We start from the raw sequence: 56,425 nt of genomic DNA, 5'->3' as shown, positions 1-56,425 counted from the left end.
CCCCCGCCTCCGCCGCCTCCACCGCCGCCGGAGGAGCCGCCGCCATCGCCGCCGCCCKAAAAGGCTGAGGACGAGCYGGAGACCGGCGCGGGAATGGTGGAGGCGATGGTGGATGCCATGGAGGAGGAAAAATCGCCGATCGTGCCGCCGATATTGCCTGGATGGAAATCACCGGAATACCAGGCCGGCGCATAGGCGGCCGCGGCCGCACCCGCAGCGGTGGCGAGCCAGGTCTCGAAGGCGCTCGACCAAGGCTTTTCGACGCCGAGCGCGACCGCATAGGGCAACAGCTTTTCGAAATGCTGCGGCGACATCTGCGGCGCGCCCTGCATGTTCATCCGGTCGCGTTCGGCAAGCGTCAGATATTGCCGTAGCCCCGCGATGCCATCCATCATCTTGCGCCCGAGCGGCGTCGGCGCCCCCATCAGGAAAAAGAAGACGACGTTGAGCGCGAAAATGCCGACGATGCCGGCGAGCAGAGGCAGTTCACCCGCCTCCCACAAGGGGACGACGGCGGCAGCCAAGCCGCCGACCGCAGCCGAGACGAACAGAAAGCCAAAGAAAGCTGCGATCAGAACGGAAAGAATTCGCCGTCCAAGACCGGCATCATGACGGCGAAACCTGCGGCCGATCGTGCCGGCAAAGATCGTCACCACAATCGACAGGAAGCCGGGCACGATGATGAGAGGCAGCGCATTCTCGTGCAAGCGACCGAAAATCACGATCGCAGCAAGGATGAGGACCGACAAGGCAATGCCGGCAATCACGTAGAGCGCATTAGCTTTGTAATATTCGCCGCGATGATCGCGCTCGATGGCGCTGCGGAATGTCGAGCCAAGCTGCTTTACCGCCTCGCCATTCGCCTTGTCGATGACAAGCGGGGAAAATGGGCCGACGGCCTGCATGAGCACTTTGTCGCCGCCGCTGAGATCGCTGCCTGCCTTGCCGGTCGGGCGAATGACCACCTTTTCCTTCAGATTGTCGAGAATAACATAGCCGTGCACAGCAAGATCGATCGCCGTCGCCGACAGCGCCGTCCAGCCCGCACCGGAAAAACCTCTGTTGTCGATGTAGTTGACCAACGCCGGCGAAATACCGTCCGGCGGGTCCCAGCGCGGGACCATCACACCGCGTGGGGGATCACGGCCGACGGCGATCCAACTGCGGAGATAGTAGGCGAATACCAATATCAAACCGCCGATGGCGATGATCGCGTCTATATGATCGGTTATGAACCAATGCCATTGTTGGCTGCTGCTCGGCGCCGCAATCGCGTCCTTCGGCAGCCTGATGGCGATCGTCAAACCTTCGGCCGGGGCCAAGGGCCGCGTGGTGACGAACATGACCTTGTCCGCCTGCGCGCTGGCGCTCGCGTCCTGGCCGGTCGCGCCGATCGGCCCGGTATAATAGGCAAGCTGTTGCGGCTTCACGCCGTCCGGCAGCGTAGCGGTGGCCGAGACGTGAAGGATCGGAAATTGCCAGCCATTACCGGTGACGTTCCAATAGAGCTCGTCGTGATCGTCAAAATAGCGGATCTGGCGATCGGTGGTGTAGACGATGCGGTAGACGTGCTGGCCACGGTTTATGATCCGATCGGCATTTCCGATATAAATGCGTTCCCCGCCCTCGATCTGCTCCTTGTGCCAATCTTCCGGCTGTCCATCGCGTTCGACAGAGACAACATTAAAATCCACCTGCGCCTGGCGGCCCGCAGAATCGACAAAAGTCAGCGGAAAATCCCGGAATATGCCGCGACGGATGGCGCGGCCTTCCGCGTTCACCGTAATTGTCTCGGTGACACGCATTGAGCCGTCGCGATCGAGAATAATCGCCTGATCGAAAGCGTTGATGACTTCGGCGGCTGACGCGATCGATGCGGAAAACAGCAGGAGCAAGGCGATAGAGAGTCCGGAAAGCCAACGCGTCATCACAGCTCCTGCGATCCGACGGCACCCCATTCAGGATGCCGCACATGCCGATATATTTACGCGCCTCCCGTTGGGGCGGCATCAGTCGTCGCAGGCAACTCCCAGTGACGCAAGGACGTTCCAATAGGCCGGGAAGGTCTTGGCGACGCAATCGGGGTCGAGAATGGTGATGCCGTCGATCTTCAGCCCGGCCAGCGCAAAGCTCATGGCGATGCGGTGATCGGCGAAGCTGTCGATCTCGGCCGGCAGCGTCTTGCCGGCAAGGCTCGGGTCGGAGGCGACAATCAGATCGTCGCCTTCCTCGGTGCCGAGGCCGGGAACGATGCGCGACAGGCCGCTCGACAGCGCCCGGACGCGATCGCACTCCTTGACCCGGAGATTGGCGATGCCGACGAAACGCACCGGCGTTTCGTTGAAAGCGGCAAGGACAGCGAGCGTCGGAATGGCGTCCTGCATCTGCGATCCGTCGATGACGGCGGGGAGATGCGGAAACTGCGAGATCATGTCATAGGCGCGGGCGTCCGGCTGCGAGAATTCGCTCGCCGGCGTGCCGAGATCGATCTTCCCGCCGGACAGCACTTCCGCCGCCCAGAGATAGGTCGCGGCCGATGCATCCGGCTCGATATGGAAATCGGCTGCGTGATAGCCAGTCGGCTGAACCCGCCAGGCAACGGCGCTGACGCGCTCCACCTTGGCGCCGAAGGCACGCATGGCGGCAACCGTCAGATCGATATAGCCGAGAGCGCCGATATGTTCGCCAAGCAGCACGACATCGACCGGGCGATCGCCGCCGGCCGCCATCATCAGCAGCGCCGAGACATACTGGCTGGAGAGGCCGCCATCGATCTCAACCCGGCTCGCCTCGAAACGGCCCGTGCCGTTGACGGTCACGGGCGGGCAGCCGGTCTCGGCCGAGGCATCAATGCCCAGGGAGCGCAGGGCGTCAACCAGCGGGCCGATCGGCCGCTTGCGCATATGTGCATCGCCATCGACCACGACCTTCCCGTCAACCAGAGCAGCGGCGGCGGTCAGGAAGCGGGTCGCGGTGCCGGCATTGCCGAGAAACAGCGGCGCGGCCGGCGACTTGAGTTTGCCATCGCCGGTGACGATGAACGTGGTGTCGTCGGGCTCGTCGATCGCAACGCCCATGGCCCGCAGCGCTTCGGCCATATAACGCGTATCGTCGCTCTTCAGCGCACCCGTCAGCCGGCTGGTTCCCTTGGCGAGGCCGGCGAGCAGCAGCGCGCGGTTGGTGATCGACTTCGACCCCGGCGGCATGGCGCGTCCGATAAGCGGCTTGCCGGGGGGGATAATCGTGAGTTTGGCTCTACCCATCATCAATCTCTTTGGTCAGTCCAGAAAGCGGCCAATGGCCTGCGGTCGGCTTCCTTTACCGCCTGGAATGCAAAACCGATAGAAGGAATCTTAGAACTTGACCGATGGAACAGCACGGTCCGTCTCGTTGGTGATTTCGAAGAAGGCGCGCTTGGTGAAACCGAAAGGGCCGGCGAGCAGATTGTTGGGAAAGCTCTCGACCTTGACGTTGAGATCGCGGGCTGCACCGTTGTAGGAGCGCCGCGACATCTGGATCTCGTTTTCCGTCGTTTCCAGGGATTGCTGCAACTCGACGAAGCCGACATTGGCCTTGAGGTCAGGATAGGCTTCGGAGACAACCATCAGGCGACCGAGCGCCTGCCCGAGCACACCTTCGGCAACAGCGCGGCCGGCAACATCCCCTGCAGGCACTGCCTGAGCTCTGCTGCGTGCCTCGACAACTTCCCTCAACGTCTGGTTCTCATGGCCGGCATAGCCTTTGACCGTCTCGACCAGATTCGGAATGAGATCAGCGCGGCGCTTGAGCTGCACATCGATGCCGGACCAAGCCTCCTCGGCCACCTGACGCGCGCGAACGAGGCCGTTATAGGTGAGGACGGCGTAAAGCGCGATCAGAACGATGATCGCCAAAATAATATACATCGCGAACCCCGTGGCAAATGCAACCACGAGGCACATTATGTGGCTTGACGGGCGTTGTCATCCGCTTTTCGCCGCCAGGCCAATACCTTAGAGATTAGGAATGTGCCTTAAGCCGCCTGCTTGCCCCAGTTCGCACCACCGGCATCCGTGAGCAGGAATGCCTCGCCACAGGCTTTCGCCAGCGTGCGGACGCGCAGGATATAGCTCTGGCGTTCGGTGACCGAGATCACGCCGCGCGCATCGAGCAGATTGAAGACGTGGCTGGCCTTGATGCACTGATCGTAGGCTGGAAAGACGCATTTGTGCAGGAGCTGATTGGCATTGTCGCCCGGCGCGCCGGCGGCAAGCAGCGCTTGGCATTCCCGTTCGGCATCGATGAAATGGCGATGCAGCATTTCCGTGTTGGCATATTCGAAATTATGCCGCGAATATTCCTGCTCTGCCTGCAGGAAGACATCGCCATAGGTGATCTTCTCGTCGCCTTCGAGACCGTTGAAATTCAGGTCGTAGACGCTGTCGACGCCCTGGACATAGGTTGCCAGACGTTCGAGACCGTAGGTCAATTCGCCAGCAACCGGCGCGCACTCGATGCCGCAAATCTGCTGGAAATAGGTGAACTGCGACACTTCCATGCCGTCGCACCAGCATTCCCAGCCAAGCCCCCAGGCACCAAGCGTCGGGCTTTCCCAATCGTCCTCGACGAAGCGGATGTCATGCAGAAGTGGGTCGAGGCCGATGGCCGCGAGAGAGCCGAGATAGAGCTCCTGCAGGTTCGGCGGGTTCGGCTTCAGGATGACCTGATATTGATAATAATGCTGCATACGGTTCGGGTTTTCGCCGTAACGACCGTCGGACGGACGGCGCGAGGGCTGCACATAGGCAGCCTTCCACGGCTTCGGTCCAAGCGCGCGCAAGGTCGTCGCCGGATGGAACGTGCCGGCGCCAACTTCCATGTCGTAGGGCTGCAGAACCGCACAACCTTTGTCGGCCCAGTAATTGTGCAGCGTCAGGATCAACGCCTGAAACGAGCGCTTCGGATTCATGTTATCGGGCGGGGTCGCGGTCATGGAGATTGATTTCTTCGGGTAATGGATTGTTTGGCGGACAGGTGCCACGGCAGAACGGAAGGGTCAAGGCTTTCAAGCGCAAACTGTCATAGTCACCTTTTCGTATTTCCACGATCTATCGGAGGCTACTCATCCTCCCGCTTCACCCTATACTCCCCTGTCTTCGGGTCTTTCACCAGTGTGCCGATGGCGCCCGTGCGCCGTTCGCTTTCGGCGCGGCGTGATTTCTCGGTGAGTTTTCGGGCGTCGCGCAGGAAGCGTCGATAGAGAAGCCAAATACCGCCGACAGCAACGATGAAGAAGATGATCTGCGGCATCACGCAGCGCTCCCGATTACAATCCGTACCGCCCCCACAATGCCTTTTCCTCTGCCACCTCTGCAAGTCCGGAGGCGAGGCCGGCGCCGATGCCGTCCATGCCCGAAAGGGAAATGCCGGGTGCGCGGCGGCCGAAGAGGCTACGTGGCGTGGTGACCAGCTCGAGCTTGATCTTGTCGCCGTAACGCTTCTTGAGTTCCTGGCGCATATCGCCGAGCCCGTCGATCAGGCCGAGTTCGAGACCACGCCCGCCGGTCCAGAAGAGGCCGGAGAACACGACCTCGTCCGCCGCCAGTTTACCCGCCCGACGCTCACGCACCATATCGATGAAGACCTTGTGGATCTCGACCTGCAGGCTCTTCAGATATTCGATGTCCTTTTCCTTCTCCGGCTGGAACGGATCGAGGATCACCTTGTTTTCGCCGGCAGTATAGACCCGGCGCTCGACCCCGAGCTTCTTCAAAAGCTCCGGAAAACCGAAGCCGCCGGAGACGACGCCGATGGAACCGACGATGGAGGTGGCATCGGCAATGATCTCATCGCCGGCGAGCGCGATCATGTAGCCGCCGGATGCCGCTACATCCTCGACGAACACCAGCACCTTCTTCTCTTTCTCGCGGGCAAGATCGCGGATGCGGTTATAGATCATCCGCGATTGCACCGGCGATCCGCCGGGCGAATTGATGACGACCGCGACTGCCGGGGCAGCCTTCATGCTGAAGGCCTTTTCCAGCGCTTGCGAGACGCCCGCAAGATTGAGCGACTGCCGGAGAGGACCGCCGCCGGAGGCGATGACACCGCTCAGCCGGACAACGGGAATGATCGCCTTTTCCTTGCGAAACCGCTTCGGAAGCATGCGCCTAAAAAATCCAGCCATTCGTCGTCCCTGATTCATGATGTTTGCTGCGTGTGATGTATGCACGGAAACGGCAAACGCAACATCCAGCATCGCATTTCGCGCCCGGATTCCTCGAGCCGGCATACATTTTCATCGATATGAAGAGGGGATGGGGTGACGGGAGGACTGCCTTTTGCCGTAAACACGGCACCCGGGAAAAACATTTCTCCGCGTCCATCAGGATTGGGCCGCCGCTCTCCCTCTGCTCCCAGCAGATCGGATCACCCGAGGCTCTTTCCGCTCGTCTATTCGTCTGGCGCATGCCAAAGTGACGGACTGAGGCGGGTTCGGCTGCAACCAAGGTGAAGGTGGTCCATGTCGGCAATACAGGTCCCAGGACTGCTATCGCTTACCATTGCGATCCTCGTGTTTTTCATTGGTGCAAACCTCAACCGTTTCATTCCCCTCCTTGTTCGGTGGAGCATACCCGAAGCGGTGACAGGTGGCCTGCTTGCCGCCCTGATAACGCTGATCGCGTACGAATACTTCGGTTTGGAGATTAGTTTTACACTCGCCGCACGCGACATGCTTCTTCTCTACTTCTTCACCGGGGTCGGCCTTAACGCCAGGCTCTCCGACCTCATGGCTGGAGGCAAGCCGTTTCTTATCTTGTTGGCTGTCACGCTTGTATTTCTCGTCATCCAGAACGCAATCGCCATCGGCGTCAGCGACATGCTCGGCCTCCCCGATGGCGTGGCAATCTTACTTGGCTCCACGTCGCTAATCGGCGGTCACGGCACAACGATTGCCTKGGCACCGATTATCACCGGACGTTTCGGACTGACGAATGCGCTTGAAATCGGTATTGCGAGCGCAACGCTTGGCCTTGTCATCGCCAGCCTCATCGGCGGACCAATTGCGCAATACCTGATCAAACGCCATGGCTTGAGCGGCCCCGCCACCGAAGAGTTGGTGATCGGTGTATCGCGTGCTGCAGTCAGCAGCCATGAAGATGATGTCAGCTATGTCAGCCTGCTGCGAGCCTTGCTGGTAACCAATATCGCTATTCTCACCGGGTACGCCTTGCATGAGATCATCGTGGAGGCTGGCATCAATCTTCCATTGTTCGTCGTCTGCTTGCTGGTCGCGATTGTGATGACGAATACCGTTCCGCTGCTCGCACCGCGCCTCCCTTGGCCGACACGCACGCGAGCGCTTTCGCTCATCTCCGATCTCTCGTTGAACATCTTTCTCGCAATGTCGCTGATGAGCATGCAATTGTGGGCCCTCAGCGGGCTTGGCGCCGCGCTTCTGATCGTCCTCGTCGTGCAGACTGTTGCGGTTGTCGTTTATGTCCTGTTCGTCGTTTTCCCCGCGATGGGGCGGACATATGATGCGGCGGTGATTTCCGCAGGCTTTTTTGGTATCTCGCTTGGAGCGACCCCGACGGCAATCGCCAATATGACGGCGGTAACCAAAACTCATGGGGCCGCAACCATCGCATTCATCATTCTGCCGCTCGTCTCTGCGTTCTTCATCGATCTGGCAAACGCAGCAGCGCTTGGGTTCCTTGTTCGGTAATTGGTCCTGTTCAGCGGCGTCCAAGAACGGCGATGTCCTGAGATGGAATGAAGCCGAGATTGTCTATCGAGAAAGCCCATCGCCACTAAAGCTCGTCGCGATCTTTCAGATTCGCTCCCGCGCTTTAGCTCCTTGTTTGTGCATGTCGTGTTCGCAAAACCGCCGCACACTTTTGCGCGACATGCATTAGAGGTCGCAGATATCCGCCGTTATTGCAGATTGCAGGAATGCCACAGCCGATGCGAACGAGAGCGGGAACGGCTTTTCTTGTTGCGAATGAATTGCATTATCATTCTAAACCGCTAACTTCTCGCGGTATTGAAGCCTGCGGAAGCCCCATGGATCTTATGAAACCCAAGCCCGATGCCGGCTGGCGCCATGACCGAGAAGAAGCCACTCTTTCCGATGTCTATCGCTCGGTCGAAACCGCAAAGGGCGGTTCGGTGCTGCGTCGCGTCGCTGCCTTCGCAGGTCCGGGCTATCTTGTCGCGGTCGGCTATATGGACCCCGGCAACTGGGCGACCTCGCTCGCCGGCGGATCGAAATTCGGCTATGCGCTGCTAACCGTTGCATTGTTGTCCAACATTATGGCCGTGGTGCTGCAGGCGCTTTGCGCGCGCCTCGCGATCGCCACCGGCCGCGATCTGGCCCAGGCCTGCCGGGACGCCTTTCCGAGCTTCGTCTCCGTGCCACTGTGGGCGATGGCGGAGATCGCCATTATCGCGACGGATATCGCAGAAGTCGTCGGCACCGCCATTGGCTTAAATCTCGTTTTCGGCCTGCCGCTCGAACTCGGCGTGCTGGTGACCGCCTTCGACGTGTTCCTCATTCTTTTCCTGCAGCGGCTGGGCTTTCGCTGGGTAGAGGCGCTGATCATCACCCTGCTCGGTGTGATCGCCTTCTGTTTCGGCATCCAGGTCTTCCTTGCCGATCCAAATTGGGGCGACGTCATCAAAGGCTTTTTCCCGACGACTGAGATCGTCAGGAATCCGGACATGCTCTATCTGGCGCTCGGCATCCTTGGCGCGACGGTCATGCCGCACAATCTCTATCTGCATTCCGGCATCGTGCAGACGCGCGCCTTCGGCCATACGCTCTCGGAAAAGAAAGAGGCGCTGACCTATGCCACGCTCGATTCGACGATAGCGCTGACCTTCGCTCTGCTCATCAACGCTTCCATCCTCATTCTTGCCGGCGCGGCGTTTCACGCGCATGGCCACACTGATGTCGTGGAACTCGCCCAGGCGGAATCGCTGCTGGCGCCGCTTCTCGGCCTGGCGATTGCGCCGACGCTCTTCGGGATCGCGCTTCTCTGTTGCGGCCTCAACTCAACTGTAACGGCGACGCTTGCCGGGCAGATCGTCATGGAGGGTTTTCTGCGGCTCAAGGTGAAACCTTGGCTGCGCCGCCTAGTGACGCGCGGACTGGCGATCACTCCCGCCGGGGTCGTCACCATATGGTACGGCGATTCCGGTACGGCGGATCTGCTGATCCTGACCCAGGTCGTGCTCAGCCTACAACTTTCTTTCGCTGTCTTCCCGCTGGTCATGTTCACCGCCGACAAGACCAAGATGGGCGCTCTAGTCGCGCCGCGCTGGCTGAGTACCGTCGCCTATATCATCGCCATCGTTATCGCCCTTCTGAACGTCAAGCTGATCTTAGATGCGTTCCAAGGCATACACTGAATTCGGATGATCTTCCTAAAAAGCGCGTCATGCGTTCGGGATGACGCGCTACTTTCGGAAATAGGCAGCGCGACCATTGTTGAGGTCGTCGACGAAGTCGGAGAATTTGTGCGTCCCCTCGCCATGCATGATCAGCGGCGCGCGCAGCGCCAGCCGTGCGCGTGAGCCCTTGATGGCCGTCACCAGGATGCGAACGGCATTTTCACCCTCGCGCGGATGGATGGGCGTGATCTCGATGCCGCCGAAACGGCGGCCGCAGGCTGCAATGATCTCAGCGATCGATTGCGGCCGAGCGATCAACGACAGTTGCCCGCCGGGGATCATGATTGCGCCTGCCGTTCGCACCCAGCTTTCGAACAGGCCGTCGGTCATGGCATGCGCCTGCGCTTTCAATGCATCCGGCGTCAGCCTGTCGCTGGCATCGTTGAACGGCGGGTTCATGATGACATGATGGAAACTGTCATCGACCAGACCGGCGTCATTGCGGGCCTTCGCGGTCAAGGCGACATCGGCCTCGACAACGGCGACACGGCTGGCGAAGCGGGCATTTTCCGAAAGTGCCAGGCTCTTGCGGGCGAACTCGGCCATTTCCGGCKAGCGTTCGAACAATACCACCTCCGCCTGCTCCAGCCGCGAGGCCACCGCCATGCCGGCGGCACCCGCTCCCGCACCGAGATCGGCCACCCTGATGCTACGGTCATCGGCCACAAGAGCAGCAAGCAACATGGCGTCCATGCCGGAGCGATGGCCCCTGCCCTTCGGCTGGACGATATGGAACGCGCCGCGATGGAAGGCGTCGATGGTTTCGGAATGGGTATCGGCCATGGCGGAACTCAGCCGCGCGCCGGGCGCAGCTCGTCGCCGAGACCGGCATCGATCAGAATGCGCCGGGCCTGATCGGCGCGCTCGTCCTCGACCATGAAACGGCGCGGCAGCATGCCGAGAGAACCCTCGAGAATGCTCATGGCTTGATCCGCGACGAAACAATGAATCCCGGCGTCCTTCATCAGACTCTCGGCGAAGGAGAGTAAAACGGGATCGTTTGTGCGGATCAGCTCGTGCATAAGCCTTGGGTTTCCTGTCAAATTTGCGAGACGAGACAAATCGCCTCTTGCCGCCTCTTTCGCCCCTTCTTATTGTGCTTTGCAGAAAATGAACAGGAGTCCGGATCGTTGGGCGTCGTGATACCGCTTGAAGAAAGCAAGAATAAACTGGCCTCCATCAAGCCATTGGTGGACCTGACCAAGGCGGATATGGAACGCGTCAACCAGCTCATCCTGTCGAAAGCCGGCTCCGATGTGCAGATGATCCCGGAAGTTGCCGAGCATTTGATCTCTTCCGGCGGCAAGCGTCTGCGGCCGATGCTGACCATCGCCTCTGCCGCACTCTACGGCTATCAGGGCGACAATCACATCAAGCTCGCGACCTCGGTCGAATTCCTGCACACGGCGACATTGTTGCACGATGACGTGGTGGATGAAAGCGATCTGCGCCGCGGCAAATCCACGGCCCGCATGATCTGGGGCAATCAGGCCAGCGTTCTTGTCGGCGACTTCCTGCTTGGACAGGCTTTCCGGATGATGGTCGAAGTCGGTTCGCTGGATGCGCTCGACGTTCTGTCATCGGCAGCTTGCGTCATCGCCGAGGGCGAAGTGCTGCAGCTTTCCGTCTCCAAGAACATGGAGACCACCGAAGACGATTATCTCTCCGTCATTCGCGCCAAGACGGCTGCGCTTTTCGCCGCCGCCGCCGAAGTCGGCCCGATCGTCGCCAATGCCGGCAAGGCCGAGCGCAATGCGCTGAAGTCCTACGGCACCAATCTCGGCCTCGCCTTCCAACTGGTGGACGACGCGCTGGATTACGGCGGCAAGGCTGCCGATCTCGGCAAGAATGTCGGCGACGACTTCCGCGAGGGCAAAATCACCCTGCCCGTTATTCTCGCCTATCGTCGCGGCACCGAGAAGGAGCGCGCTTTCTGGCGCGACGCCATCGAGACCGGCAACAACAGCGACGAGAACCTGGAAAAGGCGTTGGGTCTGATCACCAAATACGGTGCGCTCACCGACACCATCGCCCGTGCCGTTCACTACGGCACCATCGCCCGCGACGCACTGGCGCCGCTACCGGAAACGCCGTGGAAATCTGCGCTCATGGAAGTGATCGATTTCTGCATCGAACGTGTGAACTGATCACAGCCGCCCGAATTTCTTGCAGGAGCGCTTCAAAAAAGCCATCCTGTTGTGAATCAATTGACACGAACGTTTTGTGCCGCCGGCGCTCTTCCGGCAAATCCCTTGATGAAAGGCTTTCTAATGCGGCAGAGACTTGCCATTCGTTTCCTCTCGGGCGCAGCTCTGGCGGCGGTCCTCTCGATGGGCGCGCTGAACAGCGCGCGCGCAGAGGATGCCCCGGCAACGCCGGAGGCCAGCGCCCTGGTGACCTTCGATGCGGAAGGCGTCGACACCTTCGCAGGCGCCTTCCTTGCCGCCCGGACCGCCGATGTCGACCATGACTATGAAACTGCGATTTCGCTTTATAAAAAGGCGCTGATGATCGAGCCGGGCAACCCGGAGATTCGCCAGCGGCTGATGATCTCATTGCTGCTCAACGGCAATCTCGAAGAGGGCGTGAAATACGCCAACGAGCTGAAGAACGATCCCTCGGTCGAACGCGTCACCACGATCGTGCGTGGCATGGACGCCATCCGCCGGCATGACTACAAGGCCGCGCAGGACATCCTCAAATATGACGGTCCGAACKATCTCGACCGGATGATGGCCGGTCTTCTGCTTGCCTGGGCGCGCGCCGGCTCCAATCATGGCAAGGAAGCAATCGCCATGATCGACAAGATGAAGGGACCGGACTGGTTCAACATCTTCAAGAACTACCATGCCGGCGCCATTGCCATCACCATCGGCGATACGAAGTCTGCCCGCTCGCACCTGAACGACGCCATTCTCGACAAGGCGGGCGGCGCTACGGCCCCAGACACATTCATGCGCGCTGTCATGGCGCTGGCGCGGCTTGAAGCCAAGGCCGGCGACAAGCAGAAGGCTCTGGATGCCGTTTCGGTCGGCGACAACCTGATTAACAATTACGCGCCGCTGAACGCGCTGCGCGACAGCATCAACAAGGGCGAAACGCCGGACCAGCAAGTGACCGACAGCACGCAAGGTGCAGCCTCGGTGCTCTTTACCGTCGGCGCGGCGCTCAACCGCGACGGCGCCGAAGATGTCGTCTCGCTTTACCTGCAGATCGCCAACACGCTCGATCCCAAGAGTGCCGACACGCTGGTTCTGCTGGGTGGACTTGCGGAAAAGCAGGAGCAGATGGATCGTGCCATCTCCTTCTACAAAAAGGTGCCCAACAACTCGCCCATGGCCCGCATCTCCGAGCTGCAGCTCGGCCTTGCGCTTGCCCAGTCCGGCAAGGTCGACGATGCGCGCAAGCATCTGAAGGCGCTGATCGATTCCGACCCGAAGGATATCCGCAGCTATCTCGCCTATGGCAGCGTTCTCTCGGACGCCAAGGACTTTCAGGCCATGGCGGACAATTACGATAAGGCTGCTGAGGTTATCGGCGCCGTGCCGAACCGCGGCGACTGGGCCGTGTTCTTCCAGCGCGGCATCGCCTATGAGCGGCTGAAGCAATGGGACAAGGCAGAGCCGAATTTCAAGAAGGCCTTGGAGCTGAACCCCGACCAGCCGCAGGTCCTGAACTATCTCGGCTATTCCTGGGTCGACATGAACATGAACCTCGACCAGGGCCTGAACATGATCAAGAAGGCCGTCGATCTGAAGCCGGATGACGGCTACATCGTCGACTCGCTCGGCTGGGCCTATTTCCGCCTCAACCGCTTCGACGATGCGGTGAACGAACTGGAGCGTGCCGCACAGTTGAAGGCCGGCGATCCCACGATCAACGACCATCTGGGCGATGCCTATTGGCGCGTCAACCGCAAGCTGGAGGCGGTTTACCAATGGAACCGCGCGCTGGCTTCCAAGCCCGAGGACGCCGATATTCCGAAGATCAAGGAAAAGATCGCCAACGGTCTGCCGGCGCTCGACAACGACCCAAGGACGGTCGACAAGACCAAGCAGCCTGATCCGGCGCCCGCGGTCACTCCATCGCCCAACACGACAACGCCACCACCGGCCGATAAGAAGTCCTAAGACTTTCGATGAGCGTGATCTTAGCGGCTGACGATTTCGACGTCTCGGAGGAAGCACCCGCCAAGATCAACTTGGCACTGCATGTGACGGGCCGGCGGGCCGATGGGTATCATTTGCTCGACATGCTCGTCACGTTTGCGCGGCATGGCGATCGTCTCGGTTTTCGCGCAAGCGCCCGTGATGAATTCAGCCTGTCCGGGCGCTTCTCTCCTCTTCTTGCCGAGGAGGGTGCGGGCGGCAATCTGGTGCTAAAGACGCGCGATCTGCTGCGACAAGCGGCTCATGCGGCGGGTTTCGTGGCGACGCCAGTCCACATCCATCTCGAAAAGAACCTGCCCGTCGCCTCCGGCATCGGCGGCGGCTCGGCGGACGCCGCGGCGACCCTGCGTGGACTGACGCGGCTCTGGGGCCTCTCCCTGCCCGCCGACACGGTGATGGCGATTGCGCTGAAGCTCGGTGCCGATGTGCCGATGTGCCTTGCCAGCCGTCCGCTGATCGCACGCGGCATCGGCGAGGCGATCGAGTTGCTGCCGGATTTTCCGTCCTTCGCCATGGTGCTCGGCAATCCCCTCGTCGGCGTTTCGACGCCCGAGGTGTTTCGCTTGCTTGCCCGAAAGGACAATCCGCCGCTCGCACTTCCCTTGCAGCTAACAAACGGCCGCATGCAATGGATCAAGACCATTGAGGGATTGCGCAACGATCTGGAGCCGCCGGCGCGGGCGCTCTGCAACGAGATCGCCACGCTCTCGCAATTGATCGAAAGCCAAGGAGCGCTCACCATTCGCATGTCCGGCTCCGGTGCCACCTGCTTCGGCCTGTTCGATAATCTTGAGCAGGCGACGGCTGCGGCGGCATCGCTTCACAGCTTGAAGCCGGACTGGTATTTCCAGGCGACGGAAACGATAAAGGGAGACGCATGATGGCCGGTGCAAGCGAAGCAAGATCCTTTATCCCGGTGGGAATCGCGGTGTTGACTGTTTCCGATACGCGCACGCTCGCTGATGACAAATCCGGCGACACGCTGGTTACCCGCATTGCGGAAGCCGGTCACAACTTGATTGCCCGCGCTATTGTTACGGACGACAAGGAGCGTATTCGAAGCCAGGTGGAAGCCTGGACGCGCGATGACGCCATCGACGTCGTCATCACCACCGGCGGCACCGGCTTTACCGGCCGCGATGTGACGCCCGAAGCGCTGGAGCCCTTGTTCGAAAAGCGGATGGACGGGTTTTCCGAGGTGTTCCACCGTATCTCCTACGACAAGATTGGTACGGCGACGATCCAGTCGCGGGCAACCGGCGGCGTCGCCAACGCCACCTTCATCTTCGTGCTGCCGGGCTCTCCGGGCGCCTGCAAGGATGCCTGGGACGGCATTTTGAAGCCGCAGCTCGACTATCGGCATATGCCCTGCAATTTCGTGGAGATCATGCCGCGGCTCGACGAACATCTAAAGCGCGGTGCCGGCTCAAAATAAGCGGCGCTTTGCTGGGGAATATCCCGGCTTTCCAATTCCTATGCCTTCGATCCGGGCAAAGCAGGAATTGATTCCCAATTCTGGCCCGTGAGGATCACGCAGCTTCGGCCGGAGATACTGGTGATCATCATTGTCCAACTGCCGCTTTCGGCGGCGAAGATTTCGATGATATTCTTTGGATCAAGCTGACCAATGGCCGAGAGCTTTTCGGAATAGTGCGCTTCCAGGAAAGCGACAATATCGCCGCGCTCTGCGCATGCAAGCATCGCCTGCGAAGCTGCTGAGTTCGGATAAAGGATTGCCGTTGCCAGAAGGGCCGTTCCGATGAGGCGGTAGAGCATCGTGCGTCCCATGACGCACCTCCTTTCGCCGGAAACCGGCAGAAGAGGAGAGTTCTGCTGACCTGCTCTGCCGCATCCCGGCATCTTCATGGTCGGCCGCCCGACGCGACACGCGAGGCGCGCCGCCACATGAAAATTATGACAGTAATTCCCTTATTTTCAAATGGAATCTGGATTGATCACAAAGCCGCGCTACCGCGCCGCGCGCGCGACCCAGGAGGGAATCAGTTCGCTCGACAGTTGGCGGCTTTTCTGCCCCTTGGCGAATTCGGCGAGCCGCATGCCTGTTTTGGCGGCGGCGATGGCTTGTCGTTTGGAGAGGAGCAAACCCAGTTCCAGAGGCGGCAGACTGCGGCCGATGCGCTGCAGCAAAGGCCGGCGATAGCCGCGCGACGCGGTGAAGCGCGCCGGCACCTTGTTGAGCGAGACATATTCGGCAATCTCATCGATCCAACCGGCCTGCGGGCGGGCACCGGGTTCGACGAAAAGCAGCCATTCGCCGCGCGCCGAACTTAATATGTCTTTGATATCCCATTGCGAATAGAAACGGCAGCCGGCAGCGTCGGCAACATGTGAGGTGCCGTCACGCGAGCCGTGATCAAGCACGACAACATCGCACACGAGCCCCTCGATCGCGCCGGCCACCAATGCCGCCAATGTCTGCGCCAGTTCAGGTTCCTGGTCCTGGCATTCAATGATTACCGTCAACATTGCCCATTTATAGAGCGACGCACAAATTATTGCCAGCGCATAAGCTTTAAAACCGGAAGGTCTAAAGTAAGGCTTTGATGGGGTTCAAAATGTCCCCACGACCTCTCGGCCAGACGGCGTAGCGGTGCGCAATCGCGCATTTTGTTCTTGCATTGTTCTCATTTGTCGGATAGGAATTTAATCATCTTAGACGCGGCATGCGACGCCATGAACCGCCCCGGAGTTACCGATGAACGAGCAGTCCCTTGCAGGGCAGGCCGCATTCGCGCCTGCCAATACGGCAGATGTTGCCAATGCTTTGATCGCCGACACCGGTCTCAGAGTCGAGATCGACCGCAGGCGCGGCCGCGGTGCCGGGCTGAACCCCAGCGGCCGATTCGAGGCCCTGAAGCGTGAGACATTCGATGACGGCTGGCAGACGCTAGAAGAGCTGCCGCCTTTCAAAACCGAAGTGCAGGTGGAGAAGCCGCGCACGGCAATCACCCGCAACGACTCTCCCGATATAGGCTTCGATCGTTCCATCAATCCCTATCGCGGCTGCGAGCATGGCTGCATCTATTGTTTCGCGCGGCCGACGCATGCCTATATGGGCCTGTCGGCTGGGCTCGATTTCGAATCGAAACTCTTCGCCAAGCCAGACGCGGCTCGGCTGCTCGAACGGGAACTGGCAAGGCCGGGCTACAAGCCGCGCGTCATCGCCATCGGCACCAATACCGATCCCTATCAGCCGATCGAGAAGGAATGGCGCGTCATGCGCCAAATTCTCGAAGTCCTGAACAAGGCGAACCATCCGGTTGCGATCGTCACCAAGTCGGCGCTGATCATGCGCGATATCGACATTCTTAAGGAGATGGCCGCCAAGAACCTGGTTCGGGTCGGTATTTCCGTGACCACGCTCGACCGCAAGCTGGCGCGCACCATGGAACCGCGCGCAGCGACGCCACAGCGGCGGCTGGAGGCGATCCGGGCGCTCAGCGAGGCCGGCATCCAGACAGCCGTCATGGTGGCGCCGATCATTCCGGCGCTCAACGACCACGAAATCGAGCGCATCCTTGATGCCAGCAAGGCCGCCGGCGCCATAGAAGCGAGCTATGTCATTCTGCGCCTTCCGCTGGAGGTCAGCCCGCTCTTCCGCGACTGGCTGCTGCAGAACTATCCGGATCGCTACCGCCACGTCATGTCGTTGATCCGCTCGATGCGCGGCGGCAAGGATTATGATGCCGAGTTTGGCAAGCGCATGAAGGGCGCGGGTCCCTATGCCTGGCAGATCAGCCGCCGTTTCGAAATGGCGATCAAGCGGCTGGAGCTCACCCGTCGCAGTATCGCGCTGCGCGACGACCTGTTTGTGCCGCCAGATGGCAGCGGCGTGCAGCTTTCACTGCTCTGAGCGGCTCAGCTTTTCACGGAATCTTAGAACCGCTCTCTCTTTTTGTTTTTCCGCAATTCCGGACGGAAAGCGGCTCACGCACTTTTCCTGAAATTGCTCTGACCCTTTCCCGCGGGTTTCCCTGCCCGCCGGAAGAGCCCCCAGGTTCGCCGCCTTGATCCACCGGGGGCTTGCAGGAGATCGGGTGGTGTGCGAGCTTGCCGCATGCCACGCAGCACACCATCCGATTCTCCCATGCTTTTCGACGAAGGCCCGATCGTTCCGACTTTCGAACTGGAGCTGATTGCTCGCCGCGCAGGTCACTGGCCCGTTGCCGGTGCCGACGAAGCGGGACGCGGGCCTCTGGCAGGCCCGGTCGTTGCGGCGGCTGTCATTCTCGACCCGGAGCGCATTCCTGAGGGATTGAATGATTCCAAGCAGCTTTCGGCCATGAGGCGTGAGGCGCTGTTTGTCGAAATCCTCGCGACCGCCACCGTCTCCATTGCTTCCTCGAGCGCGGCCCGCATCGATATCACCGATATTCGCAAGGCTAGCCTGGATGCCATGCGCCGCGCCATCTGCAGCCTTGCCGTGCCGGCAAGCTATGTCCTGACGGATGGGCTGGATGTGCCTGGCGGTCTCGCCTGTCCGGGAAAAGCCGTGGTCAAGGGCGACGCTCGCTCCTTTTCCATCGCCGCCGCCTCGATCGTCGCCAAGGTGACACGCGACCGGATGATGGCCCGCGCTGGCGACGTCTTTCCGGCTTACGGTTTTGCGTCCCATGCCGGCTACGGTACGCCGGAGCATCGCGCCGGTATCAAGAAGCACGGCCCCTGTTCGCTGCATCGTATGAGCTTTCGCCCCCTTCGAAGGGAAGAGGTCTGACAGCGCCTTTCCCACCCTTCAATCCATAAGACCGGCTATAATCTCGTCCCGATGTTCGCTGATATAGGCGACATCGCGCCGGTAAATGCGATCGTGGCCCTCTTCGATGTTGCGGCGATACCGTTCCACGCCATTGGCCGCCTCGCGTTCCATGAAGCCGACCAAGGCATTCAGACGGTCAATGATCATGCCGGGCAATACCGGTCGTTCCTTGGCGGGTAAGCCGTAAGCATCAAGAAAAAGGCGAGTGCGGAGAATTTGCGTATCCAGTCCGCCGAGATCTTCGATTGCGACGCCGGCGGACAGAGGCGCCCAGCGATAGATGGCATAAGCAATGTCCCAGTCACGCGGGCCAGGATGGGCAGTCTCAAAGTCGATGATATCGGTCACCTCGCCGCTATTCAGAACAACATTATAGGGTGCGAAATCGCCATGGCAGATCACTTCGAACGGTGGTCTCGGCGGCAATTGCCATGTCTGATCTTTCTCCAGCATCGGCGGCATAAACAGCGCAGTGCAATCATGATAGCGCCGCAGCAGCCGCGCCGCCGACCGCAGAGCGGTCATCGACCTCATATTCTCATTCTCATCCAGGTCGCCGGTCTCGCCCGGAAGAAAGCTCACCCTCTCCCAAGCCGCGTCATATCCGCCAGAAAATGGCGCGTTCACAAAGCCATGTGATTGAAGTGTGGAGAGTAAGGCGTGAACGCTCGCTGTCCAGGGACGGGTGCGCCTATAGATAAGATCACCATGGCGGAATGGTCCTTCGCCGCCGTCCACGCTCGGTATCACCAGATCACTCCTTAAAACGAGGCGGAAATCTAGTTTGGATTCGGGACCATCGTCAAATGCTGCCGCAGATGAGTGTGCCACAAACGCAAAAAGCCCGGCTGAAGCCGGGCTTTTCCTAGAGATCGATTGCTTGCGCTTAGTTCAACCGCGCCTTCACTTCGCCAACGGCGTTGCTGAAGAGTTCGGATTGAACCTGGCCACCGGCCTTCTTGGCGAGCACGGATTCGGCGGCAGCGATAGCCAGATCGACGGCAGCGGAACGGACCGCCTTCATCGCATCGGCTTCCGCCTGCTTGATCTTCTGCTCGGAAAGCGCCGTACGATTGGCGACGAATTCTTCCGTCTTCTTGCGAGCTTCCGTCGTCAGCATTTCAGCTTCGCGCTCGGCTGCCGCAACGATATGAGCAGCTTCGGCTTCGGCTTCCTTCCGCTTGCGCTGGTACTCGGCCAGAAGATGCTGGGCCTCTTCGCGCAGACGCTTGGCTTCAGCCAGATCGTTGCGGATCTGATCGGCGCGGTCGTCCAGCGACTTGGCCATCATGCCCGGCACCTTCAGATAGACGACAAGGCCGAGGAAGAGGATGAGAGCGACGAAGGCAAAGAAAGTTTCGTCGAGACCGAATTCCATGGATCAACCCTCCCGCTTGGCGGATGCTTCGGCAACAGCCGATGCGACATCGGCCTGACCGGCAACGTTGCCGACGAGCTGCTCGACAACGGCAGCCGCCGTTTCTTCAGCAATGGCGCCGACATCACCAAAGGCCTTCGCCTTGATCTCGGCGATACGAACCTCAGCGGCCTTCAGCTTCTCGGAAAGACTTGCTTCGATCGTCTTGCGATCTTCCTCAGCCTTTGCCTTGGCGGCATCGCGGGCGGTGGCACCGATCGAATTCGCCTTGGCGCGCGCTGCAGCCAATTCGCTTTCGTAGGTCGCAACAGCAGCATCGGCTTCGGCCTTCAGACGCGAGGCTTCGTCGATATCCTGGGCGATGCGATCGTGCCGGCTTTCAATGATGCTGCCGACGCGCGGAATAACGATCTTCTGCATGGCCACGTAGAAGATGACGAAGGTGATCACCAGCCAAAGAAGCTGTGACGGATACGTCGTATGGTCAAACGGCGGGAATACGCCTGCGTGATGGCCCTGATCGGGCGCACCCGTCTCCGTATGCACCGCGCCGGCTGCCGGCGGTGCTTCTTCAGCATATGCCGGGGTCACAAACATGCTCACCTCCAGGTGGTCTGCAAATATAAAGAATCACGGCCCGCTGTCCCGCGAACCGTGATCTATCATGCCGTTGATATCAGACGGCGAAGAGCAGGAGGAGAGCGATGAGCAGCGAGAAGATGCCCAGAGCTTCCGTAACGGCGAAGCCGAATACCAGACGGCCGAACTGGCTGTCAGCGGCAGACGGATTGCGAAGCGCGCCGGACAGGTAGCTGCCGAAGATGTTGCCGAGGCCGAGAGCCGTACCGGCCATACCAAAGCAAGCCAGACCTGCGCCGATGAACTTTGCTGCTTCCGCTTCCATGTTGAACTCCTTTGAAATGGTTGTTGCGGCGAATGACTGACGCCCTGCAGACGTCAATGTCGGTAATCCTTAGTGGCCACCCGGATGGATTGCGTCATTGATGTACATGCAAGTCAGTACCGCAAAGACGTAAGCCTGAAGGAAGGCGACGAGGAACTCGAGACCGGTCAGGGCGACGGTCATGATCAGGGGAAGAATGGCGCCGCCGATGCCAATCGCGCCAAGGGCTCCGAGCGAGGCAACGAAGCCTGCGAACACCTTAAGCGTGATATGGCCTGCCAGCATGTTGGCGAAAAGACGAACAGAGAGCGAAATCGGCCGGGACAGGAAGGAGATGATCTCGATCGTCACCACCAGCGGCAACAATACGCCAGGCACGCCCTCCGGCACGAAGAGCTTCAGAAAGCCGAAGCCATGCTTGATGGCGCCGTAGAGGATGACCGTCAGGATGACCAGAAGCGCCAGCGCGAAGGTAACGATGATCTGGGCAGTGACGGTGAAGAAATAAGGAACCATGCCGAGCAGGTTCGCCGTCAGCACGAACATGAAGAGCGAGAAGACCAGCGGGAAGAATTTCATCCCCTTGGTTCCCGCCCCTTCTTTCAACATCGAGGCGATGAATTCGTAAGCCATTTCCGCGATGGATTGGGCGCGGTTCGGAATCACGCTGCGGGGCGCCGTGGCAAAATAGAGGAAGCCAGCGGAGATCACTGCGGAGGCAACCATGAACAAGGAAGCATTGGTGAACGAAAAATCAATTCCGCCGATGTCGATCGGGATAATCTTGAAGATCAGGAACTGATGGGTAGGTCCGTTTGCCACCGCTTGTTCTCTTTCATTTTCCCGCTCGTCAAAGCGGATGCCTCTCACCAGGAAACCGCGCCGCAGCGCTGCTTCCGCCTCACTTCTTATCAAGCCCGTGCTTTTCAAGCATCGGCGTCGCCACCTTGCCTGCAGAGCGCAGAACATTCAGAACGCCGGCACAAAATCCGAGAAGCAGAAAAACAATCATGCCCCACGGCGCCGTGCCGACAAAACGGTCCAACAGATAGCCCAGAACAGCGCCGACGATGATGGCAGCAATGAACTCACTGGAAAGCTTCATCGCCTGAGCATAGCCTTTGCGGCTTTCCTCGGCGCGAACCTCCCCTCGTTCATCCTCTCCCAACGCAGAGCGCTTGTTTGCCAGTTCGGCTCCCAGTTGCTCCCGTCGCTTTTCCAGACCTTCGTCGCGGTCATCCACCATGGCGACGTCCTCCTATTTTCGCTGCGCGCAGCCCCATTACCCCGGTCAACGCGTAAACGAACAGCAGGTTTCGTCACCTTTTCGGCCCGTTTTGAAGTCGCGCGCAACATAGTTTTAGGAAAAAGCATAGTCAAGGCGTAGACGTCATCTGTCCAGCCATAAATTAGCCGAATTAAATCATGATCTTAGGCTGAATATGCGATGCGGGCGGAAAACTGGGCCGAAGAATCCTCTTCAGGCCGGGTTTTTCTGTGGCCTTTTTGTCGCGCAGCCCGCGCTTACGAAATCGGATTAGTCCCGCCGCGCAACAGGCCGTCAGCTCCAGCCGCCGCCATAGGTGCGATAGAAGATGTGCATGCCAATGCGGCCGACCTTTACCATTTCGGCCGCCCATTTCGGCCGGACGTAGACGGCGTGATAGTGCGTGGCGGAGCCGACTTCCGGCAGCCAGATCCTGCCGGCGGTCACGGCCATGGCGACCTGGCGGGCGACCTTCCAATGTTCGGGTGAGTTGACCCGGTCCTTGACGTTGTCGCAGGCAAAGGAAAACTGGCATGCATTGTGCCAATCGTCGTTCTGATAAACGACGCCGCAGATGGTTTTCGGATAGGCCGGGTTGCGGACGCGATTGAGGATGACCTGGGCTACGGCCGCCTGTCCCTTTACCGATTCCCCGCGCGCTTCAAAATAGATACCGGTGGCGAGGCATTGCTGCTCGTCCGAGGAAAAGACTGAGGGCGGCAGGACATTGGCGGCCCAGGCGTGATCCTGTGGACCGATCTGCGGCACGAAACGGCCCTCACCGTCCTGATCCTTGGCGAGAATCGAATCGAAGGGTGAAACGCGGGCATAATCCGGCGGCGGCGACGCGTAGGCGGCAGCGAGGACATCGGCATCCTGGCTTGTTACCAAGCTCGCAAGATAGGACGGCACGCTATTGTCGGGTTTCGGTGGCTCTTTCTTATAGAAGGCCGTAGCGATCTGAATTTCCTTGCCGCCGATCTTCGGCTTCAGGAATGCCGTCTTGTCCTTGTTATCCAGTTCGGGACGGAACAACAGGCTCTCGCGCTGCAGCACAGAGCCAGCGGAAAAATCCTTGGGCGGCTGCATGGGCGCGACCGCAACCACCCTGCTCTTCTTATCCTGGCGATTGATGCGATCTTCGTCCGGCTTGGGATCGCTCCCCTTTTGCTGCGACAGGAAAGCGACGCGACGGCCGTCGGGCAGGACGAGACCGCCATCGCCAATGGCAGCAGCGGTCGATGCGTCGCCAAAGGCAAGTTCGGCCTGATGCGTCGAGCCTGCCGGCGAATTGGTGATGACCATGCGCCAGTTGCTGCTACCCCTGTCGATACCCGCAAGCAGACCTGCAAGATCGGCATAGGCCACCGCCGAAGGAAAGATCAGCCATGCGCAAAGCCCGAAGACGGCTGGCGAAGTCCAGTTTTTCGGCAAAAGACCAAATTTACGAGGGACACGACGCGGGCGAGACAATACCGGACTCCACGGCACTCTGGGTTAGGAGCCGAAATAATCTCGCATTAACCTTGATGGATGGTTAATTCTGGCGGCCGTGCCATCACCATCTATTCACGAAGACGCAAGCAAAAGGCCCGGCGGATATTCACCGGGCCTTTGATGTAAACAAGCTGAACTGAGCTGCGTCAGATGATGACGTGCGATCCCAGTTCGACGACGCGGTTGGCCGGCAGGCGGAAGTAGTCTGAAGGATCGGTCGCGGCGTTGGCGAGCGCGATGTAGAGCCGGTCCTGCCAGTGCGGCATGCCGKATTTCGCGTCCGGAACCAGCTTACGGCGGCCGAGATAGAAGGAAGTCGACATGATGTCGAACTTCAGGCCGGTCTTGCGCAAGGTCGCCAGTGCCTGCGAGACGTTCTGCGATTCCATGAAGCCGAAGCGCAGCTCGACGCGCGAGAAGCGGTCGGAGACCTTCTCGACCGAGTAGCGGTCCTCCTGCACAACGCGCGGCTTATTGATGGTGCGGATCGTCAGGATGACGTTTTTGTCGTGCAGGACGTGATTGTGCTTCAGATTGTGCAACAGCGCCGCGGGTGCCGATTCCGGATCGCTGGTGAGGAAGATCGCCGTACCGGGCACATGCGCCGGCGAATGGTCGCTCTTGCGCTCGATGGAGCTGACGAAGGACGACAACGGAATATCCGTATGGCGCGTCTTCTCCATCAGGATCGCCGTACCGCGGCGCCAGGTCCACATGATCACCGTGAAGGCAGTCGCGATCAGCACCGGAACGTAGCCGCCGTCGTGGATCTTCAGCAGGTTGGCGCCCAGGAAGACGAATTCCAGCAACAGCAGCGGCGTGAGCACGGCAATTGCCATGGGCAGCGTCCAGTTCCAGCGCACACGCACGAACTCGAAAGCCATGATCGAGGTGACGACCATCGCGCCGGTCACCGAGATGCCGTAGGCCGTTGCCAGCGCATCCGAGGTCTTGAAGCTCAAGACGAGGAAGATGACGCCGAAGAACAGCACCGTGTTAACCGACGGCAGGAAAATCTGGCCGGTATTGGTCTCGGAGGTGAAGAGGATTTCCATGCGCGGCAGGAAGCCGAGGTGAATGGCCTGGCGCGTGAGCGAGAAGGCGCCGGTGATAACCGCCTGACTGGCGATGATCGTCGCGAGCGTGGCAAGAATGACCACCGGCAGGATCGCCCAATGCGGATACATCAGGAAGAACGGGTCGGACATCGCGAGCGGCTGGCGCAGGACGAGAGCCCCCTGGCCCAGATAATTCAGCGTCAGCGACGGAAACACCAGGGCGAACCAGGCCCATTGAATCGGCCGACGGCCGAAATGACCCAGGTCGGCGTAGAGTGCTTCGGCACCGGTGACGGTCAGGAAGACCGCGCCAAGCACGACGACACCGAGGAAACCCTCGTTCATCAGGAAGGTGACTGCATACCAGGGGTTCAAGGCGGCCAGGATGCCGAAATCGTCCGAGATATGCATGATGCCGGCCACGCCCATGACGATGAACCAGATCGCCGTGATCGGGCCAAAGAACCGCGCGACCGCACCGGTGCCGTGCGACTGGATGGCAAAGAGCAGCGCCAGGATCGCGACCGAGATCGGCACGATATAATCCGAGAGCGTCGGTGTCACCAATTTCAGGCCTTCGACGGCCGAAAGAACCGACAGCGCCGGGGTGATCATCGCATCGCCAAGGAAGAGCGCGGCGCCCATCAGGCCCAACAGCATCAGAACGGCGGTATGGCCGTTCGCCGTCTTCATCAACAGCGCCAAAAGCGACAGCGTACCGCCTTCGCCATCGTTGTCCGCCCGCAGCAGAAAAAGGACATATTTGATGGTGACGATGATGGTGAGCGCCCAAAACATCAGCGAAACGAGGCTGATGACTTCGCCGCGCGTCAGGCCGTCGGCGGCCACCGGCTTCAGCGCCTCGCGAAAGGCGTAAAGCGGGCTCGTACCGATATCGCCGTAGACCACGCCAATCGACCCCAAAGCGAGGTAGAAGAGTTTGCGTGTATTCATTTTCCCGTCGGGAGAATGATGGGTTTCGTCAGACATTCAGGATCACTAGACTCTCAGAGCCAGCCTTTCCAGCGAAAAAAGAGAAACGGAACGACCGCAGACACCACCATCAATAGCAACGAGGCCGGGTACCCATAGGCGAAATGCAGCTCGGGTATGAACTCGAAGTTCATACCGTAGACCGAGGCGACAAGCGTCGGCGGCAAGAAGACTACGGAGGCGATCGAGAAAATCTTGATGATGGCATTCTGCTCGATATTGATCAGGCCGAGCGATGCATCCAGCAGGAAGGTAATGTTACCGGCGACGAAGGATGCATGTTCGGATAAAGACTGCACATCCCGCGAGACATTGCGGCACAATTCCTTGGCCTCACGGTCCTGCTGCATGGCGGGGATGGTTTGGAGGAAGGTCAAAACCCGCGACAATGAACTCAGGCTGTCGCGCACCTTGCTGACCGTGCGATGATAGCCTGCAACGTCCTTCAGCTTTTCTTCCAAATAGTTCGACGGACGGCGGATTTTCTTCACGCGATCGCCGAACACATGCACCGACAATATATCGATGCTGGAGACCGTCTGTTCAAGGATCTCGGCCGTGCGGTCGACTATTGTTTCGAGAAGTTTCGCCAGAAGCGCAACGCCCGTGCGCCGCTCCTGCGGAATGCGCTGCAGCGCCGCAATGAACAGCGCAAAGGATTTCGGCCGCGCATAGCGGATGGTGATCAGGCGGTGACCCGTCAGGATGAAGGCAACGTCGGTCAGCGTCGGCAGGTTGGTATCGGCCTTCCACAGCAGCGAAGCCGTCAGGAAAACCGCGCCGTCTTCGACATAGAGCCGGCTTGAAGGCTCGATGTCCTTCATATCCTCGCGCGTCGGCACCTCGAGCCCGAGCAGGCGCTCGATATTCGTCTCTTCTTCACGCGATGGCTCGACCATGTCGATCCAGATGGCATTGTCCGGCAATTGGGCAATGGTCGACAGATCTGCCAATTCGAGCGGCTTGCAATCGGAGCAATAGGCCGTGATCAACGGATCGTCCTCGATGCAGCGAAGGCAAAGCTATGACTGCGGCGCTTTGTGCGCTCCCGCCGAGATCCTACCAATGGCCAATGAAAAAAATTCATAAAACTCCGGCCGTATCCCGCCGGTTTGGCAGGGAATCCGTGTCCATGCTCCATTGCGCTGCTGTACCAATCCTTCGTCCGTCATGACAAAGCCGATTGCTCAGGCGAGACGAAGTCACCATTTGGCGGATGGCCGTCATCGGATATGGCCGACCAAATTCACGCCGGCGGCGCATATGCAGCAAAGCTCGCAAAGAATCAAGTCACAACCCCTTCGATGCGCGCTTTCACCGCAGATTCAAATCGTGCGAAGTCATAGCACACGGCGCGGGCAAGGCAATCGCTGCGCAGCACACGCCCTTGTGAATTATTCGAAGACGATGGAGGGTGCGGCGCGCTGAGGCGTGTTGCTGACCTGTGCCCAGACTTTGGTCGCGATATCGCGATAGATGCCGGCGACAGTGCCATTGGGGTCAGAAGCGACCAGCGGCGTTCCGGCATCGGAAGTCTCGCGGATGCCCATGGTCAGCGGCACTTCGCCGAGGAAGGGTATGCCGATGCGCTCGGCCTCCTTCCGCGCCCCGCCGTGACCGAAGATGTCGTAACGGGCGCCCGTGTCCGGAGCGATGAAATAGCTCATGTTCTCGACAATGCCGAGAACGGGCACTTCCACCTTCCGGAACATGTTGAGGCCCTTGCGGGCGTCGATCAGCGCCAGATCCTGCGGCGTCGAAACGATGACGGCGCCGGCGAGCGGCACTTGCTGCGCCATGGTAAGCTGGGCATCGCCAGTGCCTGGCGGCATATCGACGACGAGCACATCGAGCTCACCCCAGGCGACTTCCCGCAGCATCTGCAGGAGTGCCGACTGCACCATCGGCCCACGCCAGATCATCGCCGTCTCCTCTTCGACGAGGAAACCCATGGACATAACCTTGAGGCCGTAATTCTGCATCGGGTTGATGATGCGGCCGTCGATCTGCGTCGGACGGCCGGAAATCTTCAGCAGGCGCGGCATGGAAGGCCCATAGATATCGGCATCCAGAATGCCGACGCGCAGGCCGTTGGCGAGCAGGCCGAGCGCGAGGTTGACGGCCGTGGTCGACTTGCCGACGCCGCCCTTGCCGGAGGCAACCGCGATGATGGCGCCAATGCCGGGTACACCGATCTTGCCAGCGCGTGGCGGCTGTTGCGGCGCATGGGTATGGGGATGGTTATGGGCATGCGGCTGAGCAGCCGGACGCGGAGCAGGCGTGCCAGCAGCGTTGGCCTTCTTATCCGCGGTCAATGTGACCAAGGCACCTTTGACGCCAGGTAATTCCTTGACCACACGTTCGGCAGCAAGTCGCAGCGGTTCCAGTTCCTTGGCGCGCTCTGCCGGAACCGTGATCGAGAAATAGACCTTGGCATCGGAAATGAAGACATCCGAGACCATGCCGAGCTCAATGATGTTGTGCTCCAGGTCCGGGCCACGAACGGTCCTCAGCGTTTCCAGAACCTGTTCCTTGGTGATGTCCGTCATTCCATCCTCACTGCACCATTTCCATTCGGATCGCCGCGCATGGACGCCCACGCAGCAAACGCGCCAAATCTCTCAGGCTTAGATAGTGGAGTGAGGGAACTTCGCCAAACGAAATTAAGGGAATATCGACACAGAACTCAGTCCGTTGCGGCCGGCAGGTCCGCCGGGCTTATAGCCCTACCAGCCGCAACGCTCCCTTGGAGACTGAAATGTCAGCGGCGGACATAAAGCAATGCTTTGAAAGAAGTAGGGCGAGGATGCGAAAAATCGCGCCTTGGACCCTGTTGATTTTGAGGACGTGCCAAATAAGCAACAGCCGCTGCCGATACCTGCCGCTGGGAAAAGCAACGGCTATAATATCGGCAGCGACGGCCGGATCCGCGCACGTTTGTCGGCGCTGTCATCAAAGTCCCCTCTGGACCTCTGACTATTGAAATGCAGAAAGCGTGCCAGTTCCCCGAAATCAAAAAAGGCCCTTTTTTTCAATTGATTAGCAGGCCATCGCCCGTTACGCCCGCAAATCGGCGCAAAAGAAGTCAGCAAATTTTATGGGCAGCGCACAAAATTCACGCAGAAAATTGCCGGGATTTCGCTCGCTCTATCCGTCTCTGCGGAGGATGCCCTACTTTATCAATCCGACGCGCAGCGCCTTGGCGACTGCCTGGGTGCGGTTGACGGTGTCCAGCTTCTTGGTGGCCCTGTTCAGGTAGTGATTGACCGTATGTTCGGAGAGGGTCAGGATTTCGGCGATTTCCGCGCTGGTCTTGCCGGCGGCCGTCCAGTTCAGGCAATCGATCTCCCGGTCCGTCAGCGCGTCGGTGACGCGGATGTCCATATTACGGATTTCGGCGAGCCGGTCGAAAACATAGATTGCGACATAGCAGAGGTCCTTGATCTCTTCTGCGGTGAAGAGTTCGCGATCGCCGGCAAGCGATATCGCGCCGCGAAGACCGGACGCGTCGTGGGTCGGCAGATAGAGGCACCTCGTCATGCGGAAGCGTTCGAACAGGGCAGCGATGAGTTGAGCCCTGGCATCGTCGCGATTGGTGTTCGCCGTTGTCTCATGGACGAAAGGCAGTGTGGAACCGCGCAGCCGCCGCAGCACGGGGCTGCTCGTCATCAGCCCTTCCTGGTCGTACGTCGCCAGGAGTTCGGCGGGCCAGTTGTTGATGACTGAATTGCTCTGCAGTTCGAAGGATGTCACCGGCGGCAGATTCAGGACCATGAAAGCCCGGCAGCGATAGGCTTCGGTCAGCCGCTTCATGAAACGAAAAACATCGAACTGTGTTTTCAGACCGGTAATTTCATCAATGTAATCTTCGCCCCGAGGGGGCTTTCCCGCCTGCACCAATGCTGCCATCATTAGTCTTCTTTGTATATTAAGGGAGGGGCACAAACGCGAAACCGCCGCCTCCAAGCCTCCGGGTCATTACATGAACGCCGACAAGCGGGCGTTTGATCAATTATAAATTTTTAAAAATTTCGCCTGCTGCGACACTGTTTACTGCGGCGCCGGGGTAACCGGGTCGCCAACCTCCTCCGGATGTAACAGCAGGTACTAAGGAGAACGGCAGTTTATCCGCGATTCTCACAAGCAAATCAGAATAAGCGTGCAAGTTGGCCAAGGTCCAGCGTACGAAAGGCCAAATTGGTGAATTTCACATGACAGTCGAGAAAAGCGGGCGCATTTAGCGCCGGGGACCGAGCCGACTTTGCATATCCTGCATGATCGCGGCCGCCGCTGCTCTCACCAAAGGCGCCCATTCCTGCAATTTTTCCGACGTAACGCGGTATGCGGGGCCGGTTACGGAGACGCCGGCCAGCATTTCGTTGTCGTCCGAGTGGATCGGCGCGGCGACGCAGCATATGCCGCTCTCATGCTCTTCACGGTCAAAGGCGCAGCCGCGCCTCCTGATGTCCTCGATGTCGGCCCGGAGACCTGCCACGCTGCGATGGGTATGTTCGGTGTAAGCGTGAAACTCGAGCCCGGCGACACGCGCCTCGAAACTGATATCGTCGAGCGCGGACAAAGCGGCCTTGCCGACGCCGGTACAATAGGCCGGCGAGGCATTGCCGATCTGCGAATACATCCGCACGGACTGCCGACCCTCGACCTTGTCGAGATAGATGACCTCGGTGCCGCGCAGGACGCCGAGATGCACGGTTTCGCCGGTCTGCGCCTGCAGCAGACGCAGATGCGGCTCGGCGACGGTGCGAAACTCGTTGCGCGCCCAACTGCGGGAGGCAAGGCTCAAGAGCCTGATGCCGGGCAGATAACATCCGTCGCGATCGGTCTCCAGCAGCCCTTCTTCGACGAGGTGAGACAATTGCCTATGCAGCGTGCCACGCGGCTGGTCAGAGAGGGACAGGATGTCGGTAAAACGCATTGGACGATCGGCCAGCGCAACGAGATCGACGAGCGCCATGAGCTTGCCGAGCGTGCCGGTCTCCCGGCCGCGACGGATTTCCTTCATGTCGTCGCCCTGCCTCGAATTCACGATTGCCTCCGCGCGCCTCTGACACACCCTCATGTCCTTGACACGACGGAATGGTAATCGGATAATTCCATATAGTCAAATTGAGTTCCAAATAATGGAACAAGAAGGTATTTTCAATTCCGGGAGGAAACGAACTTGACCGAGGCACAGGCACAATTTCCCGATCTTAAGGATCGCACCGTCCTGATCACCGGCGGTGGTTCCGGTATCGGCGCCGCACTTGTCGAAGCTTTTGCCCAACAGGGCGCCAAGGTCGCCTTCATCGACATAGCCGAGGAGCCGAGCAAGGCGCTTGCCGCCCGGCTTTCGGCGCAATCGGCGCATCCGGTCGCCTTCTATCATGCCGACCTGCGCGACATCAGTGCCGTGAAGAGCACGGTCGCCGCCGTCGAATCCGACCTCGGTGCGATTCGCGTCCTGGTCAACAACGCCGCCTGGGACGACCGGCACGAGATCGACACGACGACCGAGGAGTACTGGGACAACAACCAGGCGATCAACCTCAAGCAGGTTTTTTTCGTCTCGCAGGCGGCAGCGCCGGGCATGCGCGCAGCCGGCGGCGGGGCGATCATCAATTTCTCATCGATCGTCTTCAAGATGAACCCACCGCATCTTTCCGCCTACGCAACCGCAAAGGCGGGCATCATCGGCCTGACCAAGAGCCTTGCCGGCCGCTTTGGACCGGAAAATATCCGCGTCAACGCCGTTCTGCCGGGCATGGTCGTCACCGAGCGGCAGATGGAGCTTTGGCTGACGGAAGAAGCCATAGCCAGCACCGTCGCGCGCCAATGCCTCAAGCATGTTCTCAAGGCCGCCGATCTGGTCGGCCCGACGCTTTTTCTCGCATCCAACTGCTCAGGCAGCATCACGGCGCAGTCCATCATCGTCGATGGAGGTATTTTCTGATGAAAAACCGGCGGTATTTTCTGATGAAAAACCAGTGGCATTTTCTAGTGAAAAATCAGGGGTATTTTTAAATGACACGGCCCGCATACATAGCGGTCGATTGGGGCACCAGCAGTTTCCGGCTGTGGCTGATCGGCGAAGATGACAGCATTCTCGGCGAGCGCCGCAGCGGCGAAGGCATGACGTCGGCGGCTCAGACAGGTTTCGCCAAGGTGCTGCAGTCGCATCTCGATGCCCTTGCAGCTCCGGAAGACCTTCCCGTCATCGTCTGCGGCATGGCCGGAGCACGCCAGGGCTGGGTGGAAGCCGGCTATATCGATACGCCGACGTCGCTCTCTGCCATCCTGACCGGCGCCGTCTCCGTGCCGGGTMAATCGCGCGATGTCCGCATTTTGCCGGGCCTCGCGCAGCGCGCCAAGGAAGCGCCGGACGTCATGCGCGGCGAGGAGACGCAATTGCTCGGCGCGATCGCCGCCGACGCCAAGGGCGAACAGCTCGTCTGCATGCCCGGCACGCATTCGAAATGGGTGCGTGTCGTCGACGGCCAGGTCACCGGCTTTTCGACCTTCATGACCGGCGAACTCTTCGACGTCATCACCAAACACAGCATCCTGTCGCACGCCGTTGCCGGCGCAGCCGACATGCCCGCAGACGTCTCCGCCTTCGAAACCGCGGTCAAAGCCGCCTTCAACAAGCCGGCCCTCGCGACGAACATGCTCTTTACCTCCCGCGCCGGCCAACTTCTGCATGGCCTGACGGCAGCCGGGGCGCAAGCGTTGATCTCGGGCACACTGATCGGCGCCGAATTCGCGGGCGCGCTGTCATCCGCCGGACAAGGGGCTGCGATCACTCTGGTTGCCTCCGGACGCCTGCAGGCGCTCTATGAAGATGCGTTCCGCATCCTCTCCCTCAACTATACGACTGTTGATGCCGATGCTGCCGTTCGCCGCGGGCTTTCCGCCGCTGCGAAGGCGATCTGGCCGAATTAACGAAAGAAAAGATGATGACGACCCGCACTCCCTTCCCTGCCATGAAACGCCCGCTCATCGCCATTCTCCGCGGCATCAAGCCCGAGGAGACGGCTGATATCGTCGGTGCGCTCATCGACGCCGGCTTGACCGCGATCGAAATCCCGCTGAACTCGCCGGAACCCTTCCGCTCCATCGAAATCGCCGCCAAGATGGCACCTGCAGACTGCCTGATCGGTGCCGGCACGGTGCTGACCGTGGAGGATGTCGACCGGCTAGACGCCGCCGGCGGCAAACTGCTGGTGACGCCGAATGTCGAGCCCGCCGTCATCAGCCGCGCCCGCGACAAGGGCATGGTGACGATGCCTGGCGTGTTCACCGCGACGGAAGCGCTTTCAGCCGCCCGCGCCGGCGCGACAGGTCTTAAATTTTTCCCGGCCGGCGTGCTCGGCGCCTCCGGCATCACCGCCATCCGCGCCGTGTTGCCGCCCGAACTCGTCATCGCGGCGGTCGGCGGCGTTTCGGACAAGAATTTCGCCGATTACACCAAGGCTGGCATCCTAGCCTTCGGTCTCGGCACCAGCCTTTACAAGCCGGGAATGACGACAGCAGAGGTTGCCGAACGCGCCAAGGTGACCATTTACGCCTATGATGCTGCCGTAGGAGCCTGATCCATATGACCGACATTCATGATTTCCAGGGCAATATTCTCTGCAACACCGCATCTGTCCTGGGCGAAGGGCCGACCTATGATCCCGATACGGATACGGTCTGGTGGTTCAACATCCTCGGCAAGGAGCTGCATGAACTGCATTTGGCGACGGGCAAGAAGGAAGTTCACACCCTGCCGATGATGGCGAGCGTGCTCGCTCGCGTCGACGCCGAACGGCAATTGATTGCCACTGAAGAAGGGCTGTTTCTTCGCGATATCAAATCCGGCGAATTGACCTTCTACGCCGCGATCGAGGCGGATAAGCCGGAAAACCGCTCCAATGACGGGCGCACGCATATCTCCGGTTCGTTGTGGATCAGCACCATGGGCAAGCGCGCCGAATTGCAGGCCGGCGCGATCTATCACGTCGCCGCCGGCAAGGTGACGAAGATCTTCGATCAGCTCAGCATTCCGAACTCCATCTGCTTTTCACCTGACGGCACGATCGGCTATTTCACCGATACCCGCATCAGCCAGTTGATGCGGGTGCTGGTCGACCCGCTGACAGGGCTTCCGGTCGGCGAACCGATCGTCATGGTCGACAGCATGGACGACCCAGGCGGCCTCGACGGCTCCGTCTGCGATGGCGACGGCTATATCTGGAACGCCCGCTGGGGCTCTGGTTTTGTCGATCGCTACAGCCCCGACGGCTTGCGCATCGAGCGCTATCGTGTGCCCGCCATGCAACCCTCCTGCCCGGCCTTCATCGGCCAGAATGGTGATCGCCTGGCCGTGACCACCGCCTGGGAAGGTCTCGATGAAGACGCCCGCTCGATGCAGCCGCAAGCCGGTGCGCTTCTCGAACTCGGCCCCACGGTCAAGGGTGTTTTCGACCCAGTCTACAAGATCTGATTGTATTTTGTCGTCTTCCCACTCCGAGGGAGACCATGCGGCCGGCAAAAGACTTTGCCGGCCTGCACTGACAAAAGCGTCGTCTGGCGTTGAACTCAGCCCGCTCGTCGCTGCAACCGGCCCGGATAATCAATTGCTTCGGTTGTACAAAGTGGCACATCACCCGTTGATTTTTCGCGTTATTTCGCTCTAACCGCGACGATATACAGCCGTTTCCCGCAACTCTTGCCGGAACTAAACCCTCGTTCGACCATTTTTCCTTAACGAACCGGCACGGTGATGGTCAGCCAATGGAATGGCCCCGCCCGAGCTGGTGAACATGCCCATCTGAATGAAAGGTAGGTTCACGATGACCGGCAAATTGTTCACTTCCGCCGCTGCTGGCGCAATCTTTGCTACAGCATCGGTTCTTTCTCCGATGGCTTTGGCGCAGCAGCAGCCGTCAACCGACAATAACACTGCGCCGATGACGAAGACCGCTCCGGCAACGCCGGACACCACCAAGCCGGCTGTCAAGACGCCGCAAAATGATGCTAAGGCTCCGGCTCCTGCACCGACGACAACCACGGCGCAGGCCGGTAGCTATCTGACCGAGCAGTCGGCAGATCAGATCAGCGCCAAGACCTATATGGGCCAGTCGGTCTATAATGGTAAGAATGAAAGCATCGGCAGCATCAACGACCTCATCCTGATGAAGCAGGGCGGTGTTGTCGCTGCGGTCGTCGGCGTCGGCGGTTTCCTGGGCCTCGGCCAGAAGAATGTCGCCGTTCCCTTCGACAAGATCACTGCGACGCAGAACGCCCAGGACGGCAGCATCAAGCTGACGACCACCGAAACGGCCGACTCGCTGAAGGCCGCTCCGGAGTTCAAGACGCTTGCTATGCAGGCTTCTGAAAAGGCCGCCAAGACGCCGGCAACGGCGGCGGTGCCTGGAACGGACACCACGACGACCTCGTCGACCAACAAATGACGAAGCCTATCGCGTAACGTTGAAAACGGCGGTCTTCACAGACCGCCGTTTTTGTATCCGTCGCAGCCGTCAACGTTCAGGCGTTTTCGCGCTCGCCGGCCAGTTCAAAATAGTTTTCGTGGAGATATCGCAGCGTCGCGACGCTGTCGGCAGGTTTGCCGTAGTAGTAGCCCTGCCCCATGGCGCAGCCGAGCGACCGGAGCGCTGCCGCCTCGGCATAGTCCTCGATCCCCTCTGCAACCACTTGCAGATCAAGCCCTTCGCACATGGCAAGGATCGCCTTGATGATGTGTTCGGAGGCCCGATCGGAATTGATGCGCGAGACGAAGGCACGATCGATCTTCACCTTGTCGAAGATGAAGTCGCGCAGACGACCAAGGCTCGATTGGCCGGTACCGAAATCATCCAACGAGATGCGCACGCCGGCCGCCCTGAGATCGGCGATGATGCGGTGCGCCGTGTCGGCCGAACTCATGACGGCCGTTTCAGTGATTTCCAGTTCCAGCCGGTGCGGATCGAGGCCGACGCGGCCGAGAATAGCGAGAATGCTGCTGCTCGTGCCCGGGTCCATCAATTGCGCGGATGACAGATTGAAGGAAAGGAAAAGCTCGCGCGGCCAGGAGAGCGCAGCCTCCGCCGCCTTCCGCAGCAGAGTCTCGGAAAGAGCGTCGATAAAACCGCGCTCCTCGGCAAGCGGCACGAAGACGGCGGGCGAGACGAAGCCGAGATCGGCGTCGTTCCAGCGAGCCAGCGCCTCGAAACCGACGATCAGATTGTTGGCAAGCGAGACGATCGGCTGGAAATGTACGTCGATGGCGTTGGAAATGATGGCATTGCGCAGCGCCTGTTCGAGCTGCGTCGCGCGCTTCATCTCCTGGGCGATCTCTTTGGAATAGACGGTGATCTGGCCGCGGCCGCGCCGCTTGGAACGATAAAGTGCCGTTTCGGCGCTTTTCAGCAGATCTTCGAACTCCTCGCCGGCGAACGGATAGATGGCGAAGCCGAAGGAGGCGGAAAGGCGGACGTTGCGGTCGCCGAGATCATAAGGCGCCGACAGCACCTCGCGGATCATCTGCCCGAACTTCTCCGCACCGACACGCTCAAAGACCAGCGGCAGCACGAAGGCAAATTCGTCGCCGTCATGACGGGTGACGGTGGCGCCGTCGGGAATGCAGGCTTTCAGGCGATGCGCCACCTGGCAAAGGATCTCGTCGCCGGCTTCGACACCGAAGAGGTCGTTGATCGGCTTGAAGGAATCCAGATTGGCGATGCCGATGGTGAAGGGTGCAGGATCGCTTGCGCGTTCGACGGAAAGCACACGCGCGCGGTCGCGCATGCGATAGCGGTTCCCCAAGCCGGTCAGCGGATCGGTATAGGCCATCGCCTGCAATTCGTTGTGACTGACTGGCGCAAGCGGTATTTCAGCCGATTTCATATTCAGTCCCGACACTTTCCTCCACCCGCAAAAGAGCATGACGGCGAAGTCTTAACAAAGGATGGCCGGGCGACAGTCATTCGATGGGAGGTAAATCTATTCATTAGAAGTTACAAAACTATGAATCTTATTTGACTTGAGCTTTGCTGCTGCCGCGCATGTATTTCTGAAATACAGTCTCAAGAATATCCGGGCTGACGGGCTTCATGATGATATCGTCCATGCCGGCCTCGACGCATTCGTTGCGGTCCCGCTCGAAAGCCTGGGTGAGTACGCCGATGATCGGGGTGTGCGATCCGCCCCCTTGCTCCGTGCGGCGGATCAATCTTGCGGCTTCGAAACCGTTGAGACCCGGCAGGGAAATATCCATCAGGATCAATTGCGGGCGGTATTCGTTCCACAGCCGCACCGCCTCGTCGCCGCTAGTGGCGATCATGTAGCGATAACCGAGCCCTTCCAGGATCTGCGAGAAGACGATCTGATTGATATCATTGTCTTCGGCGACGAGGATCTGGAAGCCGCGATCCTCGCCGCCCGGCGCGATCTGCCAATCCTCCGCCCTGCCTTCGACGGGCTCGCCTGCTTTGCCGCGGATATTGCGGTTGAAATGCCGTGCAATCAGGAAGGTGAGCTCGGTGGAGAGCTGCGAGCCATCCAACGATAGAGCCGGCACACTCTGCCGTTCGGCCAATTCTAGGCCGCGGTTGCCGAGCTGATTGTCGACGATGACGAGATCGATCTTGATGCCGAGGGAGCTTGCGACATCCAGAAATGCCGCCTCCTCGTTTTCATTGTGGACCGAACATGCCTCGAAGCCGTATTTGGCGAGCATCTTCAACGCCGCCGATTCCGCGGCAAGATCCGCGGTAACCACGAGGATCTTGCGGCCAGAGAAATTCTCGGGAACGAAGGTCTCCATCGCCGGCGGACGACGCGAGGCGGTCTGAAGCGCTGCCATCGGCACGTAGGCGCGTCGATAGGACCGGTCGCCGTTCTCCTTGATCTGCGAGGCGAGAGCGAATTCATCGAAATCCGCGCCGTCTTTCGGCAGGTCCTGCATGGTGGCGACCAGGAAATAGCGGCCGGGCTTACCGATACGCTGTTTCCTGGTGACCACTTCGCGCTCGATACCGTCACGGGCGATCTGCCGCTGGCGCGAGATCGACATTTCGCCGGTTTCCAAGACATGCCGATCGCTCTCCTCGAAGCGGTTGGCAATATCCGTGGAAAAGAGATCGATACCCCTACGGCCCAGCACTGCATCCGCCGAGGTCTGGTATTTGTCGCAGAACGCCTTATTGACGGCGACATAGGCCATGTTGCGGTCTTTGACGAAGAGCGGAAACGGCAGATGGTCGAGTATGTCCTCGGTGAGCTGCACGCGCTCCATGTCGAGGCGCCATTGCTCCTCGCGCTTTTTCACCTCCGAAACATCCGAGAGGATGCAGACGCCGAAACCCGACGGCAGCCGGCGCTTGACGAAGCGGACCCAACGATCCCCGCCGCAATGTTCCGTCGTCTCAAAACGCTCGCGCCAGTGCGAGGCAATCCGCTGCGAGATCCAATCGTCGCGCGTTGCCGATTTCGCACGAGCGTCGTGATGCCGGACGCCGCTGTCGAACACAGCGCCGAGAAAATCGCGGAGCCGTGTCGACGGCTGCAGGAATTGTGACGGGATAGGGAAGAAATTCAGGACCTGGCGGCTGGCGAACAGCAGCAGATCGTTCTTGTCGTAGATGAGGAAAGCACTGGAGAGCCCATCGCAAACGGCATCGAACAGCGCCGCCTGCAGATTGCCATCAGACGGCACATCTTCGGTCATTGCTGTAAAAGCTGCCTTGTCAATCTCGGCAGTCATTCGTCCGATTCCTACATCTATCCGGTACTACGGCATATTGGCTTGAGAGCGACGACGGCTCCCGAGGAAAATTGATGGAAATATCATGCTGGCCTGAACACTTGAAACAAGCGGAAACCGACTGCTGCATGACGGCCGCCAACCTGCCGCCAAAAGCCGAAACGTGCGCACGAGCGCTCCACCTGCAATCATTTCAAGTTTTGTGAATGCAACCTGTCATCATTCCCTTAAGCTTTGATTAAATTTCTAAACAAAGCTCCCGCTGAATCGGGTGGATGACGAGAGATGGTATGCCTTTTCTCTTTCCACCTCGCCACGAATCCACGAAAATGCAGATATGGCCATCAAGCAACTCTCCGAAACCCTGATCAACCAGATCGCCGCCGGCGAAGTCATCGAGCGGCCGGCGAGTGCTGCCAAGGAGCTGATCGAAAACGCTCTGGATGCCGGCGCGACGCGCATCGAGATCGCGACCGCCGGGGGCGGCAAGGCGCTGTTGAGGGTCAGCGATAACGGTGCCGGCATGGAGCAGGCGGATCTGGAACTGGCCGTCAGGCGGCACTGCACCTCGAAGATATCGGACACGCTGGAGGATATCCGCACGCTGGGTTTCCGCGGCGAAGCCCTGCCCTCGATCGGCTCGGTGGCGAAGCTCTCGATCGCCAGCCGGAGGCCCGGCAGCGATGGCGGCGCTGAGATAGCCGTCGCCGGCGGCAGGGTGCTGCACCTGCGTCCGGCAGCGGCCAATCCCGGCACGATCGTCGAGGTGCGCGACCTGTTCTTCGCGACGCCGGCGCGATTGAAATTCCTGAAGACGGAGAAGGCCGAGGCTGCGGCGATCAGCGAAGTCGTCAAACGTATGGCGATCGCCTTTCCGCAGGTGCGTTTCGTGCTCTCCGGCAGTGACCGCTCGACACTCGAATTTCCGGCCACCGGCGACGATCACCTCGCCCGCATGGCGCAGGTGCTCGGCCATGAGTTCAAGGACAATGCCATCGAGCTCGACGCCGAGCGGGAGGATGTGAGCCTGACCGGCTTCATCGGCGTGCCGACCTTCAATCGCGGCAACTCGGCGCATCAATATGCCTTCGTCAACGGCAGGCCGGTGCAGGACAAGCTGATCCTGTCGGCGATCCGCGGCGCCTATGCCGAGACCATACCCTCCGGGCGCTATGCCGTCGCCGTTCTTTCCATCAGGCTCGACCCGGCCCTTGTCGACGTCAACGTGCATCCGGCGAAATCCGATGTCCGTTTCCGCGATCCCGGCCTGGTGCGCGGCCTGATCGTCGGCGCCATCCGCGAGGCTTTGGCGCGCGAAGGCGATCGCGCCGCGACGACGGGTGCCGACGGCATGCTTCGCGCCTTCAGCCCCGGCCGTTCCGGCTTCCAGCCTGCCTGGCGGCCGTCGACACCATCGGCACCATGGACACCACAGGCTTCGCCATCGCGGCCGTATCAGTCCTCGGCCACGAACGGATATAGCTTCGGCGAGCGACCGCAGGCCGCCTTCGATGGCCTCGCCATGCCAACCGCCCGCGCCGAACCCGCGCCTGTTGTCGAGCCCATACGCGCAGAGGAGCCGGCCCGCTTCCCCCTCGGTGCCGCCCGGGCCCAACTGCATGAGAACTATATCGTCGCCCAGACCGACGACGGCCTCGTCATTGTCGATCAGCATGCGGCACATGAGCGGCTGGTGTTCGAAGAAATGCGCAAAGCACTGCACTCGAAGCAACTGTCCTCGCAGGTCTTGTTGATCCCGGAGATCGTCGACCTGCCGGAGGAAGATTGCGACCGGCTGATGGTGTTTGCCGACGAGCTTGGCAAACTCGGCCTTGCCATCGAGCGTTTCGGTCCCGGAGCCATTGCGGTGCGTGAGACGCCTGCCATGCTCGGCGAAGTGGATGCGCAAGGGTTAATCCGGCAATTGGCCGACGAGATCGCCGAGTGGGAAACCGCCTCGGGTCTTGCCGCAAAGCTGGAATATGTCGCCGCCACCATGGCCTGCCATGGCTCGGTGCGCTCCGGCCGAAGGCTGAGGCCGGAGGAGATGAATGCGCTGCTGCGTCAAATGGAGGCAACGCCCGGCTCAGGCCAGTGCAATCACGGCCGGCCGACCTATATAGAACTGAAGCTCTCGGACATCGAACGGCTGTTCGGACGGAGCTGAGAACAGATACCACCGAAAGAACTGGAAAAGTCAGGCTTGCCGGGGTATGGCAAAGAGATGACAGAGATCGGGGACGGCATCAGATGAATCTTTTCGAGGGACACGGAAACCGCGAGGCGAAGATTCGCTATCTCGACGGCGATTTCCAAATCCTCATGCCCGGCTCCTACGTCATCTGCGCCATGACCGGCAAGCACATCGCGCTTGACGAGCTGCGCTACTGGAGCGTCGCCCGGCAGGAACCCTATGCCGACGTGATGTCTTCGCTGGAAGCCGAAAAACGCGCCGGCGCGCTTCCAAACCAGAAGCGCTGATAGCAGCGTTCCCTATTTCGCTTTCTGCCCTTCCCGTAACCGCCGTTCGCGGGCGGCGGCGATCGCTCGGTCGATGATCAAGGCCGCTGCGCGATGATCATCGAACACCATGTCGATCTCGATGACACGGCACGCCGCTAACAGCTCGTCAGCCCGGCCGTGATGGCCGATGAGGCGGACATAGTCCTTGGAGGTGGTGACGATCTCCAGGCCATCCCGAGCGGCGATATCGAGAATGTCGGCTATGTCGTCTTCGCCCAGATGTTCGTGATCGCCGAAGGTACGGCTGACGGCAATGCTGGCCCCCAATGACTCGACCGTGCGGAAGAATTTGGTGGGATCGGCGATGCCGGCAAAGGCGAGGACATTGCGCCCGCGCAGATCCTCCTGGCCGCGCACCTTGATCGATGCCGAGAAGAACGGTTTTCCGGCTCTTGCTGCCATGCGCACGAGCCGGTCGGCGGCGTTACCTTCGCCGACTTTCAACAGAGCCGAGGCATAGCGCAATTGCGTCCGCAGCGGCGCACGCACCGGGCCGCCGGGAACGAGATGGCCGTTGCCGATGCCTCTCGTCGCATCGATGACGACCAGAGCATAGTCGATGGCGACTTGCGCACTCTGGAAGCCGTCGTCCATGATGATGAGATCGGCGCCCTCGCGCACCAGCCGCTCCGCGCCCTCCAAACGGCGGCGCGAGATCACCGTCAATGCCTCACCGGCGAGCAGCAGCGGCTCGTCGCCGACTGCGGTGGCGTGATGGTGGTGCGGATCGACCACGGTCGTCACATCCAACGAACCACCATAACCGCGGCTAAGGAAGCCCGGCTTCAATCCCTTCGCCTTGGCGGCACGGGCGATCGTCAGCGCTGTCGGTGTCTTGCCGGCGCCGCCGACCGTGAAATTGCCGACGCAGATGACCGGTACCGGAACGGAAGCACGGCGACCATGCACCATGCGATGGCCGGCAATGCGGCCGTATAAGAAGGAAAAGGGCGAAAGGCCCCAAGCGCGCCAATCCGGCTTCCGCCACCAGAACGGCGGTGCTTCCGATACCATAATCTAATCCCGCCTTGCGCCCGCTCTTGCCCCTATATCTCAGCAAGGCCGCAAGAAAGGGCAGATCGGACGAAAAAGCAAGCCTTTGCGTTGGCTACACCGGTTGAGCAACCGGCAGCAGGCTTTCCAGCTCGGTGATGTCATTCAGGCAATAGTCGGAAGCCGCAAGCGATTCACGCGATCCGGTGCCGGTCAGCACGCCGACCGTCAGGCCCGCACCGGCATTGTGCCCCATGTGCAGATCGTGATTGTTGTCGCCGACGACGGCGATTTGCGAAGGCGAAAGGCCCGTCGCTGCGCAGAAGCCGAGCACCATGCCGGGCTCCGGCTTGGTGCCGAAACCGCTGTCGTAACCCGCGATAAAGTCGAGATAATCGAGAAAGCCGAAGCGGCGCGCCGTCTGGCGGATGGAGCGCTCATTGTCGCTGGAAGCAACGCCCAGCCTATAGCCGCGCTCGTGCAGGCGGCGGAAGAAACCGGCGAGATCAGTGACCGGCGCGGAGAAGTCGGCGGCATGGGAAAATAGCGCATCGAGCTTTTCCGTCAGCTCCATCACATCCACCATGGAGCCGGCGGCGACAAGACCCTCGGAAATCTGGCGGGTATTGCCGGCGGCGAGCAGGCTGTCGGGCACGATATGGCCGGTGACCGGGTCCATGCCGCAGGCCAGAAGCAAATGATCGGCAAGCGCGGCATCACCCTGGGCCGCAATGCTGGCAAGTTCGCGATTGACCGGCAGCCAGCTCGCATCATAGTCGAGCAGCGTGCCGTCCTTGTCGAAGAGAATGCCCGCGATCGCACCCAGCTTGATCGATGTCATGTAGAGCCCCTTATCCCTGCGCCATCGTCTTCGGCAGCAACCGCGCCTTCACCGTCAGCGGGTTGATGTAGGGTTCCAATCCCTTGATGGTCGCCGCCAGCGCCCCGCGCATCTCGTGCACGGCGACGTAGCCGGCATCGATCATGTCGCGTCGCACCGCATCGTTGGTCAACAGGTAATGCACGCCCCTCGCCAGCATCTCGGTGTCGCGCACCATGCGTGCGCTGCCGCGACGGGCGAGCAGTTGATAGGCGTCGCGGAAATTCTGGACGTGAGCGCCCGTCAGGATGGCGCAGCCGAGCATGGCCGGTTCCAGGGGGTTCTGTCCGCCCTCATTGAGCAGCGACTTGCCCATGAAGGCGACTTCGGTCATGCGCAAATAGAGGCCCATTTCGCCGATCGTGTCGCCAAGGAAGATATCGACATCGGGCGACAACACATCGTTGCGGGTGCGGCGCGCCACCTTCAGCCCCTGCTCGGTCAGCATCGCTTCGATTGCGTCGCAGCGTTCGGGATGGCGCGGCACGATGATGGTCAATTGGCCATTATGCTCCTTCAGCGTCTTGTGGACGATGGCGGCGGCATTCTCCTCGCCTTCGAAGGTCGAGACGGCAGCCCAGGTCTTGCGGGCGCCGATCTGCTTCATGTAGCTGGCAAGGGTCGGCGCGTCATAGGGTGGCGCGTCGGTATCTACCTTGAGATTGCCAGACTTGATCACCTGCCGCGCACTGAGATCGCGATAGCGCTCAGCGTCGAGATCGGATTGCGCGACGACCAGTGCGAGGTTTTCGAACAGCGCTTCCGACAGTGCCGGATGCCGGCTCCAGCGGGCAAAGGAGCGATCCGACAATCGGGCATTGACGAGGATCTGCGGGATGCGCCGGCGGCCGAGTTCCATGATGGTCATCGGCCAGATCTCGGATTCGGCGATGATGGTGCAATCGGGCTGCCAATATTCAAGGAAGCGACTGACGGCCGGCTGCAGGTCGAGCGGCACATATTGGTGGATGACCTCGTCGCCGAGACGCTCCTGCGTCACCTTGGCCGAGGTGATGGTTCCCGTGGTCAGAATGACGTGGATGTMGCGGCGGCGGATTTCGCGGATCAGCGGAATGACTGCCGAGGTCTCGCCGACGCTTGCGGCATGAAACCAGACGAGCGGCCCCTGCGGACGGTTGGCGCTCGCATAGCCGAAACGCTCCAACCGACGGGAACGGTCTTCCTTGCCCTTGGCGGCGCGGACGGTAAGGTACGTCCCGACGAGGGGATAGACTGCAATCCCGCCAAAGCGGTAGGCACCCAAAGCGAGGCGCGCCCTAAGGCTGCTCATCTCGATTGCCTCCGATCCAAGCTGATCGTCATCGATGCCAAATCCCACTCATTCCACGGCCGAAAGTTCGGCCGATTCTTCGTTCTGATTGCGTCAAAAATACTGCGCCATAGCCGGATTAAAAACGAGAACACCGTCCGGACGGGAACATCAAATATTAAATGGGCAAAACGCGACCTTAGGAGGAAGCCTTTTCCTGTGGATCGAGCAAACGATGCAGATGGACGATGAAATAACGCATGTGGGCGTTGTCGACTGTCTGCTGCGCCTTCGACTTCCAAGCTGTCAGCGCACTCGCATAGTCGGGATACATGCCGACAATATCGAGTTCGTTCAGATTGCGGAACTGTACTTCTTCGAGATTTTCCAGTTCCCCGCCGAATACGAGGTGCAGGAGTTGCTTTTTGTCGCTGGTAACAGTCATTTTCGTCTCTTTCTGCTGTCATCCCCCTCTACTCTTCCTCTGAGGGATTTTGACCAAAAGGTCAACCGTTTCGTCTGTGGGAGAGCTGGCGCAGGAATTCCGGTAGCCGTGCCGACGACGCGCCGCAGAGTTCGCCATGCGAGACATCGGCGCGATTGTAGTTGAGCGGATGGCCGAAGAGATCGACCAGCGCCCCGCCTGCCCGCTCCAAAATGAGATCGGCGGCGGCGACATCCCAGTCATGAGAATTGCGTTTGACGATCGTTCCTTCCAACCGGCCATCGGCAACCATAGCCAAACGATAGGCGAGCGAGGGCACATGCTTTGCCCGTTCGACCGTCTTGCGGAAATCCGGATCGAAGCCGCTCAACATATCCTCACCGGCGGCGAGCCTGTGGATATCATGTTCCGGCCTGTCGGACACTGCGATCGGCTTGCCATTTTTCAGCGCCGGGCCGTCAGCCGTTGCAACGAACAATTCCTCCAGTGCCGGCGCATAGAGTACACCCGCCGTCGGGCGCCCATTGGTCACCACCGCGACGCTGACGCACCAGAGTTCTAGCCCGGACAGAAACCCGCGCGTGCCGTCGATCGGATCGACGACGAAGAGGGTCTCATGCGACAGCCGCTCGGCATCGTCGTCGGTCTCTTCCGAAAGCCAGCCATAGTCCGGCCGTGCGGGACGCAGGATGGCGGCGAGCTTTTCGTTGGCCGCGAAATCGGCGGCGCTGACGGGGGAACGCCCCTCGTTCTTCCACCAGACTTCCGGCGATTGGCGGAAAAAGCTGAGAGCGATATCGCCCGCTTGGCGTGCCGCTTCAACGATCAGATCAAGATCGTTCAATTGGCCGACTGCGTCTCTATCGCTCATTGCGAAATTCCAATCTCCGTCTCAGCGCCCAGCGAGCGTCATGCCTTCGATGGCGAGCGTCGGAGCTGCGACGCCGAAATCGCGATCGATATCGCTTGCCGGCGTCACACGCATGAACATGTCCTTGAGGTTGGAGGCGATCGTCACCTCCGACACAGGGAACGTCAGTTCGCCGTTCTCGATCCAGAAACCGGTGGCGCCGCGGCTGTATTCGCCGGTAATCATATTGACGCCCTGGCCGATCAGCTCAGTGACGTAGAAGCCGTTGCCGACATTGCGGATCAGCTCTTCTGGGGAAATATCGCCCGGCTCCAGCGCCAGATTGGTCGAGGACGGGGAAACGGCCGTGCCGCCACGCGATCCGCGGCCATTGGTCTTGAGACCGCCGATCTCGCGCGCCGCCGACGTGGACAGGAACCAATGCTTCAGCACGCCGTCCTCGATCATCACCAGGCGCTTGCCCGAAACGCCTTCGCCGTCGAAGGGACGCGAGGCAGGGCCGCGCACGATCAAGGGATCGTCGGTGATCGACAGGCCGGCCTTCAGCACCTGCTCGCCCATCTTGTCACGCAGGAAACTGGTCTTGCGTGCGACGGAGGCACCGTTGATCGCACCGGCGATATKACCGACGAAGCCGCGCGCCACGCGCGGATCGAAAACGACGGTCACATTCTTGCCGGTCGGAACCTGGCGCGGATTGACGCGCTTGACCACCCGCTCGCCGGCACGGCGGCCAATCTCCTCGGCTGCGTCCAACTCGGCGAAATAGAGGCGGCTGTCGAAATCATAGTCACGCTCCATGCCGGTGCCTTCGCCGGCGATGACGCTGACGGAGCGGCTGAAGCGCGAGCCCATATAATGACCGGCAAAACCATGCGACGTCACAAGCACCATGCCGCCCATTCCGGCGGATGCGCCCGCACCCGAGGAATTGCTGACGCCGGGAACGGCGAGTGCCGCCTCTTCCATCGCAAGGGCTGCCTCGCGCAGTTGAACCGACGAGACCTCGGTCGGATCGAAGAGTTCGAGATCGGGATAGGTCTTGGCGAGATCGGCTTCGTCTGCGAGGCAAGCGAATGGATCTTCCGGCGAGACCTTTGCCATGGCGACGGCGCGTTCGGCCAGGGCCTGCAGGTCGAAGCCGGGATTGGCCGAGACATTGGCAACGCGGTTGCCGACAAACACCCTCAACGAAAAATCATCGCTTTCGGAGGATTCGGTGCCCTCGACCTTGCCGAGGCGGACGCTGACGGATTGCGCCCGCGAGCGCACAACAACGGCATCGGCCGCATCCGCACCGGCTTTCCGGGCGAGGTCTATCAATTGGCTGGCGCGGGAAAGCAGAGTGGCGGAATCGATTTCTGAAGACATGATTTGGCCTTTCCTTCGCGTTCCATTTATTGTGCACTACATAAAGCATCAAGGGCGGCCACGCCGATTCTTGTCCGAATGTCTTCACGCATGGTTGTTTCTGATGGCTATGCGCTGCAACACCGCCTGCCCCACAGAAAGAAACAGACGATGTCCGCGCCCAATGCCCTCTTTACCGAAACCCTGATGCTGCTCGGAGGCGCCGTCGTCACTGCGCCGATCTTCAAGAAACTGGGGCTCGGCACCGTGCTCGGCTATCTCGCCGCCGGCGTTGTGATCGGCCCGGTGCTGCATGGTATTGGCGATGGCGAATCCGTGCTGGCCGTCGCCGAACTCGGTGTCGTCTTCCTGCTGTTCATCATTGGCCTGGAGTTGAAGCCATCGCGCCTATGGCAGATGCGGCGCGACATTTTCGGCCTCGGCACGGCGCAGGTGATCTTGACCGGACTGGCGCTGACGCTCGCCGCCTATCTCGCAAACATTACCGGCTGGCGCGGCAGCATCATCGTCGGCTTCGGCTTGGCGTTGTCCTCCACGGCCTTTGCCATGCAGATCCTGGAGCAGGAGGGCGACGTCAACACGAAATACGGCCAGCGTTCCTTTTCCATGCTGTTACTGCAGGACCTGGCGATCGTGCCGCTGCTGGCGCTGATCACCGTTCTCGGCGGACCGACGCAGGTTTCCAATCCGATTCTAGACCTTGCCATCGCCCTCGGCGCCGTCGCGGCGATGATCATTGCGGGCCGTTATCTGCTGACGCCGCTGTTCCAGGTCATCGCCCGCACCGGCGCGCGCGAGGCGATGATTGCCGCCGCCCTGTTCGTCGTCATGGGATCGGCAACCCTGATGCAGCTTGCCGGCCTTTCCATGGCAATGGGCGCCTTTCTCTCCGGCGTGATGCTGGCCGAATCCTCCTATCGCCATGAGCTGGAGGCGGATATCGAGCCGTTCCGCGGCGTGCTGCTCGCTATCTTCTTCATCGCTGTCGGCCTGTCGCTGAAGCTGGATGTCATTGCCGACAATTGGCTGCTGATCGTGCTCGCCGTGCCGGTCGTCATGATCATCAAGGGCGTCATCATCTATGCGCTCTGCCGCGCGACCGGCTCCTCGCATAACGACGCCATTCGGATCGCCTGCCTGCTTCCTCAGGGCGGTGAATTCGGTTTCGTGCTCTTCAGCGCGGCCAGCATCGGCGGGGGGCTCTTTTCCGCCAGCACGGCATCGCTGCTGATCGCGATCGTGACGCTCTCCATGGCGCTGACGCCGCTCGGCGCTGCACTTTCGAAGCGCATGCTGACCGGCGATGCGCATGAGGAGCTGGACGAGGATTTCGAGGGGGCCGGCTCGGACGTGCTGATGATCGGCTTCTCGCGTTTCGGCCAGATCGCCGCGCAGATCCTGCTTGCCGGCGGCCGCGACGTCACCGTCATCGACTTTTCCGCCGACCGCATCCGCCAGGCCTCCAACTTCGGCTTCCGCATCTATTTCGGCGATGGCACCCGCAAGGATGTGTTGCGTTCGGCCGGCATCGATCGGGCCAAGCTCGTCGTGGTCAGCACGCATCAGCGCGAAATCACCGACAAGATCGTCGAACTGGTGCAGACGGACTATCCGCATGCCCGCATCTTCGTCCGCTCCTACGACCGCATTCACTCGATCGCGCTGCGCAACAAGGGCATCGATTACGAGCTGCGCGAAACGCTGGAATCCGGCCTGCTCTTCGGCCGCCGCACGCTGGAAGCCCTCGGCGTCAGCGAGGCCGAAGCTTTCGAGATCGGCGAGGATATCCGCAAGCGCGACGAGCAGCGGCTGGAACTGCAGGCAAGCGAAGGATTGCAGGCCGGGCGCGACATGCTCTACTCACGGCCTGTCAGGCCGGAGCCGCTGGTCAAACCGAAGCGCGCCGCCGATATTTTCAGCGACGACGACGATCTCTCCGCCATGCCGGCGGAGGAGCCGGAGCGGGCTTAGTTCTTCGCGGTCATCACGCGGTCGAGGGCGAATTTCAGTTCGTCCTTGACGCCGGCCGACATCGCGAGAATGTCGCGGGCCTTCAGGAAATCGAGCACGCCGGTGCGGCCGATAGTCGGGCGCAGGAAGATTTGGGGTGCAAGCAGCCGCAGCTTCAACGCGATGTTGGACTGCATCGTCAGTTGTCCGGCACCGAACAGGCTCTCGATGCGGTTCGGGATATGGGTGCCATCACCTTCCGGTCCGCCGACGACGTCGATGCCGATGAGGATATCGGCAAGTCCGGCCAGATGCTCGTAAGGAACCGGATTCATGATGCCGCCATCGATCATGACGCGCTCGCCGACCTTGACCGGCATGAAGACGGCGGGAATGGCGGCTGAGGCGGCCAGCACCGGAAAAAGCTCGCCTTTTTCGGTCACCACCTCGTTCTGATCATAATAATCCGTCGTCACCACCTTCAGCGGGATATGCAGCTCGGAGAAATCCTCCGGAAAGGTGGAGGGCAAGAAAGCGCGCAGGATGCGTTCCAGATTGAACTGGCCGATCCGGAAGCTACGCATGTTCGGGGGCCGCAGGCTCCAGATCTTGTTCAGCACAGCCGGGCGGTTGCCGACGGTGGCGAGCGTATAGTCGCGGATCTCCGCACCGCTCATGCCGGCTGCCATGGCAGCGCCCATGATCGAGCCGATGGAGGCGCCGGCGATCGCGACAGGACGGATGCCGAGCTCGTCCAAGGCTTCGATGATATGGATATGGGCAAGTCCACGGGCACCACCGCAGCCGAAGGCGACCGCGACGCTCGGCGTGCTCGATGTCGCGAGCGTATAGTCGCTCCCAACAAAATCGGCGTAGTCGCCCATGTTCCTCTCCCTCCGCCGCTAGGCTTGCCGCGGCTGATAACGGAAGAAATGCATTTTACTGTCGCCGAAAGTCCGCTCTTCGAGAAAAAGAAAATCCGGTGCGACGGCAACCGTGACATCGGCGCGTTCTTCCAGAATCGCCAAGGCTCCCGGCACCAGCCAGCCGCCGGCAGCGGCAGCGGCGAAGGCCTTCTCGCCCAGACCCTTGCCATAGGGCGGATCGGCGAAGAGAAAATCGAAAGGCTCCAGATTGCCGACGCTGCCCAGATCTGTCGCGTCGCGCCTCAACATGCGCGTGCGGCCGTGCAGGCCGAGGGCATCGATGTTTTCCCAGAGCAGACCACGACCCTCGACGCTGCTTTCGACGAAAAGCACATGGCGGCAACCGCGCGACGCAGCTTCGAGCCCGACCGCGCCGGTGCCGGCAAAGATATCCATCATCCGCGTGCCGTCGATGGCCGCAGAATAGGCATGGCTCAATATATTGAACAGACTTTCGCGCGTGCGGTCCGCCGTCGGACGAATGTCGTTCGACTTCGGCACCGCAAGCGACCGACCGCGAAATTCACCGCCGACGATCCGCACCGCGCGTTAACCTCTTCCGCCCTTGGGGCCGCCCTTGCCGGAACCGCCGCGATTTGGGCCGCCGCGGCTGGGACCGCCACGACCGGGACCGCCGGACGGACGACCGCCGCCACCGGGCTTACCCGAGAAGCCGCGTGCACCGCCGGGCTTTCCACCCGGCTTGCCGCCAAAGGACTTTCCTCCACCCGGCTTCTTGCCGAAGGGCTTACCTGCGGGGCGGTCACCGTAAGAACGCTCGCCCTGCGGACGGTCACTGCGAGGACGTTCGTCTCCCTCAGCGCGCGGTCGACGATCACCACGAGGTTTGTCGCCAAAAGGCCGATCACCACGCGGCGGACGATCACCGAAGGGGCGATCACCGCGAGGACGCTCGGAGCGCTGCTCACCATCGAAAGATCTGGCGCGCGGACGCTCGTCCCCTTCGGCGCGCGGGCGACGATCACCACGCGGTTTGTCACCAAAAGGCCGATCACCACGCGGCGGGCGATCACCGAAGGGACGATCACCGCGAGGACGTTCGGAGCGGGCTTCGCCCTGGAAGGATTTTGTGCGGGGGCGGTCACCGCCCTCCGACCGCGAGCCACGTTCGCCGCGCGGACGGTCACCAAACKACCGATCGCCGCGGGGTTTGTCGCCAAAAGATCTCTCGCCACGTGGACGGTCGGAGCGCTTGCGGTCAAAACCCTCATCATCGCCACGCGACCTGCGCGGAGCTTCTTCGCTCGAACGAATCCATTCGCCGTCACCCTCGTCGACGCGGTTGATCCGAACGCGCGGGCCTTCATCCGGGCGGTCGAAGCCGCTGCGCTGTGGGCGCTCCGTCTCGCCACGCTTGGCGGCGGTTTTTGCATTCTTGGCGGCCTTCAGCGCTGCCTTTTCGCCGAGCGGACGGGCGCCGGGCGCCATCCAGACATTGGCGCTGCGGCGCGGGGCGAGCGGCTGCCGCTTCGGACGGTCGTCCTCGCCATGGCGCGAACCTTCGCGACGATCGTCCATACGGCGGCCACTTTCGCGGCGGTCGTCGCGCTTGGTGTCGAGACGGCTCAGCGCACGCTCGCGCTTGTCCTCGGGCCGCTCGCGGCGCGGACGTTCCTCTTTCGCGGCGCGGGCTGGCTTAGCGTCCGCCTCGTCGTCGGCKGCGGCAGCGGCCGACGTATTGTAAAGCGGCGCATCGAAATTCGCCTTGGCGTCTTCCACCAGACGGGGGCCGAGCTGATCGCGCAATGTGCGGCCGCGCACTTCCAGCACCCGGCCTTCCGGCAGCTCGCCGAGCTGGAACGGGCCGTAGGAAATACGGATCAGGCGGTTGACCTCCAGGCCAAGCGCGCCGAGCACGTTCTTGATTTCGCGGTTCTTGCCTTCGCGCAGGCCCATCGTGATCCAGACGTTGGAGCCCTGCGTGCGGTCGAGCGTCGCCTCGATCGAGCCGTAGAGCACGCCATCGACGGCGATGCCTTCCTTCAGCTTGTCCAAAGCTTCCTGATCGATCTCGCCATGGGCGCGCACGCGGTAGCGGCGCAGCCAGCCGGTGGTCGGCAGTTCCAAAACGCGGGCAAGGCCGCCGTCATTGGTCAGCAACAGCAGGCCTTCGGTGTTGATGTCGAGACGACCGATCGACATGACGCGCGGCAGCTCTTCCGGCAGATTGTCGAAGACCGTCGGACGCCCTTCCGGATCGGCATTGGTGGTCACCAGGCCGGCCGGCTTGTGATAAAGCCACAGGCGCGTGCGCTCGATGCCGCGGATCGGTACGCCATCCACTTCGATCTTGTCGGCGAGCGTCACGTTGACGACCGGCGTATCCAGCAGCACGCCGTTCAGCGTCACGCGGCCGTCCATGATCATGCGCTCGATGTCGCGGCGCGATGCCACGCCGGCGCGCGCCATCACCTTGGAAATGCGCTCGGCTTTTCCATCTCCGCCGTCTGCCTCTGCCGCCACTTTGGCGGGCGCAGCCTTCATCGGCTTGGCGTCGTCGCGTGACTTCGCCGGCTTCGTCTTGGCATCGCGGGTAAAGGGTTTGGACCCAGGCCGCTTGGGCTTGTCATTCATTGTCATTTGTTGTTTGCCTGAATTTTTAAGGCGTGTTCCTATCAGGTCACGCCCCCGCGGTTAAGTGGAAAATCTTAAATGGTGAATACAAATCACTTCATGGAGCTGGCGCTCGCCGAAGCGCGAAGCGCCGGCGCGCGTGGTGAAGTGCCGATCGGGGCCGTCCTCGTGCTCGACCATGCCGTCGTCGCCAAGGCCGGCAACCGCACCCGGGAACTCAACGACGTCACCGCACATGCCGAAATCGCCGTGATCCGCATGGCCTGCGTGTCACTCGGCCAGGAGCGGCTGACGGGTGCCGATCTTTATGTGACGCTGGAGCCATGCACCATGTGCGCGGCCGCCATCTCATTTGCTCGCATCCGCCGCCTCTATTACGGCGCGGAAGATCCGAAGGGCGGCGGGGTCGATAACGGCGTGCGCTTCTATCGCCAGCCGACCTGCCACCACGCACCGGACGTCTATTCGGGCATGGCCGAGCAAGATGCGGCCGACATTCTCAGGGAATTCTTCCAGCAAAAGCGTATAGAAGACTAGAGTGGCTCAGCGTTTCGCGGAATCGCTTTCCCGCTCTATTCCTTTGCTTTTACGCATTCCGGACGGAAAACCGATTCGCACTTTTCCTGGAATTGTTCTAAAAAGCGGCGGTTTTGACCGCCGCCACAGCTAGAAAAGACTTATTGGAAAGGCTTCCACCAACTGCTGTTGTTGGACTGCTGCGCGGCCTCGGCGTCCTTCTTGCGCTGCTTTTCCTTCTTGCTCTCGGGTGTGCCGAGATCGTTCAGCGCTGCCTCATCGGTGACCTGACGATATTGCTGCGGCGGGTCGATCAGGTAGCGGCGCTGATCGATATAGGTGCCGTCCTGATCCTGGCGCGCGGCGCGATAGGCGGCCGTCTGCTGCGCTTCGCTCACACGGTTGCGGCCGCTGTCGGCCTGAGCGAGCGGAGAGCGATAGTTGACATTGTTCTTGTTCTGATCGGCTTCGTCCGCCAGACGCTTGCGCGAATCTTCCGGCGATTCCAGCCAGGCCGGATTATCCTTGCTGGCGAGCGACTGCTGCGGCGAGGTCAGGCTTTCCCTGTCCTTGTCGGCGGGAAGCACCAGGCCCGGACGGTTCGGATATTTTACACCCTTGTCCTTCGGCGTGGCGGCCGAAACGGAAGCGATGTCGCTGATGTCGTCGAAGAGCTGCTCGCCGGCCGTCTTGTCCGTGCCGTAACGCGGGCTGCTCATGCAGCCGGACATCAGACCGCAGCCAATCACGAGTGCCGCCAAGCTGACGCCGACACGAACCCTATGCATCGCTCTCATGAATACCCTTCCCAGCCAAGCCGGTACAACTATCGCAGAACCCCATTCACGGCAACTGCCGCCAAAATCGGGCCATTTTCAGGCAGCTTTTACCGGATGAACGCCCCAAAGGCAATTCATCCGGTAATTTTCTTCAGTTGACAGCCATCAACTCGCGCAAGGCGGCCGCATCGCGCGCCGAAACCTCGGGATATTCCGGGTCGGAACCGACATCGGTGGTGATGCGCCAGGAGCGTGCGCACTTGCGGCCTTCGGCCAGCTTCGGCACGACGGTCACCCTGGCGGCGTCATCCAGACKGAACGCATCGGAGGGGCCTTCGCCGCCCTTGATGGTGATATCGGAGGTGATGCAGATTTCCGCGAAATCCTGACCTTCCAGCACCTTCAGCAGCTCCGGATCGGCGATATGGACGACGGGCGCGGCTTCCAGCGAGGAGCCGATGCGCTTGTCCTTGCGCTCGATTTCCAGAGCGCCGGTGACGACGCTGCGCACGGCGCGGATCTTCTTCCACTTCTCGGCCAGCACCTCGTTCTTCCATTCGCTGGGAATGGTGACGAACTGTTCGAGATGCACCGAGACGGCCTGTGGATTACGCGACAGCCACGCTTCTTCCGTCGTGAACGGCAGCATCGGCGCCAACCAGGTCACCATGCAATCGAAGATCGTGCGGATGACGGCCAGCGCTGCACGGCGGCGCAGGCTCGACGGCGCGTCGCAATAAAGCGTATCCTTGCGGACATCGAAATAGAAGGCCGAAAGCTCGACATTCGAAAAATCGATGAGAGCACGGGCGATGCGCTTGAAGTCGAAGGCGTCATAGCTTTCGCGCACCAGCTCGTCGAGTTCCGCAAGACGGTGCAGCATGAGCTGTTCCAGCTCCGGCATATCGGCAGGGGCTATCACCTCGCCCTTATCATGCGCGAGTGTGCCGAGCATCCAGCGGATAGTGTTGCGCAGCTTGCGGTAGGCGTCGATGTTGGTCTGGATGATCGTCTTGCCGACGCGCAGATCCTCGGCATAGTCCGATGTCATGACCCACAGGCGCAGAATGTCGGCGCCGGCATCCTTCATCACCTCCTGCGGCGAGGTGACGTTGCCCTTGGACTTCGACATTTTCTCGCCCTTCTCGTCCATGGTGAAACCATGGGTGAGAACGGTGTCGTAAGGCGCGCGGCCGCGCGTTGCAGCGCTTTCGAGCAGCGACGAATGGAACCAGCCGCGATGCTGGTCCGAGCCTTCGAGATAGAGGTCCGCCGGCCATTTCAGGTCCGGACGGTCTTCCAGCGTGAAGGTGTGGGTCGAGCCCGAGTCGAACCAGACATCGAGGATGTCCATGACCTGCGTCCACGGCTCATTGGCCTTTTCGCCGAGGAAGCGCTCGCGCGCACCTTCGCCAAACCAGGCATCGGCGCCTTCCTTCTCGAAGGCCTCGAGGATGCGGACGTCGACGCCCTCGTCCTGCAGGATCTGGCCATCGTCATCGACGAAGATGCAGATCGGCACGCCCCAGGCGCGCTGGCGCGACAGAACCCAGTCCGGGCGCTGCTCAATCATAGCGCGCAGGCGATTCTGGCCGGCGGCGGGCACGAAACGCGTATCGTCGATCGCCTTGAGGGCGCGCGAACGCAGCGTCGTGCCATCGGCAAGGTCCTTGTCCATATAGACGAACCATTGCGGCGTGTTGCGGAAGATGACCGGCTTCTTCGAACGCCAGGAATGCGGATAGGAATGCTTCAGCCTCCCCCGCGCGAACAGCGTGTTCGTCTCGATCAGGGCCTTGGTGACCAGCTCGTTGGCATTGCCCTTCTTGCCATTGTCATCCATGACGCGGCCGCCTTCGAAGCCGGGGGCATCGGCGGTGTAGAAGCCGGCGTCATCGACCGGGAACGGGATGCGGGAGGAGATGCCACGCGCTTCAATCTGGCGGGCATGGCTCGTCCAAGCATCGAAGTCCTCGCGGCCGTGGCTGGGAGCCGTATGCACGAAACCAGTACCGGCATCGTCGGTGACATGATCGCCGTCGAGCAACGGAACTTTGAAGTCGTAGCCGAGCGAGGCCAGCGGATGGGCGCAGGTGATCGCAGCCAGATCGTCGGCAGTCACGTCGCGCAGGCGCTTGTACTGCAGCTTCGCCTTGGCAAAGGATTCCTCGGCAAGCTTGTCGGCAAAGATCAGCTTTTCGCCCGGACGCGGGCCGAAATCGTTCGCGGCTTCCGTCACTTCGTAGAGGCCGTAGGACACACGCGACGAATAGGAGATCGCCCGGTTGCCGGGGATCGTCCAGGGCGTGGTCGTCCAGATAACGACGAAAGCACCGGCAAGTGCGGCCGGACCTTCGACGACTGGGAACTTCACCCAGATCGTGTCGCTCTCGACATCGGCATATTCGACTTCGGCTTCCGCCAGCGCTGTACGCTCGACCACGGACCACATGATCGGCTTGGAGCCTCGATAGAGCTGGCCGCTGCGGGCGATCTTCAAGAGTTCGCCGGCGATGCGGGATTCCGCATGGAAGTTCATCGTCAGATAGGGATTGTCGAAATCCCCTGTGATGCCGAGGCGCCTGAACTCCTCGGACTGGATCTTGATCCAGCCGGCGGCGAAGTCACGGCATTCCTGGCGGAATTCGTTGACCGGAACCTCGTCCTTGTTCTTGCCCTTCTCGCGGTATTTTTCCTCGATCTTCCATTCGATCGGCAGACCGTGGCAGTCCCAACCCGGAACATAATTGCTGTCATAGCCGCGCATCTGGAACGAGCGGGTGATGACGTCCTTGAGGATCTTGTTGAGCGCGTGGCCGATGTGGATGTTGCCGTTGGCATAGGGCGGGCCGTCATGCAGCACGAATTTTTCGCGCCCGGCGGCCGAAGCGCGCAGCTTCTTGTAGAGGTCCATTTCCTGCCAGCGCTTGACCAGCTCCGGCTCCTTTTGCGGCAGGCCGGCGCGCATCGGGAAGTCGGTCTCGGGCAGGTAAAGGGTTTTCGAATAGTCGATCTTTTCAGCGGTATCGGTCATTGTTCTGACAATTGCCTCGGCGTCTCGGGCGTTTTGCGCCGGA

52 protein-coding genes are annotated in these 56,425 nt (G+C 60.7%); 17 read left to right on the top strand and 35 right to left on the bottom strand.

Annotated elements, in window-relative coordinates; translation table 11 throughout:
- The 6 genes from QD357_RS22420 to QD357_RS22395 all read right to left on the bottom strand — a co-directional run.
- Positions 1-1,928, bottom strand: a 1,928-nt coding sequence (locus QD357_RS22420; protein ID WP_414125044.1) for a DUF2207 domain-containing protein, incomplete at its 3' end; no start/stop codon positions are given.
- Positions 1,929-2,009: 81 nt separating this feature from the next.
- Positions 2,010-3,266 carry a 3-phosphoshikimate 1-carboxyvinyltransferase gene (locus QD357_RS22415; RefSeq protein WP_107107187.1) on the bottom strand — a complete coding sequence of 419 codons (1,257 nt, stop codon included), beginning with the start codon at positions 3,264-3,266 and terminating at the stop codon, positions 2,010-2,012.
- Positions 3,267-3,353: 87 nt separating this feature from the next.
- Entirely contained in the window at positions 3,354-3,905 is a 552-nt protein-coding gene (locus QD357_RS22410) for a LemA family protein (protein ID WP_414125043.1), read from the bottom strand.
- 107 nt (positions 3,906-4,012) lie between these two features.
- Positions 4,013-4,972: a glycine--tRNA ligase subunit alpha gene (locus QD357_RS22405; RefSeq protein WP_107107186.1), complete on the bottom strand. Its 960-nt coding sequence runs from the start codon at positions 4,970-4,972 to the stop codon at positions 4,013-4,015.
- Between the two features lie 125 nt (positions 4,973-5,097).
- Positions 5,098-5,289: a hypothetical protein gene (locus tag QD357_RS22400; RefSeq protein ID WP_104822173.1), complete on the bottom strand. Its 192-nt coding sequence runs from the start codon at positions 5,287-5,289 to the stop codon at positions 5,098-5,100.
- A gap of 16 nt (positions 5,290-5,305) precedes the next feature.
- Positions 5,306-6,166, bottom strand: coding sequence for a S49 family peptidase (locus tag QD357_RS22395; protein ID WP_107107185.1), 861 nt, complete (start codon positions 6,164-6,166; stop codon positions 5,306-5,308).
- 336 nt (positions 6,167-6,502) lie between these two features.
- On the opposite strand from QD357_RS22395, the gene gltS reads away from it, so the two are divergent.
- Together gltS and QD357_RS22385 are read left to right on the top strand one after the other, a co-directional pair.
- Positions 6,503-7,708: a sodium/glutamate symporter gene (gltS, locus tag QD357_RS22390; RefSeq protein WP_414125042.1), complete on the top strand. Its 1,206-nt coding sequence runs from the start codon at positions 6,503-6,505 to the stop codon at positions 7,706-7,708.
- 338 nt (positions 7,709-8,046) lie between these two features.
- A complete protein-coding gene (locus QD357_RS22385; protein ID WP_107107183.1) occupies positions 8,047-9,393 on the top strand; it encodes an Nramp family divalent metal transporter in 1,347 nt (448 codons plus the stop codon).
- A 48-nt stretch (positions 9,394-9,441) separates the two neighbouring features.
- Here QD357_RS22385 and QD357_RS22380 read toward each other — a convergent pair whose 3' ends face one another.
- The gene (locus QD357_RS22380) at positions 9,442-10,218 is read right to left on the bottom strand and encodes a tRNA1(Val) (adenine(37)-N6)-methyltransferase (protein WP_414125041.1); all 777 of its coding nucleotides are present in this window, start codon (positions 10,216-10,218) and stop codon (positions 9,442-9,444) included.
- A gap of 8 nt (positions 10,219-10,226) precedes the next feature.
- Complete coding sequence (locus QD357_RS22375; RefSeq protein ID WP_028750583.1) at positions 10,227-10,457, bottom strand: DUF2007 domain-containing protein; 231 nt, start codon at positions 10,455-10,457, stop codon at positions 10,227-10,229.
- Between the two features lie 108 nt (positions 10,458-10,565).
- On the opposite strand from QD357_RS22375, the gene QD357_RS22370 reads away from it, so the two are divergent.
- The 4 genes from QD357_RS22370 to moaB all read left to right on the top strand — a co-directional run bounded on the left by QD357_RS22370 (position 10,566) and on the right by moaB (position 15,039).
- Entirely contained in the window at positions 10,566-11,582 is a 1,017-nt protein-coding gene (locus QD357_RS22370; RefSeq protein ID WP_028750582.1) for a polyprenyl synthetase family protein, read from the top strand.
- Positions 11,583-11,705: 123 nt separating this feature from the next.
- Positions 11,706-13,565, top strand: a complete 1,860-nt coding sequence (locus QD357_RS22365) for a tetratricopeptide repeat protein (RefSeq protein ID WP_414125040.1) — start codon at positions 11,706-11,708, stop codon at positions 13,563-13,565.
- An 8-nt stretch (positions 13,566-13,573) separates the two neighbouring features.
- Positions 13,574-14,485: a 4-(cytidine 5'-diphospho)-2-C-methyl-D-erythritol kinase gene (locus QD357_RS22360; RefSeq protein ID WP_107107180.1), complete on the top strand. Its 912-nt coding sequence runs from the start codon at positions 13,574-13,576 to the stop codon at positions 14,483-14,485.
- Entirely contained in the window at positions 14,485-15,039 is a 555-nt protein-coding gene (moaB, locus tag QD357_RS22355; protein WP_107107179.1) for a molybdenum cofactor biosynthesis protein B, read from the top strand. The genes QD357_RS22360 and moaB overlap by 1 nt, the downstream gene beginning before the upstream one ends.
- A gap of 38 nt (positions 15,040-15,077) precedes the next feature.
- Here moaB and QD357_RS22350 read toward each other — a convergent pair whose 3' ends face one another.
- Positions 15,078-15,392 carry a hypothetical protein gene (locus tag QD357_RS22350; protein WP_107107178.1) on the bottom strand — a complete coding sequence of 105 codons (315 nt, stop codon included), beginning with the start codon at positions 15,390-15,392 and terminating at the stop codon, positions 15,078-15,080.
- A 180-nt stretch (positions 15,393-15,572) separates the two neighbouring features.
- Positions 15,573-16,091 carry a glycosyl transferase gene (locus tag QD357_RS22345; RefSeq protein ID WP_107107177.1) on the bottom strand — a complete coding sequence of 173 codons (519 nt, stop codon included), beginning with the start codon at positions 16,089-16,091 and terminating at the stop codon, positions 15,573-15,575.
- A 229-nt stretch (positions 16,092-16,320) separates the two neighbouring features.
- Between QD357_RS22345 and QD357_RS22340 the strand changes: the two genes are divergently transcribed.
- Both QD357_RS22340 and QD357_RS22335 read left to right on the top strand, forming a co-directional pair.
- On the top strand, positions 16,321-17,478 hold the full coding sequence (locus QD357_RS22340) for a PA0069 family radical SAM protein (RefSeq protein WP_107107176.1): 1,158 nt from the start codon (positions 16,321-16,323) through the stop codon (positions 17,476-17,478).
- A 204-nt stretch (positions 17,479-17,682) separates the two neighbouring features.
- Entirely contained in the window at positions 17,683-18,342 is a 660-nt protein-coding gene (locus QD357_RS22335; protein ID WP_107107175.1) for a ribonuclease HII, read from the top strand.
- Positions 18,343-18,360: 18 nt separating this feature from the next.
- On the opposite strand, the gene QD357_RS22330 is transcribed toward QD357_RS22335, so the two are convergent.
- The 12 genes from QD357_RS22330 to QD357_RS22275 all read right to left on the bottom strand — a co-directional run bounded on the left by QD357_RS22330 (position 18,361) and on the right by QD357_RS22275 (position 30,504).
- On the bottom strand, positions 18,361-18,909 hold the full coding sequence (locus QD357_RS22330) for an aminoglycoside phosphotransferase family protein (RefSeq protein WP_246451034.1): 549 nt from the start codon (positions 18,907-18,909) through the stop codon (positions 18,361-18,363).
- A gap of 361 nt (positions 18,910-19,270) precedes the next feature.
- Complete coding sequence (locus tag QD357_RS22325) at positions 19,271-19,762, bottom strand: F0F1 ATP synthase subunit B (RefSeq protein ID WP_107107174.1); 492 nt, start codon at positions 19,760-19,762, stop codon at positions 19,271-19,273.
- Positions 19,763-19,765: 3 nt separating this feature from the next.
- On the bottom strand, positions 19,766-20,359 hold the full coding sequence (locus QD357_RS22320; RefSeq protein WP_107107173.1) for a F0F1 ATP synthase subunit B: 594 nt from the start codon (positions 20,357-20,359) through the stop codon (positions 19,766-19,768).
- Between the two features lie 79 nt (positions 20,360-20,438).
- A complete protein-coding gene (locus QD357_RS22315; RefSeq protein WP_028750571.1) occupies positions 20,439-20,666 on the bottom strand; it encodes a F0F1 ATP synthase subunit C in 228 nt (75 codons plus the stop codon).
- A 69-nt stretch (positions 20,667-20,735) separates the two neighbouring features.
- Positions 20,736-21,488 carry a F0F1 ATP synthase subunit A gene (locus tag QD357_RS22310; protein WP_107107172.1) on the bottom strand — a complete coding sequence of 251 codons (753 nt, stop codon included), beginning with the start codon at positions 21,486-21,488 and terminating at the stop codon, positions 20,736-20,738.
- A gap of 79 nt (positions 21,489-21,567) precedes the next feature.
- A complete protein-coding gene (locus tag QD357_RS22305; protein ID WP_107107171.1) occupies positions 21,568-21,912 on the bottom strand; it encodes an AtpZ/AtpI family protein in 345 nt (114 codons plus the stop codon).
- 315 nt (positions 21,913-22,227) lie between these two features.
- Complete coding sequence (locus QD357_RS22300) at positions 22,228-23,406, bottom strand: cell wall hydrolase (protein ID WP_107107170.1); 1,179 nt, start codon at positions 23,404-23,406, stop codon at positions 22,228-22,230.
- Positions 23,407-23,576: 170 nt separating this feature from the next.
- A complete protein-coding gene (locus QD357_RS22295) occupies positions 23,577-25,442 on the bottom strand; it encodes a potassium transporter Kup (protein WP_414125039.1) in 1,866 nt (621 codons plus the stop codon).
- 53 nt (positions 25,443-25,495) lie between these two features.
- Positions 25,496-26,473 (bottom strand): magnesium transporter CorA family protein, encoded by a 978-nt coding sequence (locus QD357_RS22290; protein ID WP_414125038.1) that lies wholly within the window; start codon positions 26,471-26,473, stop codon positions 25,496-25,498.
- 402 nt (positions 26,474-26,875) lie between these two features.
- Positions 26,876-28,030, bottom strand: a complete 1,155-nt coding sequence (locus QD357_RS22285) for an Mrp/NBP35 family ATP-binding protein (protein WP_107107167.1) — start codon at positions 28,028-28,030, stop codon at positions 26,876-26,878.
- 622 nt (positions 28,031-28,652) lie between these two features.
- Positions 28,653-29,393, bottom strand: a complete 741-nt coding sequence (locus QD357_RS22280) for a helix-turn-helix transcriptional regulator (protein ID WP_414125037.1) — start codon at positions 29,391-29,393, stop codon at positions 28,653-28,655.
- 325 nt (positions 29,394-29,718) lie between these two features.
- On the bottom strand, positions 29,719-30,504 hold the full coding sequence (locus QD357_RS22275) for an IclR family transcriptional regulator (RefSeq protein ID WP_107107247.1): 786 nt from the start codon (positions 30,502-30,504) through the stop codon (positions 29,719-29,721).
- Positions 30,505-30,663: 159 nt separating this feature from the next.
- Between QD357_RS22275 and QD357_RS22270 the strand changes: the two genes are divergently transcribed.
- From QD357_RS22270 to QD357_RS22250, 5 genes are all read left to right on the top strand, one after another.
- On the top strand, positions 30,664-31,434 hold the full coding sequence (locus tag QD357_RS22270; RefSeq protein ID WP_107107166.1) for an SDR family NAD(P)-dependent oxidoreductase: 771 nt from the start codon (positions 30,664-30,666) through the stop codon (positions 31,432-31,434).
- A gap of 71 nt (positions 31,435-31,505) precedes the next feature.
- Positions 31,506-32,423: a 2-dehydro-3-deoxygalactonokinase gene (locus QD357_RS22265; RefSeq protein ID WP_414125036.1), complete on the top strand. Its 918-nt coding sequence runs from the start codon at positions 31,506-31,508 to the stop codon at positions 32,421-32,423.
- A 14-nt stretch (positions 32,424-32,437) separates the two neighbouring features.
- Positions 32,438-33,073, top strand: coding sequence for a 2-dehydro-3-deoxy-6-phosphogalactonate aldolase (locus tag QD357_RS22260; RefSeq protein ID WP_107107246.1), 636 nt, complete (start codon positions 32,438-32,440; stop codon positions 33,071-33,073).
- Between the two features lie 5 nt (positions 33,074-33,078).
- Positions 33,079-33,966 carry an SMP-30/gluconolactonase/LRE family protein gene (locus QD357_RS22255; protein WP_107107164.1) on the top strand — a complete coding sequence of 296 codons (888 nt, stop codon included), beginning with the start codon at positions 33,079-33,081 and terminating at the stop codon, positions 33,964-33,966.
- 349 nt (positions 33,967-34,315) lie between these two features.
- Complete coding sequence (locus QD357_RS22250) at positions 34,316-34,936, top strand: PRC-barrel domain-containing protein (RefSeq protein WP_107107163.1); 621 nt, start codon at positions 34,316-34,318, stop codon at positions 34,934-34,936.
- A gap of 76 nt (positions 34,937-35,012) precedes the next feature.
- Here QD357_RS22250 and QD357_RS22245 read toward each other — a convergent pair whose 3' ends face one another.
- Positions 35,013-36,371, bottom strand: coding sequence for a putative bifunctional diguanylate cyclase/phosphodiesterase (locus QD357_RS22245; RefSeq protein WP_107107162.1), 1,359 nt, complete (start codon positions 36,369-36,371; stop codon positions 35,013-35,015).
- Between the two features lie 127 nt (positions 36,372-36,498).
- Positions 36,499-38,229, bottom strand: coding sequence for a response regulator (locus QD357_RS22240; RefSeq protein WP_107107161.1), 1,731 nt, complete (start codon positions 38,227-38,229; stop codon positions 36,499-36,501).
- Between the two features lie 337 nt (positions 38,230-38,566).
- Between QD357_RS22240 and mutL the strand changes: the two genes are divergently transcribed.
- Both mutL and QD357_RS22230 read left to right on the top strand, forming a co-directional pair.
- Positions 38,567-40,396 carry a DNA mismatch repair endonuclease MutL gene (mutL, locus tag QD357_RS22235; RefSeq protein WP_107107160.1) on the top strand — a complete coding sequence of 610 codons (1,830 nt, stop codon included), beginning with the start codon at positions 38,567-38,569 and terminating at the stop codon, positions 40,394-40,396.
- Positions 40,397-40,479: 83 nt separating this feature from the next.
- Positions 40,480-40,710 (top strand): DUF2093 domain-containing protein, encoded by a 231-nt coding sequence (locus QD357_RS22230; RefSeq protein WP_107107159.1) that lies wholly within the window; start codon positions 40,480-40,482, stop codon positions 40,708-40,710.
- 12 nt (positions 40,711-40,722) lie between these two features.
- On the opposite strand, the gene lpxK is transcribed toward QD357_RS22230, so the two are convergent.
- The 6 genes from lpxK to QD357_RS22200 form a co-directional block, all read right to left on the bottom strand.
- Complete coding sequence (gene lpxK / locus QD357_RS22225; RefSeq protein WP_107107158.1) at positions 40,723-41,766, bottom strand: tetraacyldisaccharide 4'-kinase; 1,044 nt, start codon at positions 41,764-41,766, stop codon at positions 40,723-40,725.
- Between the two features lie 94 nt (positions 41,767-41,860).
- The gene (locus QD357_RS22220; protein WP_107107157.1) at positions 41,861-42,586 is read right to left on the bottom strand and encodes an HAD family hydrolase; all 726 of its coding nucleotides are present in this window, start codon (positions 42,584-42,586) and stop codon (positions 41,861-41,863) included.
- 10 nt (positions 42,587-42,596) lie between these two features.
- A complete protein-coding gene (gene waaA / locus QD357_RS22215; protein ID WP_414125035.1) occupies positions 42,597-43,916 on the bottom strand; it encodes a lipid IV(A) 3-deoxy-D-manno-octulosonic acid transferase in 1,320 nt (439 codons plus the stop codon).
- 178 nt (positions 43,917-44,094) lie between these two features.
- Positions 44,095-44,340, bottom strand: a complete 246-nt coding sequence (locus tag QD357_RS22210; protein ID WP_107107156.1) for a DUF4170 domain-containing protein — start codon at positions 44,338-44,340, stop codon at positions 44,095-44,097.
- 61 nt (positions 44,341-44,401) lie between these two features.
- Positions 44,402-45,211: a 3'(2'),5'-bisphosphate nucleotidase CysQ gene (locus QD357_RS22205; RefSeq protein WP_107107155.1), complete on the bottom strand. Its 810-nt coding sequence runs from the start codon at positions 45,209-45,211 to the stop codon at positions 44,402-44,404.
- A 21-nt stretch (positions 45,212-45,232) separates the two neighbouring features.
- Positions 45,233-46,582, bottom strand: coding sequence for a TldD/PmbA family protein (locus QD357_RS22200; protein WP_414125034.1), 1,350 nt, complete (start codon positions 46,580-46,582; stop codon positions 45,233-45,235).
- 150 nt (positions 46,583-46,732) lie between these two features.
- On the opposite strand from QD357_RS22200, the gene QD357_RS22195 reads away from it, so the two are divergent.
- Positions 46,733-48,553 (top strand): monovalent cation:proton antiporter-2 (CPA2) family protein, encoded by a 1,821-nt coding sequence (locus QD357_RS22195; protein ID WP_107107153.1) that lies wholly within the window; start codon positions 46,733-46,735, stop codon positions 48,551-48,553.
- On the opposite strand, the gene QD357_RS22190 is transcribed toward QD357_RS22195, so the two are convergent.
- The 3 genes from QD357_RS22190 to QD357_RS22180 are packed head-to-tail and all read right to left on the bottom strand — an operon-like array spanning position 48,550 to position 52,059.
- Positions 48,550-49,416, bottom strand: a complete 867-nt coding sequence (locus QD357_RS22190; RefSeq protein WP_107107152.1) for a patatin-like phospholipase family protein — start codon at positions 49,414-49,416, stop codon at positions 48,550-48,552. The genes QD357_RS22195 and QD357_RS22190 overlap by 4 nt on opposite strands.
- A gap of 18 nt (positions 49,417-49,434) precedes the next feature.
- Positions 49,435-50,001, bottom strand: coding sequence for a 16S rRNA (guanine(966)-N(2))-methyltransferase RsmD (gene rsmD, locus QD357_RS22185; protein ID WP_107107151.1), 567 nt, complete (start codon positions 49,999-50,001; stop codon positions 49,435-49,437).
- 6 nt (positions 50,002-50,007) lie between these two features.
- Positions 50,008-52,059, bottom strand: a complete 2,052-nt coding sequence (locus QD357_RS22180; protein WP_414125033.1) for a pseudouridine synthase — start codon at positions 52,057-52,059, stop codon at positions 50,008-50,010.
- A gap of 72 nt (positions 52,060-52,131) precedes the next feature.
- On the opposite strand from QD357_RS22180, the gene QD357_RS22175 reads away from it, so the two are divergent.
- Positions 52,132-52,590 carry a nucleoside deaminase gene (locus QD357_RS22175; RefSeq protein ID WP_107107149.1) on the top strand — a complete coding sequence of 153 codons (459 nt, stop codon included), beginning with the start codon at positions 52,132-52,134 and terminating at the stop codon, positions 52,588-52,590.
- Positions 52,591-52,730: 140 nt separating this feature from the next.
- Here the strand turns inward: QD357_RS22175 and QD357_RS22170 are convergent, their stop codons facing one another.
- Together QD357_RS22170 and ileS are read right to left on the bottom strand one after the other, a co-directional pair.
- A complete protein-coding gene (locus QD357_RS22170; protein ID WP_107107148.1) occupies positions 52,731-53,366 on the bottom strand; it encodes a hypothetical protein in 636 nt (211 codons plus the stop codon).
- A gap of 133 nt (positions 53,367-53,499) precedes the next feature.
- The gene (gene ileS / locus QD357_RS22165; protein WP_414125032.1) at positions 53,500-56,382 is read right to left on the bottom strand and encodes an isoleucine--tRNA ligase; all 2,883 of its coding nucleotides are present in this window, start codon (positions 56,380-56,382) and stop codon (positions 53,500-53,502) included.
- Between the last annotated feature and the right edge of the window lie 43 nt (positions 56,383-56,425).

The sequence above is a fragment of the Rhizobium sp. BR 317 genome (assembly GCF_047445835.1).
Classification (GTDB): Bacteria; Pseudomonadota; Alphaproteobacteria; order Rhizobiales; family Rhizobiaceae; genus Rhizobium; species Rhizobium paranaense.
This window is presented reverse-complemented; position numbering and strand designations above follow the sequence as displayed.

Excerpts from the sequence above, each read along its gene's own strand:
- QD357_RS22330 (WP_246451034.1), bottom strand. The coding sequence starts at position 18,909 with ATGACCGCTCTGCGGTCGGCGGCGCGGCTGCTGCGGCGCTATCATGAT.
- QD357_RS22220 (WP_107107157.1), bottom strand. The coding sequence starts at position 42,586 with ATGACATCGATCAAGCTGGGTGCGATCGCGGGCATTCTCTTCGACAAG.
- QD357_RS22190 (WP_107107152.1), bottom strand. The coding sequence starts at position 49,416 with ATGGGCGACTACGCCGATTTTGTTGGGAGCGACTATACGCTCGCGACA.
- QD357_RS22320 (WP_107107173.1), bottom strand. The coding sequence starts at position 20,359 with ATGTTTGTGACCCCGGCATATGCTGAAGAAGCACCGCCGGCAGCCGGC.
- QD357_RS22275 (WP_107107247.1), bottom strand. The coding sequence starts at position 30,504 with ATGAAGGAAATCCGTCGCGGCCGGGAGACCGGCACGCTCGGCAAGCTC.
- QD357_RS22415 (WP_107107187.1), bottom strand. The coding sequence starts at position 3,266 with ATGATGGGTAGAGCCAAACTCACGATTATCCCCCCCGGCAAGCCGCTT.
- moaB (WP_107107179.1), top strand. The coding sequence starts at position 14,485 with ATGGCCGGTGCAAGCGAAGCAAGATCCTTTATCCCGGTGGGAATCGCG.
- QD357_RS22280 (WP_414125037.1), bottom strand. The coding sequence starts at position 29,393 with ATGATGGCAGCATTGGTGCAGGCGGGAAAGCCCCCTCGGGGCGAAGAT.
- QD357_RS22230 (WP_107107159.1), top strand. The coding sequence starts at position 40,480 with ATGAATCTTTTCGAGGGACACGGAAACCGCGAGGCGAAGATTCGCTAT.
- QD357_RS22325 (WP_107107174.1), bottom strand. The coding sequence starts at position 19,762 with ATGGAATTCGGTCTCGACGAAACTTTCTTTGCCTTCGTCGCTCTCATC.
- mutL (WP_107107160.1), top strand. The coding sequence starts at position 38,567 with ATGGCCATCAAGCAACTCTCCGAAACCCTGATCAACCAGATCGCCGCC.
- QD357_RS22210 (WP_107107156.1), bottom strand. The coding sequence starts at position 44,340 with ATGACTGTTACCAGCGACAAAAAGCAACTCCTGCACCTCGTATTCGGC.
- QD357_RS22340 (WP_107107176.1), top strand. The coding sequence starts at position 16,321 with ATGAACGAGCAGTCCCTTGCAGGGCAGGCCGCATTCGCGCCTGCCAAT.
- QD357_RS22205 (WP_107107155.1), bottom strand. The coding sequence starts at position 45,211 with ATGAGCGATAGAGACGCAGTCGGCCAATTGAACGATCTTGATCTGATC.
- QD357_RS22240 (WP_107107161.1), bottom strand. The coding sequence starts at position 38,229 with ATGACTGCCGAGATTGACAAGGCAGCTTTTACAGCAATGACCGAAGAT.
- QD357_RS22335 (WP_107107175.1), top strand. The coding sequence starts at position 17,683 with ATGCCACGCAGCACACCATCCGATTCTCCCATGCTTTTCGACGAAGGC.
- QD357_RS22250 (WP_107107163.1), top strand. The coding sequence starts at position 34,316 with ATGACCGGCAAATTGTTCACTTCCGCCGCTGCTGGCGCAATCTTTGCT.
- QD357_RS22360 (WP_107107180.1), top strand. The coding sequence starts at position 13,574 with ATGAGCGTGATCTTAGCGGCTGACGATTTCGACGTCTCGGAGGAAGCA.
- QD357_RS22395 (WP_107107185.1), bottom strand. The coding sequence starts at position 6,166 with ATGGCTGGATTTTTTAGGCGCATGCTTCCGAAGCGGTTTCGCAAGGAA.
- QD357_RS22245 (WP_107107162.1), bottom strand. The coding sequence starts at position 36,371 with ATGAAATCGGCTGAAATACCGCTTGCGCCAGTCAGTCACAACGAATTG.
- lpxK (WP_107107158.1), bottom strand. The coding sequence starts at position 41,766 with ATGGTATCGGAAGCACCGCCGTTCTGGTGGCGGAAGCCGGATTGGCGC.
- QD357_RS22170 (WP_107107148.1), bottom strand. The coding sequence starts at position 53,366 with ATGAGAGCGATGCATAGGGTTCGTGTCGGCGTCAGCTTGGCGGCACTC.
- QD357_RS22345 (WP_107107177.1), bottom strand. The coding sequence starts at position 16,091 with ATGTTGACGGTAATCATTGAATGCCAGGACCAGGAACCTGAACTGGCG.
- QD357_RS22255 (WP_107107164.1), top strand. The coding sequence starts at position 33,079 with ATGACCGACATTCATGATTTCCAGGGCAATATTCTCTGCAACACCGCA.
- QD357_RS22260 (WP_107107246.1), top strand. The coding sequence starts at position 32,438 with ATGACGACCCGCACTCCCTTCCCTGCCATGAAACGCCCGCTCATCGCC.
- QD357_RS22315 (WP_028750571.1), bottom strand. The coding sequence starts at position 20,666 with ATGGAAGCGGAAGCAGCAAAGTTCATCGGCGCAGGTCTGGCTTGCTTT.
- QD357_RS22305 (WP_107107171.1), bottom strand. The coding sequence starts at position 21,912 with ATGGTGGATGACCGCGACGAAGGTCTGGAAAAGCGACGGGAGCAACTG.
- QD357_RS22375 (WP_028750583.1), bottom strand. The coding sequence starts at position 10,457 with ATGCACGAGCTGATCCGCACAAACGATCCCGTTTTACTCTCCTTCGCC.
- QD357_RS22405 (WP_107107186.1), bottom strand. The coding sequence starts at position 4,972 with ATGACCGCGACCCCGCCCGATAACATGAATCCGAAGCGCTCGTTTCAG.
- QD357_RS22400 (WP_104822173.1), bottom strand. The coding sequence starts at position 5,289 with ATGCCGCAGATCATCTTCTTCATCGTTGCTGTCGGCGGTATTTGGCTT.
- QD357_RS22350 (WP_107107178.1), bottom strand. The coding sequence starts at position 15,392 with ATGGGACGCACGATGCTCTACCGCCTCATCGGAACGGCCCTTCTGGCA.
- QD357_RS22195 (WP_107107153.1), top strand. The coding sequence starts at position 46,733 with ATGTCCGCGCCCAATGCCCTCTTTACCGAAACCCTGATGCTGCTCGGA.
- QD357_RS22410 (WP_414125043.1), bottom strand. The coding sequence starts at position 3,905 with ATGTATATTATTTTGGCGATCATCGTTCTGATCGCGCTTTACGCCGTC.
- QD357_RS22175 (WP_107107149.1), top strand. The coding sequence starts at position 52,132 with ATGGTGAATACAAATCACTTCATGGAGCTGGCGCTCGCCGAAGCGCGA.
- QD357_RS22385 (WP_107107183.1), top strand. The coding sequence starts at position 8,047 with ATGGATCTTATGAAACCCAAGCCCGATGCCGGCTGGCGCCATGACCGA.
- QD357_RS22285 (WP_107107167.1), bottom strand. The coding sequence starts at position 28,030 with ATGACGGACATCACCAAGGAACAGGTTCTGGAAACGCTGAGGACCGTT.